At 65.1% G+C, this 55,889-nt stretch carries 58 protein-coding genes and 1 tRNA gene (1 of these 59 cut by a window edge); 38 read left to right on the top strand and 21 right to left on the bottom strand.

The window, feature by feature from the left end:
* The first annotated feature begins 144 nt into the window (after positions 1-144).
* From rpmI to AB4059_RS05200, 7 genes are all read left to right on the top strand, one after another.
* A complete protein-coding gene (rpmI, locus tag AB4059_RS05230; RefSeq protein ID WP_027083463.1) occupies positions 145-342 on the top strand; it encodes a 50S ribosomal protein L35 in 198 nt (65 codons plus the stop codon).
* Positions 343-355: 13 nt separating this feature from the next.
* Complete coding sequence (gene rplT / locus AB4059_RS05225) at positions 356-715, top strand: 50S ribosomal protein L20 (RefSeq protein WP_036169932.1); 360 nt, start codon at positions 356-358, stop codon at positions 713-715.
* 121 nt (positions 716-836) lie between these two features.
* Positions 837-1,832, top strand: coding sequence for a phenylalanine--tRNA ligase subunit alpha (pheS, locus tag AB4059_RS05220; protein ID WP_498977232.1), 996 nt, complete (start codon positions 837-839; stop codon positions 1,830-1,832).
* A 12-nt stretch (positions 1,833-1,844) separates the two neighbouring features.
* Positions 1,845-4,229 carry a phenylalanine--tRNA ligase subunit beta gene (pheT, locus tag AB4059_RS05215; protein WP_498977230.1) on the top strand — a complete coding sequence of 795 codons (2,385 nt, stop codon included), beginning with the start codon at positions 1,845-1,847 and terminating at the stop codon, positions 4,227-4,229.
* A gap of 16 nt (positions 4,230-4,245) precedes the next feature.
* Positions 4,246-4,548, top strand: coding sequence for an integration host factor subunit alpha (locus AB4059_RS05210; protein ID WP_156643100.1), 303 nt, complete (start codon positions 4,246-4,248; stop codon positions 4,546-4,548).
* Positions 4,541-4,897, top strand: coding sequence for a MerR family transcriptional regulator (locus AB4059_RS05205; protein ID WP_036169922.1), 357 nt, complete (start codon positions 4,541-4,543; stop codon positions 4,895-4,897). Before AB4059_RS05210 ends, AB4059_RS05205 begins: the two co-directional genes overlap by 8 nt.
* A gap of 65 nt (positions 4,898-4,962) precedes the next feature.
* Positions 4,963-5,039, top strand: a tRNA-Pro gene (locus AB4059_RS05200).
* Positions 5,040-5,142: 103 nt separating this feature from the next.
* Here AB4059_RS05200 and AB4059_RS05195 read toward each other — a convergent pair.
* The 3 genes from AB4059_RS05195 to AB4059_RS05185 are packed head-to-tail and all read right to left on the bottom strand — an operon-like array spanning position 5,143 to position 9,619.
* The gene (locus AB4059_RS05195; protein ID WP_498977228.1) at positions 5,143-7,365 is read right to left on the bottom strand and encodes a KAP family P-loop NTPase fold protein; all 2,223 of its coding nucleotides are present in this window, start codon (positions 7,363-7,365) and stop codon (positions 5,143-5,145) included.
* Positions 7,349-9,244, bottom strand: coding sequence for a DNA/RNA helicase domain-containing protein (locus AB4059_RS05190; RefSeq protein WP_498977226.1), 1,896 nt, complete (start codon positions 9,242-9,244; stop codon positions 7,349-7,351). The genes AB4059_RS05195 and AB4059_RS05190 overlap by 17 nt, the downstream gene beginning before the upstream one ends.
* A gap of 24 nt (positions 9,245-9,268) precedes the next feature.
* The gene (locus AB4059_RS05185; RefSeq protein WP_498977224.1) at positions 9,269-9,619 is read right to left on the bottom strand and encodes a nucleotide pyrophosphohydrolase; all 351 of its coding nucleotides are present in this window, start codon (positions 9,617-9,619) and stop codon (positions 9,269-9,271) included.
* Positions 9,620-9,759: 140 nt separating this feature from the next.
* On the opposite strand from AB4059_RS05185, the gene AB4059_RS05180 reads away from it, so the two are divergent.
* The 16 genes from AB4059_RS05180 (at position 9,760) to AB4059_RS05105 (ending at position 24,322) form a co-directional block, all read left to right on the top strand.
* A complete protein-coding gene (locus tag AB4059_RS05180) occupies positions 9,760-11,130 on the top strand; it encodes a GmrSD restriction endonuclease domain-containing protein (protein ID WP_498977222.1) in 1,371 nt (456 codons plus the stop codon).
* A gap of 407 nt (positions 11,131-11,537) precedes the next feature.
* On the top strand, positions 11,538-11,894 hold the full coding sequence (locus AB4059_RS05175) for a hypothetical protein (RefSeq protein ID WP_498977220.1): 357 nt from the start codon (positions 11,538-11,540) through the stop codon (positions 11,892-11,894).
* Between the two features lie 441 nt (positions 11,895-12,335).
* Positions 12,336-12,806, top strand: coding sequence for a hypothetical protein (locus AB4059_RS05170; protein WP_498977218.1), 471 nt, complete (start codon positions 12,336-12,338; stop codon positions 12,804-12,806).
* 265 nt (positions 12,807-13,071) lie between these two features.
* Entirely contained in the window at positions 13,072-13,389 is a 318-nt protein-coding gene (locus tag AB4059_RS05165) for an XAC0095 family protein (protein ID WP_498977216.1), read from the top strand.
* Entirely contained in the window at positions 13,382-13,660 is a 279-nt protein-coding gene (locus AB4059_RS05160) for a hypothetical protein (protein WP_498977214.1), read from the top strand. Before AB4059_RS05165 ends, AB4059_RS05160 begins: the two co-directional genes overlap by 8 nt.
* Positions 13,661-13,889: 229 nt before the next feature.
* Positions 13,890-14,171, top strand: coding sequence for a hypothetical protein (locus tag AB4059_RS05155; RefSeq protein WP_498977212.1), 282 nt, complete (start codon positions 13,890-13,892; stop codon positions 14,169-14,171).
* Between the two features lie 153 nt (positions 14,172-14,324).
* A complete protein-coding gene (locus AB4059_RS05150) occupies positions 14,325-15,383 on the top strand; it encodes a Fic family protein (protein ID WP_498977844.1) in 1,059 nt (352 codons plus the stop codon).
* Between the two features lie 10 nt (positions 15,384-15,393).
* The gene (locus AB4059_RS05145; RefSeq protein WP_498977210.1) at positions 15,394-17,421 is read left to right on the top strand and encodes a DUF6531 domain-containing protein; all 2,028 of its coding nucleotides are present in this window, start codon (positions 15,394-15,396) and stop codon (positions 17,419-17,421) included.
* A complete protein-coding gene (locus AB4059_RS05140) occupies positions 17,418-17,816 on the top strand; it encodes a hypothetical protein (RefSeq protein ID WP_498977208.1) in 399 nt (132 codons plus the stop codon). The genes AB4059_RS05145 and AB4059_RS05140 overlap by 4 nt, the downstream gene beginning before the upstream one ends.
* Positions 17,816-20,143, top strand: a complete 2,328-nt coding sequence (locus tag AB4059_RS05135; RefSeq protein ID WP_498977206.1) for an RHS repeat-associated core domain-containing protein — start codon at positions 17,816-17,818, stop codon at positions 20,141-20,143. The genes AB4059_RS05140 and AB4059_RS05135 overlap by 1 nt, the downstream gene beginning before the upstream one ends.
* A gap of 65 nt (positions 20,144-20,208) precedes the next feature.
* Entirely contained in the window at positions 20,209-20,610 is a 402-nt protein-coding gene (locus AB4059_RS05130) for a YbbD-related protein (RefSeq protein WP_498977204.1), read from the top strand.
* A 151-nt stretch (positions 20,611-20,761) separates the two neighbouring features.
* Entirely contained in the window at positions 20,762-21,619 is an 858-nt protein-coding gene (locus AB4059_RS05125; RefSeq protein WP_498977202.1) for a hypothetical protein, read from the top strand.
* Positions 21,620-21,653: 34 nt separating this feature from the next.
* Positions 21,654-22,073 carry a PaaI family thioesterase gene (locus AB4059_RS05120; protein ID WP_498977200.1) on the top strand — a complete coding sequence of 140 codons (420 nt, stop codon included), beginning with the start codon at positions 21,654-21,656 and terminating at the stop codon, positions 22,071-22,073.
* Between the two features lie 57 nt (positions 22,074-22,130).
* On the top strand, positions 22,131-22,469 hold the full coding sequence (locus AB4059_RS05115; RefSeq protein ID WP_498977198.1) for a hypothetical protein: 339 nt from the start codon (positions 22,131-22,133) through the stop codon (positions 22,467-22,469).
* A complete protein-coding gene (locus AB4059_RS05110) occupies positions 22,466-23,713 on the top strand; it encodes a low temperature requirement protein A (RefSeq protein WP_498977196.1) in 1,248 nt (415 codons plus the stop codon). Before AB4059_RS05115 ends, AB4059_RS05110 begins: the two co-directional genes overlap by 4 nt.
* A 294-nt stretch (positions 23,714-24,007) precedes the next feature.
* Positions 24,008-24,322, top strand: a complete 315-nt coding sequence (locus AB4059_RS05105; protein WP_498977194.1) for a hypothetical protein — start codon at positions 24,008-24,010, stop codon at positions 24,320-24,322.
* 98 nt (positions 24,323-24,420) lie between these two features.
* Here the strand turns inward: AB4059_RS05105 and AB4059_RS05100 are convergent, their stop codons facing one another.
* From AB4059_RS05100 to AB4059_RS05070, 7 genes are all read right to left on the bottom strand, one after another.
* The gene (locus tag AB4059_RS05100; protein ID WP_498977192.1) at positions 24,421-26,112 is read right to left on the bottom strand and encodes an ATP-binding protein; all 1,692 of its coding nucleotides are present in this window, start codon (positions 26,110-26,112) and stop codon (positions 24,421-24,423) included.
* Positions 26,093-26,449 carry an Hpt domain-containing protein gene (locus AB4059_RS05095; RefSeq protein WP_498977190.1) on the bottom strand — a complete coding sequence of 119 codons (357 nt, stop codon included), beginning with the start codon at positions 26,447-26,449 and terminating at the stop codon, positions 26,093-26,095. Before AB4059_RS05095 ends, AB4059_RS05100 begins: the two co-directional genes overlap by 20 nt.
* Positions 26,450-26,578: 129 nt before the next feature.
* On the bottom strand, positions 26,579-28,483 hold the full coding sequence (dxs, locus tag AB4059_RS05090) for a 1-deoxy-D-xylulose-5-phosphate synthase (RefSeq protein WP_498977188.1): 1,905 nt from the start codon (positions 28,481-28,483) through the stop codon (positions 26,579-26,581).
* 385 nt (positions 28,484-28,868) lie between these two features.
* Entirely contained in the window at positions 28,869-29,984 is a 1,116-nt protein-coding gene (locus AB4059_RS05085; RefSeq protein WP_498977186.1) for a hypothetical protein, read from the bottom strand.
* Positions 29,985-30,030: 46 nt separating this feature from the next.
* Positions 30,031-30,696, bottom strand: a complete 666-nt coding sequence (locus AB4059_RS05080) for an HNH endonuclease (protein ID WP_498977183.1) — start codon at positions 30,694-30,696, stop codon at positions 30,031-30,033.
* Positions 30,697-30,771: 75 nt separating this feature from the next.
* Complete coding sequence (locus AB4059_RS05075; RefSeq protein WP_498977181.1) at positions 30,772-32,565, bottom strand: acyl-CoA dehydrogenase C-terminal domain-containing protein; 1,794 nt, start codon at positions 32,563-32,565, stop codon at positions 30,772-30,774.
* An 11-nt stretch (positions 32,566-32,576) separates the two neighbouring features.
* Positions 32,577-33,056 (bottom strand): LEA/WHy family protein, encoded by a 480-nt coding sequence (locus tag AB4059_RS05070; RefSeq protein WP_498977842.1) that lies wholly within the window; start codon positions 33,054-33,056, stop codon positions 32,577-32,579.
* A 266-nt stretch (positions 33,057-33,322) separates the two neighbouring features.
* Here AB4059_RS05070 and AB4059_RS05065 point away from each other — a divergent pair, with 266 nt between their 5' ends.
* The 4 genes from AB4059_RS05065 (at position 33,323) to AB4059_RS05050 (ending at position 35,090) form a co-directional block, all read left to right on the top strand.
* On the top strand, positions 33,323-33,562 hold the full coding sequence (locus AB4059_RS05065; protein ID WP_498960434.1) for a hypothetical protein: 240 nt from the start codon (positions 33,323-33,325) through the stop codon (positions 33,560-33,562).
* 80 nt (positions 33,563-33,642) lie between these two features.
* On the top strand, positions 33,643-34,242 hold the full coding sequence (locus tag AB4059_RS05060; RefSeq protein ID WP_498977179.1) for a hypothetical protein: 600 nt from the start codon (positions 33,643-33,645) through the stop codon (positions 34,240-34,242).
* Positions 34,243-34,248: 6 nt separating this feature from the next.
* A complete protein-coding gene (locus tag AB4059_RS05055; RefSeq protein ID WP_498977177.1) occupies positions 34,249-34,671 on the top strand; it encodes a YeeE/YedE family protein in 423 nt (140 codons plus the stop codon).
* Positions 34,668-35,090 (top strand): DUF6691 family protein, encoded by a 423-nt coding sequence (locus AB4059_RS05050; RefSeq protein ID WP_498977175.1) that lies wholly within the window; start codon positions 34,668-34,670, stop codon positions 35,088-35,090. The genes AB4059_RS05055 and AB4059_RS05050 overlap by 4 nt, the downstream gene beginning before the upstream one ends.
* On the opposite strand, the gene AB4059_RS05045 is transcribed toward AB4059_RS05050, so the two are convergent.
* Genes AB4059_RS05045 through AB4059_RS05035 form a run of 3 tightly spaced genes read right to left on the bottom strand, consistent with a single transcriptional unit; the run spans position 35,091 to position 36,660 of the window.
* The gene (locus AB4059_RS05045) at positions 35,091-35,720 is read right to left on the bottom strand and encodes a hypothetical protein (RefSeq protein ID WP_498977173.1); all 630 of its coding nucleotides are present in this window, start codon (positions 35,718-35,720) and stop codon (positions 35,091-35,093) included.
* An 11-nt stretch (positions 35,721-35,731) separates the two neighbouring features.
* On the bottom strand, positions 35,732-36,232 hold the full coding sequence (locus AB4059_RS05040; protein WP_498977171.1) for an RNA polymerase sigma factor: 501 nt from the start codon (positions 36,230-36,232) through the stop codon (positions 35,732-35,734).
* 47 nt (positions 36,233-36,279) lie between these two features.
* Positions 36,280-36,660: a VOC family protein gene (locus tag AB4059_RS05035; RefSeq protein ID WP_498977169.1), complete on the bottom strand. Its 381-nt coding sequence runs from the start codon at positions 36,658-36,660 to the stop codon at positions 36,280-36,282.
* Between the two features lie 88 nt (positions 36,661-36,748).
* Between AB4059_RS05035 and AB4059_RS05030 the strand changes: the two genes are divergently transcribed.
* Complete coding sequence (locus AB4059_RS05030; protein WP_498977167.1) at positions 36,749-38,320, top strand: alpha/beta hydrolase; 1,572 nt, start codon at positions 36,749-36,751, stop codon at positions 38,318-38,320.
* Between the two features lie 18 nt (positions 38,321-38,338).
* Here the strand turns inward: AB4059_RS05030 and AB4059_RS05025 are convergent, their stop codons facing one another.
* Together AB4059_RS05025 and AB4059_RS05020 are read right to left on the bottom strand one after the other, a co-directional pair.
* Complete coding sequence (locus AB4059_RS05025; protein WP_498977165.1) at positions 38,339-38,710, bottom strand: SpoIIAA family protein; 372 nt, start codon at positions 38,708-38,710, stop codon at positions 38,339-38,341.
* Between the two features lie 82 nt (positions 38,711-38,792).
* Positions 38,793-39,647 carry a DUF3667 domain-containing protein gene (locus tag AB4059_RS05020; protein ID WP_498977163.1) on the bottom strand — a complete coding sequence of 285 codons (855 nt, stop codon included), beginning with the start codon at positions 39,645-39,647 and terminating at the stop codon, positions 38,793-38,795.
* Between the two features lie 80 nt (positions 39,648-39,727).
* Here AB4059_RS05020 and AB4059_RS05015 point away from each other — a divergent pair, with 80 nt between their 5' ends.
* Positions 39,728-40,585, top strand: a complete 858-nt coding sequence (locus tag AB4059_RS05015; RefSeq protein WP_498977161.1) for a DUF3108 domain-containing protein — start codon at positions 39,728-39,730, stop codon at positions 40,583-40,585.
* Between the two features lies 1 nt (position 40,586).
* Here AB4059_RS05015 and AB4059_RS05010 read toward each other — a convergent pair whose 3' ends face one another.
* Positions 40,587-41,339, bottom strand: coding sequence for a GAF domain-containing protein (locus AB4059_RS05010; RefSeq protein WP_498977159.1), 753 nt, complete (start codon positions 41,337-41,339; stop codon positions 40,587-40,589).
* A gap of 128 nt (positions 41,340-41,467) precedes the next feature.
* Here AB4059_RS05010 and AB4059_RS05005 point away from each other — a divergent pair, with 128 nt between their 5' ends.
* Together AB4059_RS05005 and AB4059_RS05000 are read left to right on the top strand one after the other, a co-directional pair.
* On the top strand, positions 41,468-41,824 hold the full coding sequence (locus AB4059_RS05005) for a YkgJ family cysteine cluster protein (RefSeq protein WP_498977157.1): 357 nt from the start codon (positions 41,468-41,470) through the stop codon (positions 41,822-41,824).
* Positions 41,825-41,913: 89 nt separating this feature from the next.
* Complete coding sequence (locus AB4059_RS05000; protein ID WP_498977155.1) at positions 41,914-42,789, top strand: acid phosphatase; 876 nt, start codon at positions 41,914-41,916, stop codon at positions 42,787-42,789.
* A 21-nt stretch (positions 42,790-42,810) separates the two neighbouring features.
* Here AB4059_RS05000 and AB4059_RS04995 read toward each other — a convergent pair whose 3' ends face one another.
* Together AB4059_RS04995 and AB4059_RS04990 are read right to left on the bottom strand one after the other, a co-directional pair.
* A complete protein-coding gene (locus AB4059_RS04995; RefSeq protein ID WP_498977153.1) occupies positions 42,811-44,088 on the bottom strand; it encodes an FG-GAP-like repeat-containing protein in 1,278 nt (425 codons plus the stop codon).
* Between the two features lie 222 nt (positions 44,089-44,310).
* On the bottom strand, positions 44,311-44,541 hold the full coding sequence (locus AB4059_RS04990; RefSeq protein ID WP_498960396.1) for a hypothetical protein: 231 nt from the start codon (positions 44,539-44,541) through the stop codon (positions 44,311-44,313).
* Between the two features lie 249 nt (positions 44,542-44,790).
* Here AB4059_RS04990 and AB4059_RS04985 point away from each other — a divergent pair, with 249 nt between their 5' ends.
* From AB4059_RS04985 to AB4059_RS04975, 3 genes are read left to right on the top strand one after another with little or no spacing between them, the layout of a single operon-like run.
* Positions 44,791-46,305: an ATPase domain-containing protein gene (locus AB4059_RS04985; protein ID WP_498977151.1), complete on the top strand. Its 1,515-nt coding sequence runs from the start codon at positions 44,791-44,793 to the stop codon at positions 46,303-46,305.
* On the top strand, positions 46,302-47,924 hold the full coding sequence (locus AB4059_RS04980; RefSeq protein ID WP_498977149.1) for an ATP-binding protein: 1,623 nt from the start codon (positions 46,302-46,304) through the stop codon (positions 47,922-47,924). The genes AB4059_RS04985 and AB4059_RS04980 overlap by 4 nt, the downstream gene beginning before the upstream one ends.
* Before the next feature lie 24 nt (positions 47,925-47,948).
* The gene (locus AB4059_RS04975) at positions 47,949-48,332 is read left to right on the top strand and encodes a hypothetical protein (protein ID WP_498977147.1); all 384 of its coding nucleotides are present in this window, start codon (positions 47,949-47,951) and stop codon (positions 48,330-48,332) included.
* A 16-nt stretch (positions 48,333-48,348) separates the two neighbouring features.
* Here AB4059_RS04975 and AB4059_RS04970 read toward each other — a convergent pair whose 3' ends face one another.
* A complete protein-coding gene (locus tag AB4059_RS04970) occupies positions 48,349-50,253 on the bottom strand; it encodes an ATP-binding protein (protein ID WP_498977145.1) in 1,905 nt (634 codons plus the stop codon).
* A gap of 154 nt (positions 50,254-50,407) precedes the next feature.
* Here AB4059_RS04970 and AB4059_RS04965 point away from each other — a divergent pair, with 154 nt between their 5' ends.
* Positions 50,408-50,620, top strand: a complete 213-nt coding sequence (locus AB4059_RS04965; protein WP_498977143.1) for a hypothetical protein — start codon at positions 50,408-50,410, stop codon at positions 50,618-50,620.
* A 64-nt stretch (positions 50,621-50,684) separates the two neighbouring features.
* Here the strand turns inward: AB4059_RS04965 and AB4059_RS04960 are convergent, their stop codons facing one another.
* Positions 50,685-50,891 (bottom strand): hypothetical protein, encoded by a 207-nt coding sequence (locus AB4059_RS04960; protein WP_498977141.1) that lies wholly within the window; start codon positions 50,889-50,891, stop codon positions 50,685-50,687.
* A 268-nt stretch (positions 50,892-51,159) separates the two neighbouring features.
* Here AB4059_RS04960 and AB4059_RS04955 point away from each other — a divergent pair, with 268 nt between their 5' ends.
* Positions 51,160-53,484 carry a catalase gene (locus tag AB4059_RS04955; RefSeq protein WP_498977139.1) on the top strand — a complete coding sequence of 775 codons (2,325 nt, stop codon included), beginning with the start codon at positions 51,160-51,162 and terminating at the stop codon, positions 53,482-53,484.
* Between the two features lie 8 nt (positions 53,485-53,492).
* Here the strand turns inward: AB4059_RS04955 and AB4059_RS04950 are convergent, their stop codons facing one another.
* Complete coding sequence (locus AB4059_RS04950) at positions 53,493-54,866, bottom strand: MBL fold metallo-hydrolase RNA specificity domain-containing protein (protein ID WP_498977137.1); 1,374 nt, start codon at positions 54,864-54,866, stop codon at positions 53,493-53,495.
* Positions 54,867-54,912: 46 nt separating this feature from the next.
* Here AB4059_RS04950 and AB4059_RS04945 point away from each other — a divergent pair, with 46 nt between their 5' ends.
* Together AB4059_RS04945 and AB4059_RS04940 are read left to right on the top strand one after the other, a co-directional pair.
* Positions 54,913-55,830 (top strand): universal stress protein, encoded by a 918-nt coding sequence (locus AB4059_RS04945; protein ID WP_498977135.1) that lies wholly within the window; start codon positions 54,913-54,915, stop codon positions 55,828-55,830.
* 11 nt (positions 55,831-55,841) lie between these two features.
* Positions 55,842-55,889: the beginning of a hypothetical protein gene (locus tag AB4059_RS04940; protein ID WP_498977133.1), read on the top strand. 159 nt of this gene lie beyond the right edge of the window; the window shows 48 of its 207 coding nt (coding positions 1-48); the start codon lies at positions 55,842-55,844; the stop codon falls past the right edge of the window.

The following is a 55,889-nucleotide window of genomic DNA, read 5'->3' as shown; positions in this document are numbered from 1 at the left end:
CGGGCCCGATTCATCGGGGTTGTTGTTCAAGGATCCCGTCGTCGCACCCCCCGGGGCGCACGACACAAGCCGGCGCAGGCACGGACGGAAAGAGTGGCGCACGCCACCGCCACGCCAGACATCGTTTCGAAACGGACTACACCCATGCCCAAGATCAAGACCAATCGGGCGGCGGCCAAGCGCTTCCGGAAGACTGCTTCCGGCAAGTACAAGTGCGGCCACGCCAACAAGAGCCACATCCTCACCAAGAAGGCGACCAAGCGGAAGCGCAATCTCCGGCAGACGAACCACGTTCGTGCCGAAGACGCAGGCCGTCTTGACCGCATGCTTCCGTATCTCTGAGGAGGGCTGACAAATGGCACGAGTCAAACGTGGTGTGACGGCCCGCCGTCGTCATAAGAAAATCCTGAAGCAAGCGAAGGGCTACTACCACGCCCGCCGCAAAGTCTTCCGCGTCGCCAAGCAGGCGGTCACCAAGGCGCTGCAGTACGCCTACATCGGCCGCAAGCAGAAGAAGCGTAATTTCCGTTCGCTGTGGATCACGCGCATCAACGCCGCGGCCCGCATCAACGGCATGAGCTACAGCCGCTTCATGAACGGCCTGCTGAAGGCCGGCATCACCCTCGACCGCAAGGTGCTGGCCGATATCGCCGTGCACGATGCGGTGGGTTTTGCGGCGCTGGCCGAAAAGGCGAAGAGCGCGCTCGCGGCGTAATGCAACAACCGCGAAAGCCCGCGCTCCTTGCGCGGCTTTCGACGGAAAGCAACGCAGGGGGGAAGGGCGCAGGTCCTTCCCCCCTTTTTCGTTATGGAATGCCCGTTTCCAGGGAATTGAAATGGACGGAATCGATTCGTTGTTGCAACAGTCCCTCCGCGACATCGCGGAGGCCAACGCGCCCGATGCGCTCGAAGCGCTGCGCGTGAGCCTGCTCGGCAAGCAGGGCAGCATCACCACCCAACTCAAGTCGCTCGGCACGCTGCCGCCCGACGCACGCAAGGCCGCAGGCGAAGCCATCAATCGCGCCCGCGACGCCATCGGCGACGCACTGTCCGCGCGCAAGCACGCGCTCGACGAAGCCGCGCTCGAACACAAACTCGCCACCGAATCCATCGACGTCACGCTGCCCGGCCGCGACGCCGCGCGCGGCGGCCTGCATCCGGTTTCGCGCACGCTCGAACGCATCGCCGACATCTTCGGCCGCCTGGGCTACGAACTCGCCACCGGCCCCGAGATCGAAGACGACTGGCACAACTTCGAAGCGCTGAACTTCCCGCCGCACCATCCTGCGCGCGCGATGCACGACACCTTCTACTTCGGCGATGGCCGCCTGCTGCGCACGCACACCAGCGGCGTGCAGATCCGCTACATGAAGGACATCAAGCCGCCGTTGCGCATGATCGCGGCGGGCAAGGTGTACCGCAGCGACAGCGACCAGACGCACACGCCGATGTTCCACCAGGTCGAAGGCCTGCTGGTCGACGAGCACGCGAGCTTCGCCGACCTCAAGGGCACGCTCGCCGAATTCGTGCGCGCCTTCTTCGAGCGCGATTTCGAAATGCGCTTCCGCCCGAGCTACTTCCCCTTCACCGAGCCGTCCGCCGAAGTCGACATCGCCTGGCACCAGCCCGACGGCACGACCAAGTGGCTGGAAGTGCTCGGCTGCGGCATGGTGCATCCGAGCGTGCTGCGCAACGTGGGCATCGACCCGGAGCGCTACACCGGCTTTGCCTTCGGCCTGGGCGTCGAACGCTTCGCGATGCTGCGCTACGGCGTCGACGACCTGCGCAGCTTCTTCGACAACGACGTGCGCTTCCTGCGCCAGTTCGCCTGAGGATCGGAACGCATGAAGTTCAATGAAAACTGGCTCCGCCAGCACGTGCGCACCGATGCCACGCGCGACCAACTCTCCGCCACGCTGACCGCCATCGGCCTGGAAGTGGAGCAGATGGACGTGCTGGGCGAAGGCCTGGACGGCGTGGTCGTCGCGCGCATCGTCGAATGCGCCAAGCATCCCGAAGCCGACAAGCTGCAGGTCTGCAAAGTCGACATCGGCAGCGGCGAACTGCTGCAGATCGTCTGCGGCGCACCGAACGCACGCCCGAACCTGATCGCGCCGCTCGCCACCATCGGCACGCAAGTGGGCAGCCTCACGATCAAGGCCGCGAAACTGCGCGGCGTGGAGTCCAACGGCATGCTCTGCTCGGCGAAGGAACTCGGGCTCGACGCCGACGCCTCCGGCCTGCTCGAACTCCCGCACGACGCGCCCATCGGCGTGCCGCTCGCCGAATACCTCGGCCTGCCCGACGCGCGCTTCGAACTCAAGCTCACGCCCAACCGCGCCGATTGCTTCAGCGTGCGCGGCATCGCATACGACGTGGCCGCCGCTTTCGGCAGCGAAGTCGTTCCGTTCGACGCCACGCCCATGCCCGCGCTCAACGACGCGGAGATGACCATCCAGCTCGACGCCGGCGCCGACGTCCCGCGCTTCGTCGGCCGCGTCATCGAAGGCATCGACGCGCACACGCCCACGCCGATCTGGATGGCCGAACGCCTGCGCCGCAGCGGCATCCGCCCGATCAGCCTGCTCGTCGACGTCACGCAATACGTGATGCTCGAAATCGGCCAGCCGATGCACGCCTTCGACCGCGATCTGCTCAAGGGCCCGATCAGCGTGCGCCGCGCGCGCGCCGGTGAAGCGCTGAAGCTGCTCGACGGCCGCGACGTCGCACTCGACGATCAATTCCTCATCGTCGCCGACAACGACCGCGCCGTTGCGCTCGGCGGCATCATGGGCGGCTTCGACACGCGCGTGACCGACACCACGCGCAACGTCTTCCTCGAAGCCGCGCATTGGGTGCCGAGCGCGATCATCGGCCGCGGCCGCCGCCTCGGCCTGCACACCGACGCCGGCCATCGCTTCGAACGCGGCGTCGACCCCGACCTCCCGCGCCAGGCGATCGAAATCGCCACGCGCCTGATCGTCGAAATCGCCGGCGGCGCCCCGGGCCCGGTCACCGAAGCCGTGCTGCCCGAGCACCTGCCGCAACCGAAGTACGTCGGATTGCGCCGCGGTCGCCTCGCACGCGTGCTCGGCACCAACGTCGCCGACGCCGAAGTCCAGCGCATCCTCCACGCGCTGGGCCTGGCCGTCGTGCCGACCAACGACGGCTGGAACGTGCTGCCGCCGACGCGCCGCTTCGACATCGCGATCGAAGAAGACCTCGTCGAGGAAATCGCGCGCATCTTCGGCTACGACAACATCCCCGCCACGCTCCCCGGCGGCGGCACGCGCCTGGCCGCGCCGACGGAAACGCGCGTCGAGGAATCCACCGTGCGCCGCCACCTGGCCTCGCGCGATTACCTGGAAGCGGTGAACTACGCCTTCGTCGACGAAGCGCTGCTCACCACCTGGCACGCGACCGACGCCGCCGTGCCGCTCGCCAACCCGCTGAGCGCCGAACTCGGCGTGATGCGCACGCAGTTGTTGCCGGGCCTGGTCGCCGCACTCGCGCGCAACGCCGCGCGCCAGCAGACGCGTGTGCGCCTGTTCGAAATCGGCAACGTGTTCCATGCGAACGCCGGCGGCGCCCCCAATGAGACCCAGCGCATCGCCGCCGTCGCCATCGGCAGCGCGGCGAGCGAGCAGTGGTCCGACCGCCCGCGCCACGTCGACTTCCACGATCTGAAGGCCGACCTCGAATCGCTCGCGCTGCTGGCCAACGCACCGCTCGCCTTCCGCCCCTCGACCGAACCGCACGGCCACCCCGGGCGCTCGGCCGACGTCTTCCGCCTGACGGAAGAGGGCGAGGCCCGCGTCGGCTGGATCGGCCAACTGCACCCCCGCCTGGCGAAGACCCTCGACCTGGCCGGCGAAGTGATCGCCTTCGAACTCGACCTGGCCCCGATGCTGGCCCGCAACATTCCGCGCGCGGCGGCCCTGTCGAAGTATCCGTCCGTCCGCCGCGACCTCGCGTTCATCGTCCCGGAAACGGTGCGGTGGGCCGACGTGCAGGCGACCGTGAAAGCGGCCGCAGGCGGATTTTTAAGGGACTTGGTGCTGTTCGACCGCTACAGCGGCGCCGGGGTCGAATCGGGATTCAAGAGTCTCGCTATGGGCTTGATTCTCCAAGATGAATCGCGCACCCTGACCGACCGCGACGTGGAGCAAGTAGTGACCGAGGTGGTCTCGGCATTGCAGGCCCAACACCACGCCGCGATCCGCAGCTGATCGTCGGGGGGACGAGATGGCACTGACCAAAGCGGAAATGGCCGAACGACTGTTCGACGAAGTCGGCCTGAACAAACGCGAGGCGAAGGAATTCGTCGACGCGTTCTTCGACGCGCTCCGCGAAGCGCTGGAGCAGGGCCGCCAGGTGAAGCTGTCGGGCTTCGGCAACTTCGACCTGCGCCGCAAGAACCAACGCCCGGGCCGCAACCCGAAGACCGGCGAAGAGATCCCGATTTCCGCCCGCACGGTGGTGACGTTCCGCCCCGGGCAGAAGTTGAAGGAACGCGTCGAGGCTTACACGGGAGCCGGCAATGCTTGATCCGGGCAGTAACAAGGAACTCCCGCCGATCCCGGCCAAGCGCTACTTCACCATCGGTGAAGTCAGCGAGCTGTGCGATGTCAAACCGCACGTGCTGCGCTACTGGGAAACCGAATTCCCGAGCCTGAAACCCGTCAAGCGCCGCGGCAACCGCCGCTACTACCAGCGCCACGACGTGCTGATGGTCCGCCAGATCCGCGGCCTGCTGTACGAGCAGGGCTACACGATCGGCGGCGCCAGGCTGCGCCTGGAAGGCGAGGGCGCCAAGCAGGAAAGCGCGCTGAGCACGCAGATCATCAAGCAGGTACGGATGGAGCTCGAAGAAATCCTGGTGTTGCTGCGTCGCTGAACGCGCAGGCGGAACTTGCAGATCTGGGCCGAAATGCGGCGATGCGGTATGATCGCCGGCCTACCCGGGGTATAGCGCAGCCTGGTAGCGCACCAGTCTGGGGGACTGGTGGTCGTCGGTTCGAATCCGGCTACCCCGACCAATTGAAACAAGAAGCCTCGCCGATTCGGCGGGGCTTTTTTTTTGGCATCGCCAGTTGTGGTTCTGTCTTGGCCCGCGCGACTCCTTGAAATCAGTAGGCGAACCTAGATCTCATCTATCGAGTCCAACCAGCTCGGACTCGGTATCTGGGTTTCGGATAGGCCACATGTCAAGAGTGCATCACGGTACTCCCGCAGCGTACTCAACATTCGAAACTGGCTAGGCCTCGATATGACGAGACTCCAAAGCAGGATTGCGAAATCTGAGTTTGTTAGAAACATCGACTTTCGCTGCTCGGTACGAGACAGCGAAGCCAATAGGAAGGCGAGGTAGTCAATCGAATCCTCGATGACGTGATCGGTATTTTTTCTTGCCTCAAGCACAGAAAGCAGATCACCTCTTCTCGGGGTCGAAAACAGTGGGCTATTCGGGTTTCCAAGGAGATATCTGAGGCCGTCGTTTCCTTGCGCGCGAAGGCGTCGCAACTGTTCTGGCTCACTAATGAGTGCAAGCGCCTGTTGGCAAACGCTATTTAAGATTGACGCCTGGATAGACTGCGAGAACGCGTTTCTCAGCTGGGCTTCTTGCTTCCCTCTGCCAATGTTTTCTTCATGTCCAGGTTTCAGTTCTTCATAAACAAGCATGCTGTTCCTCAACGAGGAAGCGAAATCTTTAAGAAGGGATTCCTCTGCTTTGCGCAGATCGCTTTCCCTGGGGTTCGCCGTGAAGTGAAGCCATTGCAGAACGAGTCGATAAAAGCGCGTCCACAGCTCAATACGAAACGTCTCATCCAGTTCGATCGGCGAGTCAACAAAAACGTTTCTCGCGAGCTGCAAAGTGTCAAATGCAAGCTCCATCATCGCCAAGTGCCTGTCGCCACTTGTGACGTCGGCGGCTTGAGTCAAAATTGCTGAGTAGTGCGCAAGTACCGCCTCGCAGAATTCCTTCTCTGCATCTGACGGCGCTTGATTCGACCTCATGGCGCTGCTTTCAACAAAGGCCGTGACGGATTCAGATCGCTTCAGTTCGCGCCACGTCTTTAGGAAGTCCTTGAATTCTCCCCACGTAATGCAGTGGGGTGTGACCGTGAATCTCGCTTGGTAGCGGAGGTTTTCCCCAAAGATGGCCGGTATGTTGTTACGCCAAGCTTGAATCAATTCCCCAATGCGGGCTGCATTGTCTTTCTGGGAATGTCGAGCCAAGAGATCTTTGGTCGCGCTGTCTGCTTGCGCTTTCATTTCGTCATTGTCAGTCATGCCAAATTGCAACCAACGATTTTTCAGGCTGCCGATAGTGGACATGTGAAGCAGATCGCTAGCTAATCCCGCCGACTCAAGGCTGAGCATCGCGTACAAGACTACGACGTTCCACTTGATCTCACCTGGCTCGTGTCTCGCCGCCTCTGTCCTGGCCGTAGCTAGCATGCGGCCCAATAGCTTCAACTTGCGTGGATTCGTTGGAATTACATCCGCCAAGTCACTAATGGTCGCCAATGGAACAAATGGGCAAAGCTTCTCGAATTGATCTCTTGCAAGCGCAAGCACTTGCGCCCTGCTGGGCGGCGAAATCTCGAAAGGAAAATCAATGATCTTGTGGAGAAACGTATCAGCGTTCTCAGCCCACGCGGCGTTGTGTTCCTCTATCGCCTTCGAGACAATTGACTTGTCGAAGGCCAAGACAAAAGCGAACTGCGAAAAGTCCAACAAGTCGCGAAGCGCGAGTAGCAACTTCGGTATGACCGCAGGGTCGGTGCGATCCAGGTCGTCGACGAAGATGATGACTCTTCGATTGCCTATGTAGCGAGCCATTGATTCAACGTCTCGCCTCGACAGCTTGACGTGCTTCGCAACCAATCCCGCCGCAAAATCAGTCCCGGCCGAAATGCCTGGTGCTTTTGCGTTTGCAATCTTTCCGGCCGCCTTTATGTGTGCCGCGATAGGGCCCGCCCAGCGGCGGACCCAATACATCGCTCTTGTCATGAGCGGAAGGGGAGATCTGGCTTTCGCGAGCCCCTTGCGTAGCGTACGGCTAAAGCCCTGCCATACATCTTCTTCGGTAGAGGCGCCCCATGGGGAGAAGCGGATAATGATATTTCCCGCGACGGTTTGCTGCTGCTCGAGGAAATTCAACACCGAGGTCTTTCCTTCGCCCCATGCGCCGAACAAGCCGACGCGCGTAGACCAGCTCAACGGCGAAGCTTCGATGGCTCGGGAAATCGCGGTAGCAAGCGGCCAGCGATTGTAAATATCTTCTGCTCGATGGAATGCGGGCGCGTCATGACCGGATGCCGCACGGATTCCAATTGACGCGTTAACTTCCTTGTCCATCAAAAATGCCCCTGTTTGCGATGGTGTCAAAGTGCTCGCGGACTTTGGCGTCCACGCAGTAGACATAGCAACCCTTCATGCCTCGGGTCATAAGCGTTCGATATGTGTTGCGAATTATTCTGTCGACTCGTTGAAACGCGACATCCGGCTCAGCGGCCATGGCGGACTTGAAGCCTCTAATCGAACGATCCTGCCGTGAACGCTTAGTGGGATCCGTAGCGATTCGGTCAGCGCTAACAATCATGTCAGGGCCGATGATGACTCCGACATAGTCCAGCTCCAGTCCTTGGCAGGTGTGGATGCAGCCGACTTCTTCGACGGAGTTAGGGGCGACGATCCATAGGCTTCCGTCGCGATCAAGGTTCCACCGTCGTCGATAGTTAAATTCCGGGATTTCGATGTCGTAAGCGTTTTGGTCGCGTTTGCTCGCCCAATCCCAGCAGTACCCCGCTACCACGCGCGCACGATTCCTTTCCTTGTTCCGTTCTATGATCAGTTGATGTAGGTCTGACGGGGAATCTACTACCCGGAAGTCGAAACCGTCGGCGTCGAATTCGGGTTGGGCTTCATGGGGACGTACGCCAAGTACATGGTCGAGCCATGCGATGTAACCGTCCGAACCATTACAGCGGAACTGCGAGACCAGCTCTAGATGATTGACGTGTGCGCCAAGCTCGCGTGCCCAACGTTCGATCTCCAATGATGTGCCAATGTCCTTAAGAGTGACAACTTGGTCGTCATCGACGAAGAAGATCGAACACTGTGCAGCATTAATGATCTCCTTGATTTGGTGTTCGCCTTGGTTCTCGTACAGGCCGGAGAAGCGATTCAAGCGATGCGCTTCATCCACGATCAGGGCACCAAACGAATTTGCAGGTGTCTCAATGAAGGCGCCTGAGCCTGAAAATAGATTCGCGATCTCAACCTGACGCATGCGCCCGGCCAGCCGCTCCTTGTAGACGGCTCGAGGCGCGGCGTTCTTCGAAACGTACTTTGTCAGCAGCCCCAGCTTGCTGAGCGTGACCAGCAGGTTGATGGCGACGACCGATTTTCCGGTACCCGGTCCGCCCTGGACAATGACGACCTGCTTTTGTTGTTCCGATGCACCTCGGGCGGCAGCCAGGCATGACTCGTACGCCACCTTCTGGTCATCAATCAGCACGAATTCCTGATTGCCCTTCAGCATGGAAGCCAAGCTATCGACGAGCATCTTGGACGGCCGAATGCGGCCGTTCTCGATCTTGACGATCAACTCCGCGTTGTCGCCGTGGCGCACGTGCTGCTTGATGAAATCCCGGAGCTTGCGCCGCTCCTCCTCGCCGCGAAGAAAGACGGGGGCCTTATCGAGATAGGGTGCGTAGCAGGGGTTATCGATTACGCCGTCTGCGGTGTAGTTGTGCAGGTAGGCGCAAGGGCGGAGTTCGGTTCCGTTTTCGTACACTGCCTCGTTGAAGCCCTCGAGCAGTGCCGCGTAGGACCAGGCTTGATACGAGGGGTGAGCGCCTTCGCGCTCGGCGCGTCCGCCGCGATTCGCGATGATGATTCCGTCTTTGTCGCTCAACTTCGAACTCGACCACTGTTTGAGTTCGACGATAATCAGCTTAGGGTCGTTGGTTTCTGATTTGCCAGACAGAATGAAGTCAATTCGCTTGGACGATTGTGGGATGCCGAATTCGATGCCGACGCCGATGTTGTCCGGGATGTCCTTGTCCATCAGCACATGAGCCATCTGCGTTAGCGACTCTCGCCACGAGCGCACTTCCGAGTCCGGCGCGTATCGGCCGGTCTTCTGGAGATAGGCGTCCGAGACAACGTCCTCGATGACGCGGTCAGTCACGTCGGACAGAAACGACGACTTCACCTGCTGATAAACGATCACGCGCGGCGCCCCCTGGATTTGCGCTTATAGGTCGGTGTACTTGTCCGCGCGCCCCTTCGCCTTCTCGACCGGATACTTGACGGCGTTCTTCTCGATCTTTTCGTTGGCTGCGCGCACTAGGTCCACGTCCAGCTTCCTTGCCAGTTGCACCAAGTACAAAAGCACGTCCGCCAATTCCTCTCCAACGGCAGCCCGCTTGGTATCCGGCAACGTCTGCGCCTGGGCGTCGGTCAGCCATTGGAAGTGCTCCAGAATCTCCGCCGCCTCCACTGACAAGGCCGTCGCGAGGTTGCGTGGGGTATGAAACTGGTCCCAATCGCGTTCGTGAGCAAAAGCGGTCAGTCGTTCCTGGAGTTGTTGAATATCGTTGGCCATTCGCTGTCCCTCGGTTAGCCACATCCTAATCCAGTACCCGGCCCCTCAGGCTTGGGTCGCTCAGCGACGCCATGAAGTCGGTGTCCTGTTGACCGCATGAGCATAGGGCACCACCATCCGGTAACAGGGGATGGTTAGGGATGGGGATGCTCGAACGAAAGCACACGGCCATGTCGGTCGCGAAGCTGATGGCTTTGCATGAGAAAAAGGCGCTCGATCTATCCCCGGCTTTCCAACGGGATTCGGTCTGGCTAGTGAGGGACCGAAAGAGCTTGATCGACTCGGTCTGTCGCAACTATCCGCTTCCGGCCATTTTTCTCTACAAAACAGGAAGCGGAAGAAACGTGCGTTATGCCGTCATCGACGGCAAGCAACGTCTGGAAACGCTGCTGGGGTTTGTCGGCCAGCTTCGCGGCAAGTCTTTCGAGGTGCGGTTGCCGATCGGTAAGGAAGGCGAGCCGCAACTCGTTTCCTCAAAGTCGATGCGGCACGAGCATGCTGCTTTCAAGAAGCACCTGCTGCGATACGAAATCCCGGTGATCGAAGTGACCGGCTCGCTTTCGGAAGTGATGCACGTCTTCGTGCGCATCAACTCCACGGGCAAGGCGCTGACGTCGCAAGAAAAGCGAAAAGCAAGGCATGCGGACTCGGTCCTACTTGCCGCCGCCACCAAGCTGGCCAGTCGCCTGGAATCCATTTGGACCGACGGCATCATCAGTGACCAACTGCATTCGCGCATGCGACACGTCGAGCTGGCCGCTGAATTGCTTCTCAGTGTGGAAGGCCCGATTAACAAGAAGGCTGCCGTTGACAGCGCGATGACGAATGCTGGTCTGACTGCCGCCAAAGTGGCTCGCGCCAGCAATGAAGTCCAGTCCGCGGTGAAGCGAATCAAGAAGATGTTCCCGGACTTGCACACAACGCGATTCACGAAGCTGGTCGACTACTACACGCTTGTCGTGTTGGTCATGCGGTTGCAGCGAGAAGGCGCGATCCTTGACGACCGCAAGCGTAACGATGTGGCATGGGAATTGTTGAAGGCATTCGGCGTCCAGGTTGATCAAATTCGCCAAGACCAACGTAAGCTGCGCGCGTCGTCGAAGCCGGCTCTGGCCAAGGAATACCTGCTGTCGGTCTCCCAGATGACGGATGACCGCAAGCAGCGCATCCTGCGCGAGCGCATCATGGAACAGGCCATTGGCTCGGTGTTCGCGAAGAAGGATGACAAACGTGGCTTCTCGGGCGAACAGCGGCGGATCCTGTGGAACACGAGTGCCGAGAAATGTTGCGCCGCTTGCGGCCAAGCCTTGAGCTGGTCGAACTTCACGATCGACCACGTCAAGCCACATTCAAAGGGCGGACGATCGACGCTGAGGAACGCAGACCTGATGTGCCGGCCCTGTAATTCGCGCAAAGGCAATCGTCGCAAGCTTCGACACGGGCGGGCGGATGCCAAGGTTGGCCACGCACGCGCTCGGAACGCTTCAAAGTCCAAGACTCGCCGCGCCTAAGGACCCGACCCCTCGGATCCACCGCCCGCATCGCTAAAATCCCCCCGTCAATCAGGGGGCACCAATGCACCGCATCACCAAACTAGCCGCTCTCGCAGCAGCTTTGCTATTCGCAACCGCCTGAGGCAACCCCAAGGCACCCTCAGCTACGAAGTCGACGCCACCACCCCGCCCAACGGGCGCAGGCGCCTTCGCCGGCGTCCATCTGGGTCGCGCCGTAGCGCTGGAACCAGGGTCCGGTTCAATCCCCCGTTCGCGTTACTCACCCATGGAAGCGGCATTTCCGCGCAATCGCCGCTTCCATTAACGATTCACGCACCCACACCCAGGTGAATGCCGTTGGCCCCGCCACCGGCAGCCACCCCGCAGTACCCTCGCCCAAGAGCGATCGCAAACGGACACCATGGATGAAGAGCAAGGAGTTCCTCGACCTCAACCTGCGCGATCTCCGCGAGTCGATGCCGCACCTGCTGGCCAACAGCACGGGCGCGCGGCATTTCATCGGGATCTTCGGGGGCGTGGCCGGTGCGATCGTCAACGCGGCCAGGGAGTTCGGGCCCGATGCGGAGATCTACGCCACGTACAACGTCGGCAAGATGCTGGTGGACTTCGCCGCTGAATGCGAAGCGCAGCGTGCGGCGGCCGATCCGCCGACGATCATCGTGGATCCGTACGAGCGGGGCGGGGAAGACTTCGAACGGCCGCTGGATCGCCTGGTGCGTCGTAAGAAGGAGATGGAGCGGGTGGAGAAGTCGTCGAGCTGAAGCGGCAGTGCCTGCGTGCCGTCGCCGATGGGGTCGGTGACGTTCTTGATTGACCTCGTTCCAGTGCCGACTGCGGTCGGTCTTTCGTCGTTGGAATCGGTTGCGTCGTCGGCGCAACTCCGTTTCGTCGCCGGCGCAACGCACGGCGCTCCGGATTGGCAGCGCTCGATTGCCGAAAGACGCAACGCCGTCGCCGATTGATGCGACGCAATCGCCAACGCAACCCGTTCATGCCGCCAATGAATTCGTGTCTGTCGCGATTGGCATCGGCGCCGCCGCCGATTGAACCGGGTGGGTCGGGAAACCCCTCGCGTCATTGATCGTCCCCTTCGCGGACGCGCGCAATCCCCTCATCAGATTTCGCACTGATTTGCCCCAAGGCACAATGCCTTTCGCGTCGGTGCGGGGGAAAACTCTGGTCTCCTTCAATGGAGATTTCCCATGACTCAGAACCGCGCTTCCCTCGTCATCAGCGAAGACGACGAGCGCACCGTCCTCGCCGCGATCGCGCAGATCGAGGCGATCCTCAAGAACCTGGTCGCGTTCGAAGGCGGCGAGCGCCGGACGATGAACATGATGGGGCAGCGGAACGAGCCGTTCGCGCGCGAAACGCACCAGCTGCTCCAACAGAACCGCGCCATCGTGCCGCCGACGCTGGACGTCGACGAGATGCGCGCCGACCTCGAAGCCTACGACCGCCTCAAGCGCATCAACATCGCGCTGCAGCGCTTGACCACGCTGTGCCTGGACACCGAGGCGGCGCTGGGCAGCGACGTCTTCGAGGCAGCGCTCGCCGGTTACACGATGTTGAAGGTGTTCGGCCCGTCGCACGGCCTGGAGGAGCAGGTGAAGTCCTTGTCCGCGCGCTTCGCCAGCCAGGGCAGGCGACGATCGAAACCGTCAACGGGGTAGGACAAATCCGACACCACATCGCGGCTTTGCCTGATATCCCCGCGTGGGTGCGCTTCGGCATTCTTCGTTCCGGAGTTTGAAAGCTCCGCTTAGAGTCGGCGCCAGGGAAAGCGCCAAACGTGTATCCCCTGCGTCGGGAGGGGACCCAATACAACACCCCGCAAGGGGAAATACGTTCGACCGTCTCTAAGCGGCCTTTCAACCTCCCGACACTCCTTGCGCCGATCCGCGGCGCAAGGTTTTTCCCCGGACGATGGAGGTTGCCATGCGACACGCCCCCGGTGCGCCACGCGAGCGCGCGCCCGCTGTTTACGCCCTTCCCGAACACGCGCACGTCGAACTGGTGCAACTGCGCGAACACCTGCGCCTGATGGTGCAACTCACCGATGTCGGCACGCGCGCCAGCGCGCACGACGCAAGGCTGCGGCCGGATGCGATGGCGTGGTGGTTCCTGCGCCTGTCGCGCGATATCTCGGCGATCGTGGACGCGACGTACTGGTCGGATGCACTCGCGCAGGCGCTGGCCACCAAATCACCGCGCAAATCCAGACCCCGCAAACCCGAGCGACGCCAAGATGCCTGAGTTCAAATTCTCCCTGCGGTTCCAACTGCGCGACGGGGAAGACCCGTCGCGCCACCTGGACGCGCTCGCAGCGCAAGGCTGCACCGACGCCGTCGTCGGCGTGGGGCGCATCGGGCACATCGCGTTGGACTTCAGCCGGCAGGGGCCGACCCTGCTCGACGCCATCGCATCGGCCGTGGGCGACGTCGGTCGTGCGATCCCCGATGCCCGCCTCATGGAGATGCCGCGCATCGCCGAAGTGGTTACGGTCGATCTGTCGGAAAAATGTTGACAACCTTTCCAGGCCATTGCTTACAATCCCCTCCAGCGACTGGGTTGAGACGCGTAAGCGCCTCGTGTAGGGCCAAGGCCCTGCCCCAGACGCTTTTTTATTGCCGAAGTGGGTGGCGGAATGTACATCTGCTACCTCAGTTGCCGAAGTGGTCACCCTCGACCGCGCAGATCGCAGTCCCTGAGACATCCGATTCGCATCGTACCTGCATTCCAACGGAGAGCGGGACATGCGCAATTTCCATGCATGGCAGCGCCGCACGATGCGGCGCGCGGACAGGCAGTTGTGGGGTGGTGTCGTGTTGGTCGTGGCGACGACGGCGGCGTATTTTTGCCTGACGTCGTTCCTGGAACCTGAGGCGCCGTTGGCGGCTTCTGTTGCGATGATCCTGCGCTACGTCGCGTTGCTGCCCGTCATCGCCGGTGCAACGCTCGCGGTGATCGGCGCATGGACGAACTGGCGGCTGCAGCGCGATCCGATCTTGTTGTATTACCGACGAGACGGGCGTTGAGGGGCCTCACGGTCTACGGCGAATGACGCGATCCGCTTAGGGCTAGTTTCACAAGCCATTCGTCAATTCTTCTCGTTGTTCGCGCCGGTCTGTCCCGCATAGCGTGTGCGCAGCCGAGATGCGGCCGCTTGCGGACAACGAGAATTGAAGACCGTGGTCGCCGCGTCACCCAATGCCATGGAGCGTCCGGTGGGCCGCGTCGACAGCGTTCCATCGCGCGTTACGGGCCGGACGCTGACCTACTTCTCGCCCGACCCGTTTCCGGATTTGTTGAATCGCTATGCCGCGTGGACGTGTGACATCCCAGCACGCGAGCCAGTGGTCTCTTCGAGCTTCGGGAGTGCCCCGGAAGCATTGATGCTCGCCCGCGGTGCGCTCAGCTTTCGGTCCGAGCGTTCACGCCGCGAGGAGGCCCGGGCGCTTGTCGAGGTGTTGGCCGCCCATCCGCCGCCGCGCATGGATCGCGCAGAATTATTGTCGCTCGGATTGTTTGGGGCGCAGGCGCCCAGGCAACTTCGATGCGAGGTCGCTTTCTCCGGTGCCCGCGTCGCCAGCGACGGCCATGTATTTGCGTACGAGGGAGATGTCGAACCGCTTTTCGACTCACTCTGCGAGGGGCTCGTCGCGCCGCCGGCACAGGTTTCTACCACCGTGCTGGCGGCCTGTGCTGCGTTCCACGCCCTGCATGTACATCCATTCGTCGACGGGAACGGACGCTGGGCCAGGTTGCTGGCTGCACGGATTGGTTCGACAAGGGGAGATGTCGCTTCCGGCGTGGTGCACGCATGCCTGCTTCAGATGGGAAAGTCAGTATTGGCCGAGCGCCATTGGCCACACGCGCGCTCCCACGGGCTTGCGGACTATCTCGCGCGGTGCCTGGCCTTCGAAGCGCGCGTACTCGTAGAACTGGACTCGAGAGGGCTGACGGAAACCATGTCGGCAATCCATGCGGGCATCTGCGCCACCGTTGTGTCTCCGCGCCTTCGGGCGCCGCCGCTTTCCAGTCTGATTGCGGACGGGAGGATCCATCGCATCGACCTCAAACGCGTCGCCTGTCTATCGACCCGCGCGCTCGACGGCGCGCTACTTCGCATGGCCGAACGCAGCGGATGCGAAATCGATCGGACGACCGGGGATCTGGATGCAGCTCCCCTGATGGCCCAGGTCGACGATGTGCTTGCCGCTACCTTGCGCGCCTGCTTCCATGATTGAGGGATCTTCAATGGCAAATACGCTTGGATGCGAACTGCCACCCAGCGCTCGGCATTGCCTGCGACAGGCCATCGCCGTGTTGCTGTTCATTGGCGCGTCGTCGGCCCACGCGCAGAATTTGCCGGGCCCGCAACCGCAATCCAGGTTGAAGGAATTTGATTGGGTCGTTGTCGATGCCCCGGATCCTAGCGGAGGCTGGGGTGGCGGTTCCGGCGGCGCAGGTTACGACACTGGCATCTACTCGCCGCCGCCCGTGGATGACAGCCCAGAGCCTGGTCCTGCGGACCCCGAACCCGTCGAACAGCACCTCTGCGATAACCCGGTGGATATCGTCACCGGGAAGAAGTTCGAATTCGCGGAGGACTTCGCCCACGCCTCGCTTTCCGGATTGCGGTTCCAGCGCAGCTACAACCAAGCGTGGAGCGGCGTCGGAATTCTCGGCAAACAATGGGTGACCACCCATGATGTGCAGCTCTCCGATCGCCGATGGCCAGAGTCGCCGGGATCAGGCTGCTACCAGCGGGCCGGCATCCTTCCGTGCACCATCGATCCCGCCGCACAAGAGATCTACGCGCATCGCGAAACAGGCGACGTCGTCACGTTCACATGGAGCGCGGCGGACAATGCATGGAGCGGCTCCACGGAGGAGCCCTTCGCGCGCATCACGCGTCAACCCAATGGGAGCTTCGTGCTGGCCTGGAACGATGGCAACCGCGAGATCTACGACGCAGGGGGCGTCGTGCTGCAACGGCTCCAGCCCGATGGCGTCGGCCTGACCTATGAGTACGGTGACCGCCAGAAGCTTGTGCGAGTCCGTCACACCACAGGCGCCGAGATCACGTTCACTTGGGCGCACACACCGTGGGGCGGGGACCGCGTCCTGGAAGTCGTCGATCCGGCGGGTCAGACGTACAAGTTCGACTACGACACGCGCGGAGGCTATTCCGGCGGGCACGATCGCATGAGGTTGAATGGCGTGAGGTATCCCGACGGAAAGGCGGCGCTGACGTATCACTACGACGACGCTTTTCGCTATGTCGGCAGGTCCGTCGCGGGTTCGCGATTCACGATATATCTCTACGACTCGGAATCGCGCGTCATCGAATCCCGCAAGGCCGATGTCGTGGACCGCACGCGCTATGCATACAGCGAAGGAAGCACCACCCGGACCAATGCGCTGGGAAAAGTGGCGACATACCGAGTGGAGGAAGGCCGCATTGTCGGGACGACCGGGCAGGCGAGCCTGAATTGTCCGGCAACTGCGACGGCGCGGACGTTCGATGCGCAGGACCGCCTGGCATCGGAAACCGACGCTGCAGGAGGGGTAACGAGATTCGAGTACGACGAAAAAGGGCGTCTCGCCCGTCGCGTCGATGCCGCCGGCAGCCCGGTTCAACGCGTCATGTCATTTACTTCAGACGCCGCTGGCAGGCGAGTCCGCGAAACGCTCGAAGGCGAGTTGGAGCGAGCCTATTCGTATGCCCCGCAAGGCTGGCTACAGCGCGTGACCATGAGGAATCTCAAAGGCGGCGTCGCCGCCGCGGATCGTTCCGTCGACTACACCTATACGCAGCACCCGAACGGACTCGTCGCCTCCGTGGTCGAGGACGGCCCCGCGCCGGGTACCGGCGACGCGCTCACTTATCAATATTCACCAGGCGGCGATCTGTTGTCTGTCGCCAATGGCGCGGGCCACGCAACGACGTACAGCAACTACACCGCCCTCGGCTTGCCGGGCCGCATCACGAGCCCGGCCGGAGCCGCGCGCGAGTTCGAATACGACGAACGCGGGCGCGTTGTCGTCGAGCGCGTGTTCCCGAATGGAGCTCCGGTCGAAACGCGCTACCTCTACGGCAGGAACGGTCTGCTCGATGCCGTCCACTCCGCCGACGGCGCCACCGCCATATATCACTACGACGCAGCCCACCGACTGATCCAGGAAGACCGCACCGAACCCGACGGCACCTTCGCCGTCCGTCGCATCACCTACAACGCGATGTCGCTGCCGACGCGGATCGAAGTCGGGCGCGACCAATGACGCCCCACAACAAAAGGAACAAGAACATGCATCGGATGCGATGGATGCCGTTGGCTTTGACCCTTGGCGCAAGCCTCGCCGGAGAGGCGATTGCGGAGACCCCCGAAATCGGGCAATTCGGCATCGTCGGCACGGGCAATGTGACGATCACGCGGATCCGCACCGGCCTGGATGCCGACCAATTCGCCATCGTGACCCGTGAGCCGATGATCAACCCGGCCGGCTGTGCGGTCCCCGACGGCTACGTCGCCACCGCCACCAAGGGCGGTTACAAGGAAACCTACGCTGCTGCGCTGTCGGCCATGTATTCCGGCAAACAAGTGCAGGTGACCCTCAGCGACCTGGATTGCGCGGCGCAACGTCCGCGCGTCATGGGCGTGCAAGTGATTCCCTGATGGATGGGGTCACGATACTTCTCGCGGCCTTCGTCGCCACGCAAGTGCAGGTCTACCAGTACGACGAGCTGGGCCGCGTCATTGCCGAACGCACGGGGGAAGACAGCAAGCTCGTTGCGCGACGTGCCTACGACGTGGAAGGGCGGCTGGTCGAAGTCGAAGACGGAAGCGGCCACAAAGTCCGGCTCACCTACGATGCCCTGGGCCGGGTGGTCACCTCCACCGATGCCACGGGCGGCCTCACGCGCATGAGTTACGACGCGGCGGATCGCACGACCACCGTGGTCGATCCCCGCGGCTTGTCCACGACCTATCGCTACAACGGATTCGGGGATCTGCTCGAGCTACGCAGCCCCGACACGGGGACCACGACGCATGCTTACGACGACGGCGGTCTTCGTACACGAACCGTGCGGAACGACTCGAGCGCCCTCAACTACGCATACGACACGCAGGGCCGCGTCACGGTGGTCACGGGCGGAGCGGATCAAAGGTCGTTTGCGTACGACACTTGTGGCAAGGGCTTCCTGTGCGAGGCGGCGACCCTGCAAGCGGGCATCGTCCAGGCCGCCACGAGTTTCACCTACCGCGCCGATGGAGTGACTCGCACGCGAACGGACAGCGTTCATGGCGTTTCAGACACGACGATGCATCATTTCGATGGCTTAGGCAGGTTGATCAAGCTCTCCTACCCAAGCGGCACGTCGCTCGAGTACGCGTACGACATGGGCCGGCTGAGCAAGCTGACCGCGACCCACCGTGGCACGACGGAAACCGTCATCGACGACATCCGTTACCGCCCCTTCGGCGGTCCGGAGTCGTGGACCTACGGCAATGGGCTGCAACGCCGATACAACGTCGACGACAACGGGCGCCTGTTCGGCGTAAGTGCGGTGGACGAGGATGCGGGCAAGGTCGCGCAAAGCCTCACCTATGCATTCGAAGCGGCCGACCGCATCAATGCGATCACGAGTGCTGCCGGCGAGCCGAGCCAGCAAACGTTTTCGTACGACGCGCAGGGCAGGCTGACCAGAGACGTTGCTGTCGGAGCGACCGGCACCAGGATCAGCGCCCACGACGCCAACGGCAACCGCACCTCGCACAATTGGGGCAGCGCGGTGGAGCAGCACGCCATCGACCCCTACAGCAATCGCCTCCTGGCGATCACGGGCACGAGCTCAGCCGCCCGGCACCATACCTACGGATACGACAAGCGCGGAAACCGCATCAGCGACACGACATCGGGCGTCACGACGCAACTGCACTACGATGCATTCGACCGCCTCCGGCAGGTCACGCGCCCGGACAGCGTGCAGGTTTGCGAGCCCTACGGTACGTGCAAGACGCTGCCTGCCGGGACGACGCAGTACACCGTAAATGCGCTGGACCAACGCGTTGGAAAGTCCAGTGCGGCTTCCGGCGCAACGCGCTTCGTCTATGGCAGTCAAACGCAACTGTTGTCCGAACACGGCCCCGGCGGATGGACCGACTATCTCTGGTTCGGTGGCGAGCTAGTGGGGCTGTTGACGCCGGGCACGGGCAGCATCGTTGCCTGGTTTGAAGATTTCCCGATCGTCGTTGGCCATCCCGGCGTCAAGTTCGTGCACAACGACCATCTGGGACGACCGGAAGCGGTGACTAGTGGGAGCCAGGTGCAAGTTTGGCGGGCACGGAATTACGCGTTCGACAGATCGATTGCGATGGACTTGATCGGGGGGCTTAACCTCGGGTTTCCGGGGCAGTATCACGACGCGGAAAACGACCTCTGGTCGAATGGCTTCCGGGATCTGGATCTGAGGTCGGGGCGCTATTTGCAATCAGATCAGATGGGACTTCATGCCGGAATCAACACATATGCTTACGTGGACGGGAATCCAGTGAGCATGATTGATCCGTTGGGTTTGGAGGGCGTTGGGTATTGGAACAGTCCTGACGTCCTATCGCAGTGGGGCGAGTCAAATGGGGCGTACCTGAACGAGTACGTGCGCGGCGCATTCGACTTTGTCCAGGCGTTCTATCACCAATTGGATGCTACCCATGGAGTTGGCAAGAGCCACAACGGCTGGGCCAATCAGGACAAATACTTTCATTGCCGCGCAAATTGCGAAGCCGCCCAACGAGGGCAGGGCGGGCAAGATGCCGCGAAATGTATGAGCGATCACCGAGAGGCGACGGACTTGATTTTTGGAGACTCCATTGCTGATTCCGCAGCCGACCAACGTGCAAACCGCTTCGGGCGTGCGGGAGGGGCTGCAGACCCCAACGGGAGTTGTCAGCAGATTTGCGGAGCACTGCGTCCCGGCGGCTCCTTTCCGACAAGGTGGTAGAGATGCGATTTCACGTGAACCTTGTTCTGATCCTATCGCCACTGTTTTTGTTGGCATGCACGCGCATGGACATCGCATCCCAGAGTTACACGTCATACGGCGCCGCGCGTGATGCCGGGGCGCTGGGGAAATGGAAGTGGTTGCCGAGCGATCTGCCTGAATCTGCGCGTGATATTCGTGAGATGCATGACGTGGATACAAACGAGGTTTGGTTTTCCTACCAAGATCCGTCTGGAAACGCTCCAAGCAAGTGCGAAAAGATCCGTTGGGCCGATATTCGGGCGCCAAGAGATTCGCGGACGCGCGAAGTTGCGGAGTTCGATCGCCAAATCGCCTCGTCGCACATGTCAGGAGGGCAGCTCTACCGCTGCGTCGGTGAGAGCTATGGCTATCAGCTGGCCGTAAACCCCAAGAGCGGCCGCGCGTACGGCTGGTCTCGGGGCGATATCGATGGGCACAATCGTTGACCGGTCTGCCGTCCACGGCGAATAGCGCGACCCCTTTGAGAGTGGATTCCCAACGTCAACGGCCGATTTCCCGTTCCCCGAAGCTCCAGCCGCCGACTAGAGTGCGCCCCCTCTGGCGGACTGCTTTGCAGCGGGGCGAACGATGATGAGGATGAAGTGGTATTTGGCGTGCATGCTGGCGCTGTTCGTTTCGTATGCATCCGCGAACGAGCGCGACGCACAGTCGCACTACAGCATGATGCTGACGGGGTCGGTCGACATAGATCGGGAAGGTGCCGTGACAGCGCACCAGCTCGATCAGGAGAGCGCGCAACTGCCAGCGCCTGTCGTTGCGTGGGTCGCGCAAGTCGTGCCGAAGTGGCGGTTCGCCTCGCAGGCCGTCGACGACGGACAGACCTCGGTGCGCACGCCGATGAAATTGCGCGTGGTCGTGGAGCCGTCCTCCGACCAGAAAGAAGAGCCGCGCATTCGCATGGCGAGCGCGGCCTTCGGCGAACTGCCGCCCGAGTCGCGCGTCACGTTCAAAACCCCGCCAAACAAGTCTGTGCTGTCCTTTCCCATCGAACCCGATGGCACGAAAGTCACCGGCCATGTGTATCTGGCCATCCAGGTGGGCCGCGACGGCAAGCCTATGCAAGTCATGGCAGAGCAGGTCAATCTCACGATGTTCGATCGCCCGCGCGCCACGGAGCGACGTCGCGAAATGCTGGCACGCGCGGCGCGCAGCATGGCGATGAACTGGCAGTTCGCTCCGCCGTCTGCGGGCTCGAATGCTGCGGCATCGAATTGGACAGTCCGCATCCCCGTGGCTTTCCACGCGGAGGAACAGGCGGCGCCGGCAATCGGCCAGTGGGAGCGTTACCTGCCAGGCCCGCGACGGGAGATCCCGTGGATCACGCGCTCGGAAGACGAGGGGTCGGGTGTCGACGCCTTGGCCGCCGGAGAACTTCGAACGCTCGGCACCGGCGTGCAGCTGCTGACGCCACTTGACGAGGCCCCTTCCACGTAAATCACGGGCAGCAATGTCGCGCTACGATTCCCCCATGCGCGACATCCACCAACTCGTCACCGACTGCTTCAACGCCCAGGGCCTCATGCACACCCTGGGCACGCGCCTGGTCTCCGTCGAACCCGGCGAAGTCCGCATCGCGCTGACGCCATCGCCCGCGCTCACGCAACAGAACGGCTTCGTCCACGCCGGCGCGCTGACCACCATCCTCGACAGCGCCTGCGGCTACGCGGCGATGACCGTCGCGCCGGAAGGCTGCAACGTGCTCACTGTCGAATTCAAAGTGAATCTCCTGCGCCCCGCGCTCGCCGACGAATTCCTCGCCATCGGCAAAGTCGCCAAGGCGGGCCGCACGTTGACGGTGTGCACGGCAGAGGTGATCGGCACGCGGGACGGGGAAACGAAGACCATCGCGATGATGCAGGCGACGATTGCGAACGTGCCAGCCCCGTAACCGCCGCTTTCGCTGCGTTCGCATCCCGCGCGACGCCCGCGCGTACGCTCCCAGCGCATGGCCTTCCGCTACATCGCCCCCACGCGTCCGCTGCCGCCCGCTTGCCGCTGGCTGTTGCAGGAAGGCTCCGCGCACCTGCTGTGGAACGCCGGCTGCATCGCGATGGTGATGCGCGATCGCAACGGGCGCTGGCACACGCAGATCCAGTGGCGCATGGCGGTGTTGCAGGCGCCGTGCGGCTCACAGGCGCAGGGCATGCGTTGGATCGAGCGGTGGATGGAGAAGCGGAGCGGGTTGCCGGGGAGCGGGGCACGGAAGGAGGTGCGGCGGCCGGGGTGGGTGGCGTTCGGCGCGCGGGCTGGCATCATCGACAGGCCGAGGCGCACGCATCCATGACCCAAGCCCCCACCGCCGAAACGCTCCACCACCACTTCCGCCCCATGCGCGGGCGTGACCCGAGCGAGCCGCATCGCGTCGCCACGCCGCTCGAGCTGCTCTTCGACCTGACCTTCGTCATCGCCTTCGGCACGGCCGCGTCGCAATTCGCGCATGCGCTCGCGCAGGGCCACTACGCCAACGGGTTGTTGGGGTTCGGGTTGGCGGCCTTCGCGGTGTGCTGGGCCTGGAGCAACTTCACGTGGTTCGCGTCGGCGTTCGACACGGACGACTGGTTGTTCCGCCTCGCCACGATGGCGCAGATGAGCGGTGTGCTCGTATTCGCGCTCGGGTTGCCGCGGATGTTCGCGTCGCTGGAGGTCGACGACGGACGCGTCGACATCGGGATCATGGTGCTGGGCTACGTGATCATGCGTCTGGCGATGGTGTTCCAGTGGCTGCGTGCGGCGCGGCAGGATCCGGTGCATCGCCAGACGTGCCTGATGTATGCGCTCGCGATCTCGGTGGCGCAGGCGGGGTGGTTCGCGATGATCTTCGCCCACTTTCCGCCGGTGCTGACGGGCGTGGCGATCGTCGCGCTCATCGGCATGGAACTCGCGCTGCCCTGGCTCGCCGAACGCCTGCACGGCGGCACGCCGTGGCACGCGCACCACATCGCCGAGCGCTACAGCCTGTTCGCGATCATCGCGATGGGCGAGGGGATCGTGGGGACGGTGGCGTCGCTGTCCGCAGTCGTCGATGTCGAAGGCTGGTCGCTGGACGTCGCGCTGGTGTGCATCGCCGGCGTGGGGCTCACCTTCGGCATGTGGTGGATGTACTACATGCTACCCTCGGGGTACGTGCTGCACGTGCATCGCCGGCGCGAGTTCAAGTGGGCGTACACGCAGTTGTTGATCGTGACCTGCATCGTCGCGACGGGTGCGGGGCTGCACGTTGCGGGCTACTACTTGCAACACCAGGCGCAGATCAGCGCGGTGACGACCTTGCTCGCGACGGCGATCCCGGTCGGCGTGTACATCCTCGCGATCTACGGTTTGTACTACTACCTCGTGCGGCGCTTCGACCCCTTCCACATGTGGCTGTTGGCCGCGACGGTGGCGGTGATGGTCGGTGCGATCTGCGCTGCCGTGGCCGGCGTCGACATGACGGTGTGCTTGTGCCTGTTGATGCTTGCGCCGGTGGTGACCGTGATCGGATACGAATGGCGCGGGCATCGGCATGAAGCCGCGTCGTTGAACAATTAATGCACGTCCTCTAAAATTCGCTCCGCATACCCCGGCTAGCTCCTCTCCTCACACGCGGCACGTGAGTGAAGGGTCCGGGGTTTTTTATTGCACAGATGCATCTGCGCATCCCGCGCCGCAACAACGCATTCGCCGTCGCATCGCGGTCATCTGCGAATGGATGAGTCGTCCGTTCGTCGGCGTATCCGTCGGTTCACCAACCTTTGTCATTTGTTTCGAACCTGTCTCGTGCCAATGATCGGGGCTCGGAACAGGACGACAGGCCGTCGTCCGCCGAATCGGAAGGAGACGCGCATGCGTTACGCCCCTGTTGTCGCGCTTTCCGTCGTGTTGTTCGCCAGCGGTGCCGCGCTGGCGCAGGAAGCGCTCGGTTCCATCGAGGTCAAGGCAGAAGACTCGGAACGCACGATCACCATCGCGTGCAGCGATCCGGCGACGCCCACGCTCAAGGAAGTGGAGGCGGTCCTGCAGATCAACGATCCGACGCAGTCCAAACCGCTGCGCGACAAGTTGATGGCCGCGGCCGCCGAGGCCTGCACGCAGAAGGTGCCGAAGATCATCGTCATGCGTTCTGCGACGGGCTCGTTGACCTGGAAGCCGATGCAATAGCGCACGCGCGGGGCACGCGCCCTGCGTGGAGCGCCCGCGGCCCCGATGCAACAACGGGGCCGCGCGCCGGAGTCTTGCTGTCGGAAACGCGTGTTTGATCAGCGCGCCACGCTTTCCGTCGGCGCCAGCCACTTGAGCAGCACCGAGCGCAGCGCATCGGGTTCGAAAGGCTTGCCGATGAAGTCGTCCATGCCCGCGTCGCGGCAGCGCTGGCGGTCGTGTTCGAGCACGTTGGCGGTCATCGCGATGATCGGCACCTCGCGCAAGCGGGCATCGGCGCGCAGCGTGCGCGTGGCCTGCAGGCCATCGAGCACGGGCATCTGCATGTCCATCAGGATCAGCGCGTAGTCGGTGGCGCGCGCGCGTTCGATCGCCTGTGCGCCATCGTCCACGACATCCACTTCGACGCCCAGGTCTTCCAACTGCGCGCGCGCGACTTCCTGGTTGAACAGGTTGTCTTCGGCCAGGAGGATGCGCCGTCCGCGCAGTTGCGAGACGTCGACGTCGGCAACTGCGACGTCGGCGTTCGCCGGCGCTTGCGTGATCTCGAAAGGAAGCGTTAGCCAGAACGTGGCGCCGCGCCCGGGAACGCTTTGCACGCCGACGTCGCCGTGCATCGCTTCGGCGAGCTTGCGGGAGATCGACAGGCCCAGGCCCGTGCCGCCGTAGCGGCGCGTGGTCGAGGCATCGGCCTGGTGGAAGGATTTGAACAGTTGCGCCTGCACGTGATCGGGGATGCCGACGCCGGTGTCGCGGACCTGGAAGCGCAGGCGCACGCGTTGCCCGTCCATTTCCAGTACGCACGCGGCGATCGCCACTTCGCCGGCGTCGGTGAACTTGATCGCGTTGCTGACGTAGTTGACGAGGATCTGTTCGATGCGGAACGCATCGCCGAGCAGCCATTGCGGTACATCGTCCGCCACGTGCAGCGTGAGCTCCAGGCCCTTCGCCGCCGCGCGTTCCATCGCCATCGCCACCACGTTGCGCAGCGATTCGCGAACATCGAACGCGACGTGTTCGATCTGCAGCATCCCCGCATCGATCTTCGAAACATCCAGCACGTCGTTGATCACGCGCAGCAGGAATCCGCCGGCCTGGTGGATGCGGTCGGCGAAGCCGCGTTGCCGCGCGGGGAGTTCGGATTTCAGCAGCAGGTGCGACATGCCGATGATCGCGTTCATCGGCGTGCGGATTTCATGGCTCATGTTGGCCAGGAACGTCGACTTGGCGGCATTGGCGTCTTCGGCCGTGCGGCGCGCGCGTTCCAGTTCCTGCAGCGCTTCCGCGAGCTTGACCTCGGTGGCGTGCTGTTCGGTGATGTCCAGGACATGGCCGCGGAACAACACGCCTTCGGGGACCGCCGTCGGGATGCCGAATGCGGTGAGCCAACGCCGCTCGCCGGTCACCGCGTGGGTGATCGGATATTCCACGCGCACGGGCGTCAGCGACATCGCCGCGGCGCCGACCTGCATGCGCACCGGCATCACGTCGTCGGGGTCCATCAGTTTTTCGAAGTTGCCGTAGTCGGCCATGATGTGTTCGACCGGCAAGCCCGACAGTGTCGAAGCCGGCGCGCTCGCGAACATCAGCGAAGTCGTGCCGTCGAATCGCACGAGGTATTCGATGATCGCGCCGGGCACGCTGTTGGCGACTTCGTCGAGGCGCTTGCGACGCGCTTCGGATTCGGCCAGTTCCGCGCGCAGGGCCTGCGTGCGCCGCGCGAGCCACGCCGCGGCCGCAAGGGCGATCAACGCGATCACGCCGAGCGCGCTAGCGAGCATTGCTTCCATGCGTGGCCACGAAGGCGTCGACGGCATCGGCCAGTTCGGCGACGCGGACGGTGGCGTCGTCGACGAGCGAAGCAACGAGTGCGGGCGAGGAACCGATCGAGGCGGCGTCTTCGAGGGTGTCCAACAGATCGGAGGTCGACATGTCGTCGACCTGGGCGCAGGCGGACTTCAGCTTGTGCGCGACTTCGGCGATGCCGCGCAGGTCCAGGCGCTCGCGCGCCTCCCCCAGCAGGCGCAGATCCTCGCGCGTGGCCGCACCGAACGCGCCCAGCACGCGCACGAGCGTCCCTTGGTCGGGGAACAACCGGCGCATGGTGGAGAAGCGTTGGTCCTGCATGGGCTTGCGCAGCCTTTCAAAACTGCGAAAACCCATCCTGCGCCCGCTTCAACGGTCGGGACAAGGCGATGGTGCAACGGCCCGACGGCCGGCAATGGCCCGATTGGTGGATGGGCCCCGGCCGCGAGCTTAGCCGGCGGCCGTTTTGACCGCGGTCGACTGGAGCGTGGGCCAACGCGCGAGCACCGAGGCGTGGATGCCCGCGACGTCCAGGCCCGCTTCGGCGAGCAACTGCTCGCGGCTGGCGTGGTGCTGGAACGCGTCGGGCAGGCCCAGGTGCAGCACCGGATGCGCGAGCCCTTCGGCGGCGAGCAGTTCGGCCACGCCGGAACCCGCACCGCCGGCGACGACGTTGTCTTCCAGTGTCACGAAGCCTTCGTGCGTCTTCGCCAACTCGAGCAGCAGCGCGCGATCCAGCGGCTTCACGAAGCGCATGTTGACGACGGTGAGGCCGAGTTGTTCGCCGACCTGTTGCGCCGCCGGCACGATCGCACCGAACGCGAGCAGCGCGATGCGCGCACCCTTGCGGCGCACGTCGGCCTTGCCGATCGGCAGCGTGTCGAGCGTGTCCTGCACGGCCACGCCGGGCCCGGTGCCGCGCGGATAGCGCACGGCCGTCGGGCCGACGTGCCTGAAACCGGTGGTGAGCATCTGCCGGCATTCGTTTTCGTCGGCCGGCGCCATGACGACCATGTTCGGCACGCAACGCAGGAAGCTCAGGTCGAGGTTGCCGGCATGCGTCGCGCCATCGGGCCCGACCACGCCGCCGCGGTCGATCGCGAACAACACGTCGAGGTCCTGGATCGCCACGTCGTGCACGAGCTGGTCGTAACCGCGTTGCAGGAAGGTCGAATAGATCGCGACCACCGGCTTGGCGCCTTCGCAGGCCATGCCCGCGGCGAGCGTCACCGCGTGTTGCTCGGCGATGGCGACGTCGAAGTAACGCTCCGGATACTCCTTGCTGAAACGCACCAGGCCCGAGCCTTCGCGCATCGCCGGCGTGATCGCGAGCAGCGTTTCATCGGCGGCGGCCATGTCGCACAGCCAGTCGCCGAAGACGTCGGTATATGTGGGCTTCTTCGCGCCGGGCTTGCTCACCAGGCCTTGCGCGGGATCGAAGGGACCGACGGCGTGATAGCCGATCTGGTCGCCTTCGGCGAGTTCGTAGCCTTTGCCCTTGGTCGTGATGATGTGCAGCAGCTGCGGACCCTTGAGGGTCTTGAGCGTCTTCAGCGTTGCGACGAGCGCATCCACGTCGTGGCCGTCGATCGGGCCGGTGTAGTGGAAACCCATTTCTTCGAACAGGGTGGAAGGCACGAACATGCCCTTCCAGTGTTCTTCCCAGCGCCGCACGAATTTCGCGGTCGGGTTGTTCTTGTCGCCGAGCAGTTTCTTGCCGCCTTCGCGCAAGGCGTTGAGCGTCTTGCTGCCCGTCATGCGGCCGAGCATCTTGGTCAGGCCGCCGACGTTTTCGGAGATCGACATCCGGTTGTCGTTGAGGATCACGAGCAGGTTCGGCTCGGGGTCCATGCCGCCGGCGTGGTTCAACGCTTCGTAGGCCATGCCCGCGGTCATCGCGCCGTCGCCGATGACGGCCACCACGCGGCGCGTGTTGCCCGCGTGCGCGTTGGCGATCGCCATGCCGAGCGCTGCGGAGATCGAGGTCGAGGAATGGCCGACGCCGAAGGTGTCGTATTCGCTTTCTTCGCGCTTCGGGAACGGCGCGACGCCGTCCTTCTGCTTCACCGTGTGGATGTCGTCGCGACGGCCGGTGAGGATCTTGTGCGGGTAGCACTGGTGGCCGACGTCCCAGACCAGGCGGTCGTCGGGCGTGTCGTAGAGAAAGTGGAGCGCGACGGTGAGTTCGATGACGCCCAGGCCGGCGCCGAAGTGGCCGCCGCTACGGCCCACCGATTCGATCAGGTAGGCGCGCAGTTCGTCGGCGATCGCCGGAAGCTCGTCTTCGCCGAAAGTGCGAAGGTCGGCCGGCGTGGAGATGCGGGACAGGCGCGGGTAGCGCGTGGAGTCGATCATTTTGGGGGGCTGCGACAACAAGGCGGCAATTGTAGCCCGCACGGGATGGGCGGCTGCGAAGGGGGCGCCACCGCCTTCGGAGGGAGTACAGGTCGCCGCGAAGGCGCCGATGTCCCAGAGAGGGCATCGAGGAGAACGCGCGACTGGAGCTCGGCTGCGAGATGCCCTCGAGGGGCAAGGCGTCCGCCCGTCTGGTGTGCTGGCTGTTGCCGCGGATCACGCAACCAGCGACGAATCGCGTCGGCAGGTTGCTATCGCGCAACGCAACGCGCTGCGCGCGGCGGTCGTCGTGTTGGGGGCCGCATTGCGGAGCGTGAGCTCTTGCGGAGCAATGCGGCCTCCAATGCGGCGGCCGATGCGCCCATCTGGTGGCGCAGGCAGGGACTTACTTGCCCCGCAAACGCCCGAACAGCCCGCCCTTCTGCGGTTCCACGGGTTCGGGCTCGTCCGAAACGACTTCGGCGAAGCCGGTGGCGAGGTTGGCGTTCACGAAATCCACGACGTCCTCGAAGGGCACGCCGCTGGCGGTGGCCACCTCGTCCAGAGAGGCCGGGCCTTTCATCATCGCGGTCGCGATGCGGAAGTGCTTCGGGAACTCGCGCTCGGTCTGCGGCCACTTGGTGAGGCGGTACTGCGCCGCGGGGTCGAAGCCGGGCAGCAGCTGGCCCTGGCCGGCGAGCAGCCCGCCGTACCACTGCAGGCGCGCGAGCGGTTGCGCGGCGCCGAGCGCGGTGGCTTCACGGGCGAAGGTCGCATCGTCGACCGAACCGAAATGATCGCGCTTGACCGGACCTTCGAAGTAACCGGCCAGCGGCTTGAGCGCGGCGGGACCGTGGTACTGGCGCGCGTCGGCGTCGATCAGCACCGCCGGACCGTTGCCCAACTGGTAGCGCAGCTTGCCCTGGAGTTCGCCGGGGGCGAACCAGTCGCCGAGCCGGCGTTCGCGCGGCGGGGCGACGGCAGCGACCTGCGGCGGCGCGGGTGCGGGCACCGGTGCGGGCGTGGGTTCGATCGTGGTGGGCTTGAGCGAGCCGGCCTGCACGGAGTCGGGCAGCTTCGGCGCGGGCGAGGGCGCGCGCAGGTCTTCGCGCGGCTTGAGTGGCATTTCTTCGGGTAGCTGGTCGTTCGGCACCGGCGAGGGGCTCATGCCGGAGGGCACGGCCTGCACGACGGGTTCGGCAGGCGCGCTCGCGCCGGCGCCGCCGGCGATCTGGTCGAGCATCGTGGCCACGGTCTGCGCGTTGATCGGGCGCTCCAGGCGCCAGTCGGTCTGCGTGCGCGGCGCCGAGGTCAGGCCGACGACTTGCTTGCCGGCGGCATGCAGGCGCAGCCAGCTCATGGGGCCGTACATGCTGTCCATGTCGACGACGACGTAGTCGGCCTCGGCTTCCGGAACGAGCTTCCAGCGGCCGCCCTGGGTTGCGTTGGCCTGCAGGAAGGCGGCGCGCAGCTCCGCCTCCGTGGCGGAATCCATGCCGGTGGTGCCGAGCGTCAAAGCCATCTTTCGCGAATCCGGGACAGGAAAGTCCGGAGTGTACAGCGGCGGTTCACGCGATTGAACGCGCTCGCTTGGGCAGGTGCGATTTCAGGAACGCCATCTGGTCGGCCAGGATGTGGCGATTGGAGAGGATCAGGTGTTCGATCCAGCTCGGACGGAACGGAACGGCCAGCAGGGGCATGCCTGCTTGCTGCGGGGTGCGGCCGCCCTTGCGCGAGTTGCAGTGGAAACAGGCCGAGACCACGTTCTCCCACGTATCGCGCCCGCCCTTCGACAAGGGCATGACGTGGTCGCGCGTGAGATGCGGGCGCGGGAACTCGTGGCCGCAGTACAGGCACAGGTGCTGGTCGCGCGCGAACAGTGCGGCGTTGGTCAGCGCGGGCGTGGGGTCGAGCGCCTGCGGACGCGCATGGCCCTTGGCGGCGACGATGGGATGCAGGTCGAGCACGCTCTGCACGCCGGTCGCGCGACAGATGCCGCCGTGGACGGTGATGCAGGGATCGCCGAGGGTCCAGGCGACGGCGCCGCGTGCATAGAGACACGCCGCATCCTGCCAGCTCATCCAGTCGAGCACGCGACCATGGGCGTCGAGCGAGAGCAGCCGCACCGCATGGATGCGGGCCTGCTGCATGTCGACGACCTTGCGGTCATCGACGGCGGCAAGTTCCGCAACAGGCGGAAGGACGAGGCGAAGTGGCGCTCTATCGGTCTCCATCTGGAGTCGAGCTTATACCCCTTCAATGACCAGAAGAATACCCAACTCAACCATTTACGGGCCTCAATTGCGCACTCAGTCTCCGAATCGCGCCGCGGGCATGGCCATCAGCGGTGCCACGCCGCTGGCGATCGCGAGCGCGTGCGCGCTGGTGCGCGGCAACAGGCGGGCGAAATAGAAGCGTGCGGTTTCGCGCTTGCTCGCCTTGAATGCGGCCGATTGCGACGACGCATCGGCCGCGGCGACGCTGCGCGCCCACCAGTAAGCGAGCGCGACATACCCCGAGTAGAAGAGGTAGTCGTACGCCGCCGCGCCGACCTCATCGGCATCGCCGACCGCGCGCTGGCCGACCTGCATCGTGAGCGCCTGCCATTCGGCGGCCTTCGCGCGCAGCGGCTCGATGAACTCGGCCAGAGAAGCATCGCCGGCGTGCGTGTCGCAGAAGCTTTCGATCATGCCGAGGAAGACCTGCAAACCGGCGGCTTGCTGCTGCATCACCTTGCGGCCCATCAGGTCGAGCGCCTGGATGCCGGTGGTGCCTTCGTACAGCGTGGTGATGCGTGCGTCGCGCGCGAGTTGTTCCATGCCGTGTTCGGCGATGTAGCCGTGCCCGCCGAAACATTGCAGCGCGTGGTAGGTGCATTCCACGCCCCACTCGGTGAGGCACGCCTTGACGATCGGCGTGAGGAAACCGAGCAGCGCATCGGACTGCCTGCGCTCGCCTTCGTCCTTCCCGTGGTTGGTCACGTCGACCAGCGACGCGGCGTGATAGCCGAGCACGCGGCCGCCTTCGATGAGCGCCTTGCACGTGAGCAACATGCGGCGCACGTCGGGGTGCACGATGATCGGGTCGGCGGGTTTGTCGGGGAACTTCGCGCCCGACAGCGAACGCATCTGCAAGCGTTCGCGCGCATAGCGCAAGGCGTTTTGATACGCGCGATCCGAAACACCCAGACCCTGCAGGCCGACGGCCAGGCGCGCGGTGTTCATCATCGTAAACATCGCCAGCAGGCCTTTGTGCGGCGCGCCGATCAGATAACCCTGCGCGCCATCGAAGTTGATGACGCAGGTGGCCGAACCATGGATGCCCATCTTGTGCTCGAGCGCGCCGCAACGCACCGCGTTGCGTTCGCCCATCGTGCCGTCGCGGGCCACGCGCATCTTCGGCACGATGAACAGCGAGATGCCCTTTACGCCCGCGGGTGCATCGGGAAGGCGCGCGAGCACCAGGTGCACGATGTTTTCGGTGAAGTCGTGCTCGCCGGCGGTGATGAAGATCTTGGTGCCGGTGATGGCGTAGCTGCCGTCGTCGAGCGGTTGCGCGCGCGTCTTCAGCAGGCCCAGGTCCGTGCCGCAATGCGCTTCGGTCAGGCACATCGTGCCGGTCCAGCGGCCTTCGACGATGGGCTTGAGGAACACCTCCTGCTGCCAGGCTTCGCCGTGGTGCATCAGCGCTTCGGTGGCGCCGTGCGACAGCAGCGGGAAGTTGCCCCACGCCAGGTTCGCCGCGTCGATCATTTCCTTCAGCGGCAGGCCGGCCAGATGCGGCATGCCCTGGCCGCCGAATTCCACCGGCGAAACCAGGCCGCTCCAACCGCCTTCGACGAATTTCGCGTAGGCATCGCGGAACCCCGGCGGCGTGTGGACGTCGCCGGTCGCCTTGTCGTAGGTGCAACCGACGCGATCGCCGATTTCGTTGAGCGGGGCGAGCACGGTTTCGGTGAAACGCGCGCCTTCCTGGAGGATCGCGTCGAGCACGTCGCGCGTGGCGTCGTCGAAGCCGAGTTTCTGGAACAGGGGTTCGGCGCCCAGCACGTCGTACAGGGCGAAACGCATGTCTTCGAGCGGTGCGCGGTAACTGCTACCCATGCGACCGGCCCTCAGCGCAGCACGCCCGGCAAGCCGGGCACGGGGTTGAGCTGGTTGCGGCGCGTGAGCTGGAACGTGCGCGGCTTGCCCTCGGTCGAGGCGTTGACGGTGCCATCGAGCGAATAGGAGATGCCCTGGCCCGAGGCCAGCGCGTCGGCCATCGCGATGCGCGCGCCGGAGGTGGGCGTGAGCTTGATCGTGGCGATGTCCGCCGATTCGGGCCCGACGGGCAGGGCCGGCGAGGCGCTCAGCGTGCCGGCGGCTTCATCGCCGATCTTGATCGCGAGCGAGACGGTGTCGAAGGTCATCGGCACGTTGCTGTAGTTGTCGATGCGCACGTCGACCGACCAGGTGCCGTCGGCTTGCACCGTCAGCTGCTGGATGCCGACCGCCGGCTCGGACACGCGCTTGACCAGGCCGTTGCCGCCGCAGGCCGACAGCAGGGCCATCGCGGCCACCGCGCACCACACCTTCAACCCCTTCGACCGCATGACTGCCTCGCGCATTTGAAGTGCGGGCGAGCATACACGGACCGGCTGGAACCGTTCCCGGGCCCCACGTTCGGGTGAGCGCGCCGTCCTTTTTCCGGTCGGACCGCGAAATGGGCCTGTTTTCCCGACGAACGGCGAGGTTGCGTAGCCGGTCTGTCGTGTCCGGCGCGTTCAATTCCACACAGGGCCAGGCTCTGCCATTCGGGTGTCCAACAAGTCAGGACCGACGACGCGGGGAGAGGCGTCGCCGGGGGGAGAAGAAGTCGATGAAGCTGTCCGTGTACGAGCAGGGTGGAACCGTCGCGTTCCTGCCTGCCTGCTGTCTCCCGCCTCGGGAGATGTATACCCAGATGCCGGAGTCGCGTCTGTGCGGCACGGTGGAAGTGCCCGACTCGGGCCCGGGCGATTGGGGGCACATCCTGGACGGCGTGGACCACGCGCTGTTCGTTTTCATGCCCATCGAGAAGGCCATCCTCCTGTTGACCAACGGGCGCTTCCCGCGCTGAGGGCGTGGCCTCCCGAAAGGGCAATACCCCGCCCGCGACCAAGCCCCCAGACTCCGCGTGTCCCCACCCGGAGAGATCGCATGGACCGTCACACCGCGCTCCGTCCCACGCTCGTCGCGACCTGCCTGGCCGCCGTGCTCGCCTTGCCGGCCTTCGCACAGGCGCAGCAGACCACCGATGCCCCGCGCTCGATGGAGCAGACCATCGAGAAGACCGCCACCGTCACCGCCATCGACAAGGCCAAGCGTGAAGTGACGCTCAAGTCCGAAGAGGGTGAGTCGCAGACCATCGTGGTCGACCCGGAAGTCAAACGCTTCGACGAAATCGCCGTCGGCGATACCGTGCGCGCGAAGTACACCATCGGCATCACCAGCGAATTGCGCGCGCCGACCGAAGAAGAAAAGGCCGATCCGCTCGTCGCCGTCGAAGGCGCAGGCAAGGCACCGGGCGACAAGGCACCGGCCGCCGGCGCGGCGCGCATGTTCCGCGTCGTGGCGACGATCGAGGCGATCGACAAGACCAACCAGACCGTCACCCTCAAGGGGCCGGAAGGCAACCAGATGACGGTGAAGGTGCAGGATCCTGCGTTGCTGGCGAAACCGCACGTCGGCGACACGGTCGTGATCACCGCCGCCGAATCGGTCGTGCTCTCGCTCGAGAAAACGACCGCCAAGAAGTAACGCGCGATGCACCCGTGGTTGTCATCGCTCCTGGGCGGCGTGCTCATCGGGCTCGCCGCCAGCTGGCTGCTCTGGGCGAACGGCCGCATCGCCGGCGTCAGCGGCATCCTCGACAACCTGGTCAAGCGCTCGGCGCCGGCCGAGTGGGGATGGCGCGCGGCATTCGTGTTCGGCCTGATGCTCGCCGGCGGTATCGCGATGCACGTGCAAGGCCAACACGCCTTGTCGCCATCGCGCTGGCCGATCCTGATCGTCGCTGGTTTGTTCGTGGGTTACGGCACCACGCTCGGCGGCGGATGTACGAGCGGCCACGGGGTGTGCGGCATCGGGCGGTTGTCGAAGCGATCGTTCGTCTCGGTCCTCGTGTTCGTGGCCACCGGCATGGTCACGGTGTTCGTCGTGCGCCATCTGTTCGGTGCGTCGACATGACGCGCATTCTTTCGGCCTTCCTCGCCGGCGCGGTGTTCGGCATCGGGCTCGTCCTCGGGCGCATGAGCGATCCGAATGTCGTGCTCGGATTCCTAGATGTCGCCGGGGATTTCGATCCCTCGTTGCTGTTCGTGATTCTCGGCGCGACCGGCACGACGGCGTTGCTGTTCCGCTTCGTGCTGCGCCGCGACCGTCCGCTGCTCGACGCCGACTTCCACCTGCCGACCAAGACCATCGTCGATGCCAGGCTGGTGGTCGGCGCGGTGTTGTTCGGAATCGGCTGGGGCCTGTCGGGCTATTGCCCGGGCCCAGTGCTCGTGGGGGCGGGCGGGGGTATGTGGACGGCCTGGGTGTTCATTCCGGCGATGCTCGCCGGTGGCTTGTTGCAGCGCAGGATTTCCGCCGCGCGGCTGCACTGATCACGGACGCAGCGTTTCCAGATCCGCGAGTTGCCGCTCCACTTCCGCCAGCGGCCCTTCCATCGCGCGCTTTGCGAACCACGCCGGTTTGCGCCACATCACCAGCGCCGCAGCCGCAGCGAGCACGATCCCCACGCCGAGGTTGCCGAGCACGAACCACGGATTGACCACCCACGCGTCGAACCCGATCGCGCGCAGCGCCATCATCATGATCGGCACCCACATCACCGCGCCGGCGATCCACAGCACGCGTTCGCAGTGGATGCGGGTGCGGCGCAAGTGAAGCAACCGCTGCTGCACGTCGGCGACGGGCAGCGCGTAATCGACATTCGCCAGGCGCACCAGCAACACGATCGCCGTCGCCAGCAACGCGATGCCGTACGCATGGACTGCCAGCCCGTAGGCCACCAGGTGCGGCGTGCCCAGATGGTCGAACCAATAGCCGCCGCCCCACACGGCGAACAGCAAGCCGATGGCGATCTGCCCCCACTGGCCGAACGAGGCGCGCGCGAGCGTGCCCTTCGTGCGCAGCGCGAGGTTCTGCGATCGCAGTTGCGTGAGTTCGATGGCTTGCCGCGCGACGCGCGCATCCAGGGTCTTCCACGCCGATTCGAGTTCGTGCAGTTCCATGTGCGTCTCCGTCATGCGTCGGCGACTTCGCGCCGCAGGTGGGTCTTGATGCGGTTCAACCGCGTGGCGACGTTGCCTTCGGTCGTGCCGAGGACCTCCGCGCTTTCGCGATGGCTGCAACCTTCCAGGTGCAACAGCAGCAGCGCGCGGTCGAGATGACCTAGCGTGGACATTGCGCGCTGCACCAGGTCGAGTTGCTGGCGTGTTTCGACATCGACGTCGAGCGCGCCTGCCATTTGCGCGTCGTCGTCTTCCTCGAGCGATTCATGACGGCGATGCCGTTCGCGGCGTTGCCAGGAAATCGCGACGTTCAATGCCACGCGATACAACCACGTCGAGAACGCACGCGTGGCGTCGTAGGTGGGCCACGCTTGCCACAGGTGCATCGCGATGTCCTGCGTCAGGTCCGCGCGGTCGTCCGGCGTGCGCGCATACGTGGCGGCGACCTTCAGCACGATGCCGCGATGGGCGGCGAGCAGGGTCTGGAAATCGGGGGGCAGGGCGGCGGTCATGCCGGGGTGATACGCACGAGGGCGCGGACTATCACGGCGCTCCGGGGTCAGCCGGCCAGCGGCTCGCGCGCCTGGAACACGTTGCCTTCCGGGTCGCGGCCGTCGCAGGCGCGGAAGCCGCGGGTTTCGGACTCCCATTCGCGCTCGGCGGGCCACACTTCACCGCCGAGTGTCGCGGCTTCGCGCCGCACGGCGTCGATGCTGTCGACGGGGAAGCACAGCTTCACGTACGTCTCTTCACGCGTGGCCCCGCTGGCCGCGGGCGCGCCGCGCAAGCCATGGACGGTGAGCTGGAACCCGTCGCGCTCGAGCACGACATAGGTCGCATCGCCCTCCACGTGGCGCATCCGGAAGACCGTGCGATAAAACGCCGCCACGCCCGCGACATCGGCGGCGAACACCACGGCGGCAGGCAAGGGCATGCGCATGGCCCGAAGCCTACACTGGCCCGCGTGGCGTTCAACCGAACGCGCATCCCCTGCATCCAACCGCGACACGCCCGACCCAAGGCCTCCCATGTCGACCCTTCGCACGCTCGCCGCCCTGAGCCTTCTGCTCCCCCTCGCGGCCCTGGCGACCGAACGCACCACGATCACCGTCCAGCTCGACCCCGCGGCCACCGCCGCCACCGGCGGGCGCCTGATCGTCTTCGCCGTGCCCGAAGCCAAAGCCGACAAGAACAAGGACGGCAAGGTCGAGCGCATCGACGTCGACGGCTTCGACCCGCAGAAGGTGACCATCGCCGCGCAGGAAGTCCCGCGCATCGCGCCGCGCGAAGCGATCGTGGCCGACCTCGACACGCTCGCCTTCCCCGCGGCGTATTCGAAACTCGCGCCTGGCCGCTACGTCCTGCAGGCCGTGCTCGACGTCGACCACGACTTCAACTACAGCGGGCGCGAGAACGGCGATTGGTCGAGTGCCGTCGTGCCGGCGACGATCGGCAACGGCGCGTCGCTCCCGACGCTGACGTTGTCGAAAATCGCGGACACGCACGATCCCTGGGATCTCTCGCATCCCTTCATCGCCAAGGCCACGCGCGAGGCCGGTCCGGAAGCGCGCCAGCATGCGACGCGCATCGATTTCGAAAGCGCCGTTGTTTCGCGCTTCTACGGCCGCCCCATGAAGATCCCCGGCTGGGTGCTCACGCCGCCGGGCTACGAGGCGGGGAAAGACCGCTACCCGACGGTCTACATGACGCTCGGCTGGAACGGCAGCGTCGATACCTCGCAGGCGACGCTCGCCGGCCTGTACGCCGAGATGCGCGATGGCCGCGCGCCGAAAATGATCTGGGTGATGCTCGGGATGGACATCGCGACCGGCGCGCATGAGTTCACCGATTCGGTGAACAACGGGCCCTGGGGCGAAGCGCTGGTGCGCGAGTTGATCCCGGACCTCGAGCGTCGCTTCCGCATGGATGCACGCGCAAGCGGGCGCTTCACCTTCGGCCATTCCTCCGGCGGATGGGCCGCACTGTCGATGCAGATTTTTTATCCCACGACTTTCGGCGGTGCGTTCGCGACCTCGCCCGATCCCACCGACTTCCGCGACTTCATGGGCCCCGACATTTACGCGCCCGGCGCGAACCTCTATCGCAAGCCCGACGGCACCGCGTGGCCGGCGATGCGCGACGGCGGCAAGGATCGTTCGAACGCCGAAGACATGGCGAAGACCGAGCGCGTGTTCGGCGACTACGGCGGGCAGATGGCCTCGTTCGAGGCCGTCTTCTCGCCGCACGGTGGCGACGGCAGGCCGATGCCGCTGTTCGACCGCGATACCGGTGCGATCGACCCCTTCGTCGCGGCGTATTGGCGCGACCATTACGACCTCGCGCAACGCCTGCGCACGCAATGGCCCGCGTTGAAGCACGATCTCGACGGCAAGATCCACGTTTGGGTCGGCACCGCGGATACCTTCTTCCTCGACGGCCCCGCGCACCGGTTGCAGGAAACGCTCGACGGGCTCGGGGCGAAGTCGGAGTTCCACTTCATCGAAGGCCGCACCCACGGCGACGTGTACACAATCGGCGAGGACCGCAATGCCTTGCGTGCGCAGATCGCGCAGGCGATGTACAAGATCGCGCGGCCCTGAAGGCCGCGACGGCCAACGTCAGGTCGTATCGCCGAGCAACCAGGCAATCGCGTCGGGCCGCTCGCGGAACTTGCGCATGCGGTAGCCAAAGCCCGCCGCAACGGGTTCCGACGCCGTCATGAGCGCATCGGGCTGGTTGAGGAACGCGATGCGCGCGCCGCGCGGAAACGACAACGCGGTCAGCTTGTCGAGGAAGCGGACGGCCATCGCCGGTGGCTCGTCGGCGGGCCACGCGGAGGTGTAGTTGACGAGCAGGCGCTTGAAGCCGCCGCGGCGATAGCGATCCTCGAGATCATCGAGCGCGGCCATGCGCGCAGCGTGGTCGACCTCGCCGGCGTAACGCAGTTCGATGATGTCCGTGTTCGGAATCACCTTGATCGTGCTGGGCATCGATCGCTCTCCACGTGCCGTCCCCTGGTCGTCGGCGGGGCGGACTGTAACAGGACGCGCCGCTTGTCGACTGCGACCTGGCTCAAGTCGTCGAATACAGCGTCACGACGAACAGCAGCAGGCGATAGCCCAGCACGATGGCCAGGACACAGAGGGTGAGCGCCGCGGTCTGCACGATCCGGCGCAGGCCCGAAGCGCCATATACCCGCCCGATGGCGAAGAACACGAAGACCGCGCATGCCGTGAGGTGCAGCGCGGTCAGCGCGTGGTCGACGCGCGCGGATGCCAGGCCGGCGCCGCCGAGCATGCGGTCGGCGACGCCCAGCAGCAGCGCGATCGAAAACACGACCAGCAGGAAGGCCCAGGTATGCAGCGCGAAGGCCGCATGCAGCAGGAACGGCCGATCCCGCCGATGGAACAGCAACCAGGCGACGAACGCGAACGCACCGGCCATCACGATGATCAGCGACTTGGCGTTGGCTTCGGCGATGGCGTCGAACTTCGGTGCGTATTGCGCGAGCGTCATCGACGTGTTCGCCAAGCGCGCGTGCACCAGTTGCGTCGCCCATTCGCGCCAATCCTGCACCTGCATGTGCGAGGCCAGCGACGCACCGAAGACGTTGATCGGCGAGATGGTCTGCACCGCGAAGAACACGACGTTGGCCAGCAGGAAGATCTGCAGCGGGCCGATGTAGGGCTTGCGACAGCCGGTGATGTAGGCGACCGTCAGCGCGCCGGGGCTGCGCAACAGCGTCCACGAAGTGCGCATCACGCGCTTGTCGACATTCGTCAGTGCATGCGCGATGCGTTTGACCAAACCACGCAGCGTGAGGTCGCTCGCGTCGAGCCTGCGTTCACCGCATTGCGCACAGTACGGCGTGCTCACGATCGTGCCGCACGTGGGGCAGGACCAGGTTGCGGGCGGCGGCGATTGCATGCGGCCGCAATGGTACGCCCGCGCGGCATGCGCATCGTCACCCTGCCGGACGGCACTCCCCCGGGCGTGGGCGCACCGCCTTGAATACGCGCTCCCCCGATCCGGTCCTCCGCATGCCCTTCGCGCGCCTGTCCCTTTTCGTTGCGTTTGCCCTCGCCGCACCGTTCGGCTTGGCCCGCGCCGCCGATCCGGTGCAGGTCGCGCCGGCCGACTTCCACGTCGAAGCCCTGCGCCCGACGACGCAAACCTACCTCGTGTACTTCCACGGCGCGCCCGACACCGGCTTCAAGCGCACGATGCTCGCCACCACGCAGGTCGCACGCGAACGCGTCGACGGCGCCGATGCCTGGGTCATCACGCAACACTGGGAAGACGAGACCGGCGTGGTGCACACCGCGCGCACCGTGCATGCAACGCGAGATCTGAAGACGCTGGCGCAAACCACGATGTGGAAACGCCCCACCGCGCAATACACGACCACCGTCGATCCGAAGAAGGGCACCGGCACCATCGAAGGCACGCTTCCCGATGCCGCGCGCCAGAAGATGGAGGCCGGCTTCCCATCGATGAAGAACGGTTGGTGGATGAACTGGCATTCGGACCTGAGCCTGCTGCCCTTGTTGCCCTGGGAAAAGGGCGGCACCTTGCGCGTGCATTTGTTCGACGTGGGCATGGATGCGCCGATGGACGTCGATTACACCGTCGTCGGCGAACGCAAGTTGCCCGCGGGCGATGGATCGCAACTGGATTGCTGGCTCGTCGAAACCGAAAGCGGCCAGCCCGGGAAAGGAAACTACCAGCGCTTCTGGATCGACAAGGCGCGCCGCGTGGTGTTGAAGGAAGAGGACGTCTTCAACGGCATGTATCGCTCGAAGGTGTTGCTGAGCGTGCCCGCGGTGGTGGAGTACCCGCTGCCGGCGGCCGCGCCGGCGCCGTGATTCAAGTCTCGTCGGCGAGCTTGAATGGGTTGTAGGCCAGGTTGAGCCGTTCGCCCAGCATCACGCCGATGCGTGCGCAGCTGGCCTCCATGTCCGCGAGCACGGCGCGATCGGGTTCGGCGAGCGCGTCGCTGGAGCGCAGCAGGTACAAGCCGGTGACGACCGGTTGCAGCAGGTCGCGGATCTCGCGCTCGGTCGCGGTGACCAGTTCTTCGCGCGAGGCGTTGTCGCTCCGGATCGTCTGCAATTGCGAGAGGCTGGCGCTCAACTCGTCGGCGATATCGAGTTGGTGTCCGATCAATTGGGCGAACAGGGTGATCGACTTGAGCTTCACCGGATCGACGTCGACATCGCTGGGGGCGCTGTCGATCGCGCACAGGGTGCCGAAGAAATCGCCGTCGCGACGGAAGATCGGCACCGAAACGTAACTTTCCAGGCCGTAGTGCAAGGGCGTGTGGTGCGTGCTGTACGCCGGATGCGCACTGGCGTGGCCGAAGATCACCGGTTGGTGGTGCTGCCGGATTTCGTTGCAGATCGTCGTCTCGACGACCAGCTGGCTGCCCGGCGCGAGGCCGAAGCCGAGGTCGTCGCGCACGGCGCACGCGGTCCATCGGGTTTCGGTCACGCGCGCGACGGCGGCGAAGCGCAGCCCGGTCAACTCGATGACGGCATCGAGGATCGTCGGGACGGACGTGCAGCGTGCGATTTTCGCGACGTCGTCGTCGATCGCGTTCGGATTGGAAAGGTTGGTCACGCAGCCAGTCTACAGTCGCGGTGATGGCGGAAATCACGTGGCTGAATGGCGTGATTCATGTGCGTGAACACGTGCGTGAACCCGATGGTTCAGCGCGCTATCCCCGCGGCAGCGTACCCTGTCGTTTCATGGAGACCCCCAACCCCGATGCGGTGCCCTCGTCCAGCGAGGGTTCCGTCGATGGCGCCTGCGCGCAACCCCATTGCAGCCGATGCGACGCGGTGTGCTGCCGGCTGACCGTCGTGGTCATGCCCGAAGATCGCGTTCCCTCCCACCTGCTCGATACGCGCAACGGCCTCACGGTCATGGCGCACGATGAGGAAGGCTGGTGCGTGGCGCTGGATTCGGCGCGCATGTGTTGTTCGATCTACGAGTCGCGCCCCGAAGTCTGCCGCCGCTTCGTGATGGGTGGGCCGTACTGCCGCAGCGTGCGCGAGGAGTACTCGGAGCGACGCGCCCTGGGGATCGAGCTGGTCTCGTATTGAGGCCGGCGATCCGTAGTTTTACTTAGGCACGGGTACGTGGAAGCTCCGACGCGCGTTGCGTGACCTGCCTCGATGATGGCGGTCAGGCAATGAAGGAGCGAGGCCATGCACTGCATCGCATGGACGCCACGATGATCTCGACGCGGACGGTGCTGGCGATCGCGCTTGCGGGCCTGTTGGCCGCGTGCGCGGGAAGCGCGGTCGAAAGTACGCCGCCGGCGCCGGCCGTCGCGAAGGTGCCGGAATTGAAACCCGGCGTGCCTGCCGGATACCTGGGACGCGCGCTCCCCGACAGCCTGGCCCTCGTTCCGCCGCCGCCGACAGCCGATTCGCCGGCATTCGCGCAGGACCAGGCCATCCACGCCGCAGCGCAGGCCTTGCGCAACGGCCCGCGCGGAACGATGGCGACGTCCGATGCCGACTTGCATTTCCCGCATGCGCCGACCGCTTTCGACTGTGCATTGGGGAAGTCGATCACGCCTGAAAACACACCGCGCCTCTACATGCTCCTGCAACGCACGCTGGTCGATGCCGGCCTGGCGACCTATCGCGCGAAGGACCACTACAAACACGAACGCCCGTTCGTGCATTACAACGAGTCCACGTGCGCCCCCGCCGACGAAGCCGCGTTGCGCCAGGACGGGTCCTATCCCTCGGGGCACACCGCGATCGGATGGACGTGGGGCCTGATCCTCGTGGAAATCGCGCCCGATCGCACCGATGCCTTGCTGGCGCGTGCGCGCGCGTTCGGCGAGAGCCGCCTGGTGTGCAACGCGCACTGGCAGAGCGACATTCTTGCCGGGCGTACGGTCGCGGCTGCCACGTTCGCGCGCTTGCAGGCCGATGCGACCTTCGCCGCCGACGTGGATGCCGCGAGGGACGAAGTCGCGCGTGCCGCACCGATCGATGCTGCGACGTGCGAAGCGGAATCGGCGCTGGTGGCGCCGATTCCGGGAACGCTCTGAACGATCAGGGCTGCGTGCGGATCACTCCGTGGAACCCACCGCCGTCCACGACTGGCTCGGAACGCTGGTCACCGCCTGTGCGGTGGCGGCGTTGCCCGAACGCCAGATGACGTTCGCGCCGCTGGTGGTGTTGCGCCACAGGATGTCGGCCTTGCCATCGTTGTTGTAATCGCCCGAACCCACGGCACGCCACGCGGGCGCCACGCTCTTCACCGCCATGGGCGTCGCCGGATTCGCGGCGAGCCAGACGACGTTCGCGCCGTTGTCGTTGCGCCACAGGATGTCGGCCTTGTGGTCGCCGTTGTAATCGCCCGAACCGGCGACGTGCCACGAAGGCGCCACGCTCTTCACCGCCATGGGCGTCGCCGGATTCGCAGCGAGCCAGATGACGTTGGCGCCGTTGTCGTTGCGCCACAGGATGTCGGCCTTGTGGTCGCCGTTGTAATCGCCGGAACCCACTGCGGTCCACGACGTCGCGACGGCCTTCACCGACACCGCCGTCGCCGCGCTCGCCGAATGCCAGATGACGTTCGCGCCGCTGGTGGTGTTGCGCCAGAGGATGTCGGCGCGGCCATCGCCGTTGTAATCGCCCGAGCCGACGACATGCCAGGCCGGGCTGATCAGCGCCGAAACCGCCTGCGGCGTGGCCGCGCTGCCCGAGCGCCAGATCACGTTGGTGCCGTTGGTGTTGCGCCACAGGATGTCGGAGTGGGCATCGCCGTTGTAATCGCCGACGCCGACCGCCTGCCACGACAAGGCGACCGCGTTGGTCGCTTGCTGGGTGGCCGAATTGGCCGAGCGCCAGATCACGTTGCCGCCCGAAACGCCGTTGCGCCACAGGATGTCCGAACCGCCATCGCCGTTGAAGTCGCTGCGATGCGCGACGGGGGTGACGGGCGCGGTGACCGTGATCCGGCCCGACATGCCCACGCCGCCCGCGCTGCCGTGTTCCTGGCAGAAGAAATTGATGGTGCCGGCCGTAGGGAAGGTCACCGTCGACGACCATGCCCCGGGGCTGATGCCGCCGTCTCCGCCGGCGCCGTCGCAGCCGTTGGCGCAGCGGAACATCGTCACCGATCCCGGATCGGACATGGCGTTGTGGAAGCCGCCGGCGTTGCGGAAGGTCACCGTGTCGCCGGCGGCGATGGTGAGCGTGCTCGGCGTAAAGGTCATGCCGCTCGCCGTCACGACATGGTCGGTGGCGAACGCCGGCGCGGCCAGGGACAAGCCCAGGACCGCAGCGGGGCAGGTGATGCTCAGCAGTAAGGCATCGGCAACTGCGTTGGACTTGGCTCGCATGGCGCACCCCGTTGGCGGTGGGGAGCGGCCGGACCCGGCCGTTCTCCCGTTCTCCGTATTGCCGGGAAGAACGGGATTGGTTCAATGCGAAGGTCGTGCCTGCGCAAAAGGCTCAGGTCGGAGCGAAACCGCGCGTGGCCTTCTTCTCGTTCTTGGCGTCGCGCTTTTCCTTCTTGGTCTTTTCCGGCTTTTTCTTCGCTTCTTTCTTACGGTCCATGCCTTTCATTTTCGACTCTCGGTAGATCGGCCCTGTGGGTGCGCCGGGCGGGCCGCCGTGGTGGGTGTTGAGGCCGTTTGCAGCTTCTGCAGCACATGGGTCGTGCCCAGCTTCTCGATCATACCGCCACGCTCGCGGAAGCTGGCCAGGTCGGCCGCCAGCTGTTCGTGGGTGATCGATCCCTTGGTGGTCTTGCGGTCGAACGTCCGGGGCATCGCGTTTTGCGAAGCGGTCATGCAGGGCTCCTGGCGGGGCGGAGCTGCACGGAGGCTCGGGTCACGACGCGGAGAATCCGCGGTCGAGTGCGAAGGCATCATAGCCGCTTGGCGGGGCCGGGATCGTGAAGCGTGCTTGCGCCGGTCAGGTGCCCTTGGGTCATGGGCGCGTTGGGACGAACGCGCGACCCCGCCTGCATTGACGCCCCGTGCACACGATGTTGACGAGTCGCTCCCGGAGAATCCCGGAAGCACTCATCCGGTGGTTTCATGTCCTCCCAATCCCTCTCGCTGCCCCCTCCCATCCGGACGGGGGTGAGCGGTCTCGACATCATCCTGGCCGGCGGGCTCACGCCGCATCGGCTCTACCTGCTCGAGGGCGTGCCCGGGTCGGGCAAGACGACGATGGCGATGCAATTCCTCATGGCAGGCGTCGCCGCCGGGGAGCGGGTGTTGTACGTGACCCTGTCGGAAACCGAGCGCGAGTTGCGCGAAGTGGCGCATGCGCACGGTTGGTCGCTCGACGGCATCGCGATCCACGAGTTGTTCCCGGTCGGCGACCAGCTCGACCCGGAGTCGCAGTACACGATGTTCCATCCATCGGAGATCGAACTGGTCGAGACCACGCGCCGCGTGCTCGATGAAGTGGAACGCCAGAAACCCGACCGCGTCGTGTTCGATTCGCTCGCCGAACTGCGCCTGCTGGCCGGTTCGATGCTGCGCTTCCGCCGCCAGGTGCTGGCGTTGAAGCAATACTTCGCGGGGAAGGGCACGACGGTCCTGATGCTCGACGAAAGCCAGGTCTCCGACCAGGGCTTGCACGTGCACACGATCGTGCACGGCGCGATCCAGCTCGACCACCAGACGCTCGATTTCGGCGGCGACCGGCGTCGCCTGCGCATCAGCAAGATGCGCGGGCGTCCGTTCCGCTCCGGCTACCACGATTACAAGATCGAGACCGGCGGCGTGCGCGCTTATCCGCGGCTGATCGCCGCCGATTATCGACGCCACGGCGAGAACATCCCGGTCGCCAGCGACCTGGCCGAACTCGACCTGCTCCTCGGCGGCGGCCTGGACCGCGGCACCAGCACGCTGCTGATCGGCGCGGCGGGCGCGGGCAAATCGTCGCTCGCTTCGCATTTCGTCCGCTCGGCGGCCGCGCGCGGCGAACGTTCGGCGATCTTCCTGTTCGACGAAAGCCAGCGCGCGATGGTCACCCGCTCCAAGGGCATCGGCTTCGACGTCGAGCGTTGCATCGACGACGGGACCGTCAACCTGCAATCGATCGATCCGGCGGAGCTTTCGGCCGGGGAATTCATCGAACGCATCCGGACCGCGGTGGAAGTCGACGACGCGAAGTTGATCGTCATCGACAGCCTCAACGGTTTCCTCAACGCGATGGTCGAAGAGCACCACGTGCTCAACCAGTTGCACGAATTGTTGTCCTACCTCGCGCAGCTGGATGTCACCACGATCCTGATCGCCTCGCAGTTGGGCCTGATCGGCCAGATGCAGACCACGCTGGATGTCAGCTACCTGGCGGACACGGTGGTGCTGCTGCGTTACTTCGAAAGCCGCGGCGAAGTGAAGCAGGCGATCTCGGTGCTGAAAAAGCGCACCGGTCCGCACGAACGCACCATCCGCGAGATGCGCATCACCTCGCATGGCCTGCAGATCGGCGAACCGCTGCGGCACTTCCGCGGCGTGTTGACCGGCGTGCCGCAGGAAGAGCCGCCGAACGACCTGACCGTGAGCGAACCCACCCCCACCGGCGACGCGGAATGAACGCATCCGCACCAGGCGCGAGCCTGCGCGTGCTGCTGTTGCTGCCCACCGCCCGCGACGCCGACCTCACGTGCGGCATCCTCGAAGACAACGGGCTGACGTGCCATGTCTGCCGCAGCGCCGTCGAACTGAGCGAGGAGTTGGCGCTGGGCGCGGGTGCCGTCCTGGTGGGCGAGGAACTGCTGAAGAACGACGGCGTCCACGCCGCGATCGCCCAGGTGCTCGAAGACCAGGGCGCCTGGTCCGACTTGCCCGTGCTGATCCTGACCGGGCGCGGCGCGGACTCGCTCGCGGTCGGTGATGCGGTGGCCGCGCTGGGCAACGTGACCTTGCTCGAGCGTCCGCTGCGCGTGTCGGCGTTGCTCAGTGCGTTGCGCACTTCATTGCGGGCACGCGCGCGCCAGTACGAGATCCGCGACCATCTCGATGCGCTCGAACGTGCGCGCGATGCCGAGGCCGATGCGGTGCGCCGCAAGAACGAATTCCTCGCGATGCTCGCGCACGAATTGCGCAATCCGCTCGCGCCGATCCGCAATGCCTTGCACGTGTTGGCGATGGAAGAGGCCGACGCGCCGCGCCGCAAGGCTCTGCACGCCACGATGAGCCGCCAGGTCGACCACATGGTCCGCCTGATGGACGACTTGATGGAAGCCTCGCGCGTCTCGCGTGGACGCATCGAACTGCGCCGCCGCGCGATCGACCTGCGCCACGCCTTGCGCAGCGCATTGGAGCTGAGCGCGCCCCTGGTCGAAGCCGGTTGCATCACCTTGCACGTGGAGATGTCCGACCACCCGCTGGTCGTCGACGCCGATTCGGTGCGCTTGACCCAGGTCTTCGGCAACCTGCTCAACAACGCGGCGAAGTACGGTCATCCCGGCGGCTGCATCTGGGTGAGTGCGCGCGCCGATGGGGATTCGGCGATCGTCGAGATCCGGGATGACGGCATCGGCATCGATTCGACCGTTCTTCCGCATGTCTTCGAACTCTTTACGCAGGGACGACGCGATCGCAATCGCCTGCAGGACGGGCTCGGCATCGGCCTGGCGCTGGTGAAGCAGTTGGTGGAAATGCACGAGGGCCGCGTCGAAGTGGACAGCCAGGGCGCCGACGCAGGCACGCGCGTGATCGTGCACCTGCCTCGCGTCGCCGATTCCACCAGTGCGCTCGAGGCGCAGGAGAAGACGCTCGCCGTCGCCCCCAGGCCCCTGGGCCGCGATGCCATGCGCGTGCTCGTCGTGGACGACAACGAAGACGCGGCGCGCACGCTCGCGATGCTGCTGGAATTGCTCGGCATGGATTTCCGCATCGCCTCCGACGGCCCGCGGGCACTGGCGCTGGCCGCGGACTTCGAACCGCACGTGTGCTTGCTCGACATCGGCTTGCCCGGCATGAACGGTTACGAGTTGGCACGACGCCTGCGGGCCGACCCGCGCCACGCCGGCGCGGTGCTGATCGCCATCACCGGTTGGGCCGGGCCGCAGGACAAGGCGCAGGCCTACGCGGCGGGGTTCTCCGACCACTTCCGCAAACCCGCCGATGTCGCGCGCCTGTCTGCACTGCTGGAAGCCACGCGCGCGAACCTGGTGCATCGCGCCAGGGCCCAGCGTTCGACTGCATGACGCTGGACCGGCGATACTGTCGATGTGACGACCCCGGACTACAGCGTCGTGTTTTCGCGCTCCCGCGGTGGCTTGATCGCCACCGTCGTCGGTGAGCGCACGCTTGCGAACACGATCGCCTACTGGGAACGGATCGTCGAGGAAATCGCAGCTCATCGCCCCGCCTGGCTGTTCGTCTGCGATCGGCTGGTCGGCCACGAGTTGGCGATCGCCGACTGGCGCAAGCTGGTCCAGAGCATGAAGGGCCGCGGGCTCGAAGGGCTGCGCATCGCGCACGTCAAACCCACCGGCATGGATCATCTCGAATACTGCGAGATCTTCGCCCGCGAGGCCGGGATCGATGCGCGCGCGTTTTCCGATGCGGGCGTCGCCGATCGTTGGTTGCGTTACGGCGTCGACGAAGCGTAGCCGCGCGTACCAAGCATCAGGTGCTGTCCGCAGTCTCCAGCGACGCCAGCAACTTCAGCAGCACGGGCAGGGAGATGGGTTTGACGAGGTGATGGTCGAACCCCGCGGCGAGGGCGCGCTTGCGCTCGGCCGGCTGGCCCCAGCCGGTCAGCGCGATCAGCGGCACCTCGACGCCCCGCGAGCGCAACGCACGCGCGACGTCGTATCCGGTCACGCGCGGCATGCCGATGTCGAGGATCACGACCGAAGGCGCGACCCGATCGAAGGCGGCGATCGCGTCGATGCCATTGTCGACGACATGCACGTGCGCACCGAACAGGCGCAACGCTTCGGCCAGGCTGTTCCCGACGTCCTGGTTGTCGTCGGCGAGCAGCACGCGCAACGACAGCCTGATCGCATCTGTCCCGCCCGACCCGGAGGCATCGTCGGGCGCATCGGCTTGCAGCGGCAACCGCAGGTTGAAAACACTTCCCTTGCCGAGCCCTTCGCTGTGCGCATCGAGCGAACCGCCGTGCAGCACGGCCAGGCGACGGGCGAGCGCAAGGCCGATGCCGAGGCCGCCCTGGTGCGACGAACGCACGCGGTCGCCGCGCGTGAACATTTCGAACAGATGCGGGATCTCCGCAGGATCCATGCCCATGCCCGTGTCGCTGACCGACAGCGACAGCATGTCCGCCGAGGCCACCGCGCGCAGCGCGATGTCGCCGCCGGGCTCGGAATAGCGTGCCGCGTTGTTCAACAGGTTGACCAGCACCTGCGCCAGCCGAACGCTGTCGCCGAGCAGCGTCACGCGCGATTGCGGCAAATCGATCGTCAGGCGATGGCCGCCTGCATCGATCGCCGGGCGGGCCGCCTCGACCGCGCTCTCCACCACCGAGCGCAGATCCACCGATTCCATCTGCAGCGACACGTTGCCGCGCGTGATCCGCGAGACCTCCATCAAATCGTCGACCAGGCGCACGAGATGATCGACCTGCCGCTCCATCATCGAATGGATGCGAACCTGCGCGCCGTCGCCCGGCGGCGTGCGTCGCAGGATCTCCAGGCCGTTGCGAAGCGGGGCGAGCGGATTGCGCAATTCGTGCGACAACGTGGCGAGGAATTCGTCCTTCGCGCGATCGGCTTCGGCGAGGCGTTGCGCGTGTTCGCGCATCACCTGCTCGGCGGCCTGGCGGTCGGTGACATCGCGCGTGGTCCCGGCCACGGCGACCACGTTGCCCGCGGCATCGAACACCGGCGCGAAGATGTAGTCGTAGATGCGGCGTCCGTTCGTGCCGGTGAACGGGATTTCCCCGCGGATCGGCGCGCGCGTCCGGATCACCGTGGCGATCTCGCGATCGTGCATGTCCGCGTGCCACTGCTCGTAGCCCAGGTCGATCCAGGTCTTGCCCCGCACGTCCTGGACGCCCCAGACCTTGAGCAGGGCTTCGTTGGCGTAGATCGCGCGATGGTCGGTGCCGAAGATGTAGACGAAGTCGGGCGTGTTGTTGAGCGCCGCTTCGTAGATGCGGCGCTGACGCTCCGAGTCCAGTTGCTCCGTCGAGGCTTCCTCGGACTGGTGCAGGATGAATTCGACTTCGCCCGCGTCGTCGAGGACCGGGCTGTTGGTCGCGGACCAATGGCGTTCCCGGAACCGCCCGCTCGATGGATCGGCGACGTCGAACCGTTGCTCGTGGTGTTCGGCCTTGCGCGCGCGGATCACGCGTTCGAACGAAGCGGTCAGGGCCGCGACGCTCCCCGGCGAATCGGGCGCGTCGGGAAACAATTCGAACACCGGGCGGCCGATGGCAGTGTCGGGGTCGGCCAGCAGCGACCGCAGGGTCGCGTTCATCGCGACCACGGGAAACCCAGGGACCGCCCGGAGAAGCACCACGTTGCCGGGGAGGTGTTCGAGGACGCGGTGCAGATCGCGCGGATTCATGGCGTGGGAAACGTGTCTTGAATCGCGAAGCTTAACCAGCGGACTGTCGAGGTGGCTTCACTCCGTCGCATGCCCGACGGTGGCGCCGTGAAGTTCCGTTCATCTTTTGCTTGGTGCAATCGTCATCAGGATTGGTTGCTCCTGGTACACGCAAATGACCGAATCTCCCTATCTGCGGGCAGAGTTCCTCCTCATCCTGGAGGCCTTGGAACAGGGGATCGTCCCCGGCGACGAAGCCGCCCGGGAACTGATCGAAATGGGGCTGCTGGAGCCGGGCGCGAACGGCCCGCGGATGACGGTCCAGGCCCGCGTCAAGCTGGAAAACCTGCGCGCGCAGGCGGCTGCGATCAGTCCCGCCATCCTCTGACGCCACGCACAAACAAAAAGCCCGCAACGCGTGCGGGCTCTTTGTTCAAACCTGACAGCCGGGATTAACGGAGGGACTTGCCCGCCGAATCATCCGTCGACGCCGGCTTCTGGTCGCCGGACGCCTTGCGGTCGGTGTCCGTTTCCGGGCTCGGCTTGGGGTCTTCGACCTTCGCCGTCTTGCCGTCGCTCGGGTTCTCGACCTTCGTGACCGGCGGCGTCTGCGTCGGGCTGGCGGTCTTGTTGGTATCGGTGCTGTTGGAATTGTTCATGTGTCTCACCTTGGAAGGATCCGATTGGGATCGATTGTTGGCCATCGCCAAAATTTGCCTGCGAAGCAGGCCTGGGGCTCAAAGGCGAGGAGGCAAGTCGGTGAGTGCCGCCGGAAGACATCCGTGTTTCCAGGTGCCAACGCACAGTAGGCGGATGGGGATGACAGGACGGTGATCGCATCATCGAGCGGCAGTTGGAAGCGCACCTCATGCAGGTGTCACCGCGCGATGCGTAGAAGTAATCGATCCACGCATCGAGGTGTTTCCCATGGCCCGTCGCAAGCCGCCGTCGTCCACGCCCGCTTCCCGCATCGCCCAACAGGCGGCCGATGTCGATGCGATGTCCGAAGCCATGCCGTTCAACGCGAACAAATCGCTCGAATACGGCTACGACAACGCGCACGCGCCACAGGAAGGCGAGGGCGTCGAAGCCCCCGGCGACGATGTCGGCGCAAGCACGCTGAGCGAAGTCAATCACTCCGACAAGCTCGGCACGCGCGCAGCCAGCGGTGAACCCGTTGCGGTCGGCCCGCTCGATCCGGTGCGCACCGACGCCACCGCGCAACGCCTGACGACCAACCACGGCGTTCCGGTGTCCGACAACCAGCATTCGCTCAAGGCGGGATTGCGCGGCCCTGCGCTGCTGAAAGACTTCATCCTGCGCGAGAAGATCACGCACTTCGACCACGAGCGCATCCCCGAGCGCATCGTGCATGCGCGCGGCAGCGGCGCGCACGGCTTCTTCGAATGCTATGCGCCGCTGACCGACATCACCCGCGCCGCGCCGTTTCAGGCCAAGGGAAAGATCACGCCGGTCTTCGTGCGCTTCTCCACCGTGGCGGGCGAACGCGGTTCGAAAGACACCGCGCGCGACGTGCGCGGCTTCGCCGTGAAGTTCTACACCGATGAAGGCAACTGGGACCTGGTGGGCAACAACATCCCCGTGTTCTTCATCCAGGACGCGATGAAGTTCCCCGACCTGGTGCATGCGGTGAAGCCCGAGCCGCACAATGCGATGCCGCAGGCGGCCTCGGCGCACGACACGTTCTGGGATTTCGTGTCGCTCATGCCCGAGAGCACGCACATGCTGATGTGGGTGATGTCCGATCGCGGCATCCCGCGCTCCTATCGCATGATGCAGGGCTTCGGCGTGCACACCTTCCGCCTGGTCAATGCGCAGGGCGAAGCGGTCCTGTGCAAGTTCCACTGGACGCCGAAGCTCGGCACGCATGCGCTTGCGTGGGAAGAGGCCGTCAAGATCTCCGGCGCGGACCCGGACTTCCATCGCCGCGATCTCTGGGAGGCGATCGAAGCGGGCGCATATCCGGAGTACGAACTGGGCGTGCAGGTGTTCACCGAAGAAGATGCGGCGCGTTATTCGTTCGACATCCTCGACGCGACCAAGCTCGTGCCGGAAGAATTGGTGCCGGTGCAGCCGATCGGCCGCATGGTACTCAACCGCAATCCCGACAACTTCTTCGCCGAAACCGAGCAGGTCGCATTCTGCACGGCGCATGTCGTGCCGGGCATCGACTTCACGAACGATCCGCTGCTCGCCGGCCGCATCCATTCCTACGTCGACACGCAGATCACGCGCCTTGGCGGCCCGAACTTCCACGAGCTCCCGATCAACGCGCCGATCGCGCCGGTGCACAACAACCAGCGCGACGGCATGCATCGGCAGGCGATCCATCGTGGCCGCGTGTCGTATGAGCCCAACAGCCTCGGCGGCGGCTGCCCGTTCCAGGCCGGCGCCGCGGGCTTCGTGTCCTTCCCCGAGCCGGTGAAGCAGGACGAGTTGCGCGGCCATCCGGAGAAGTTCGCCGAGCACTACAACCAGGCGACGTTGTTCTTCAACAGCCAGACGCCGGAAGAGCAGGCGCACATCGCAGGCGCTTTCCGGTTCGAACTGAGCAAGGTGACGGTGCCCGCGGTGCGAGCGCGCATGCTCGCCGGATTGGTGAACGTCTCGCGCGATCTCGCCGCGAAGGTCGCCGACGGGCTCGGCATGGCGCTACCGGAGGCGTTGCCGCGCGCCATCGCACGCGTACCGAAGGCCGAAGTGAAAACCTCGCCCGCGCTTTCGATGATGGCGCGTCCCGGCGAACCCGGCGTGCCCTCGCGCAAGTTCGCGATCCTCGTCGCCGACGGCGTCGACGGCAAGGCTGTCGAGGCCGTGCAACGCGCGTTGCTCGACGCCGGCGCAGTGCCGCGCCTGATGGGCGTGCGCATCGGCCCGTGCAAGACCGATGCGGGCGCGATGCTCGATGCCGAAGTCTCGCTCGAGAACGAACCCGGCGTGCTGTTCGACGGCATGATCGTTCCCGATGGCACGGGCCGCATGGGCGAGGTGCGCATGGATGCGCGCACGCTCGACTATCTCAAGGAACAGTACCGTCATTGCAAGACGCTGCTGGTGCTTGGCGATGGCGATGCGTTGCTGGCGTCGGCCGGCATCCCCGATGCGTTGCCCGACGGCGCCCCGGATCCCGGCGTGATCGTCGCGAAGGATGCGCGCGCTGCGATCCGTGCCTTCATCGAGGTTGCCGGGCAGCGACATTGGCAGCGGGAAACCGATCCGCCGCGGGTGTAAGGGCCCGTCTACACCCGTGTCGAAAGGGACACCGCTTCCAGTTGCTCGGGAACGCGCGCCTGCCAGCCGAGTTCGTGCTTGATGCGCGCGCGCAGCGTGTCGGCGGCATCGGGTTCTCCGTGCGTGATGAAGGTCATGCGCGGCGGGGTAGCCGCGGTTCGAAGCCATCGCATGATCTCGTCTCCGTCCGCATGGCCGGAAAACGACTGCAGCGCGACGACTTCCGCGGCGATGCGGACATCGCGCCCGAACATCCGTAGTTGCCGCGAACCAGCCACGAGCGCCGCGCCACGGGTGCCGCCGGCCTGGAAGCCCGATAGCACGATCGCGTTGCGCGCGTCCTCCCCGAACGCCTCCACGTGGTGCAGCACCCGGCCGCCCGTGAGCATGCCGCTGGCAGAGAGGATGATCATCGGACCGTGTCTACGATTCAGCGCCTTGGATTCCTCGGAGGTTCTGACCATCGTGGCGAGCGCGTACATCGCTCGGCACTCATCTTCCGACGCGATGTGCTCGGTTCGGTGGCGAAGGTAGATGTCGGTGGCGTCGATTGCCATCGGGCTATTGAGGAAGACCGGGATCGGCGGCACTTCGCCACGCGCGCGCAGGCGCGCGATCTGGAGCAGCACGCCCTGCGCGCGCCCGATGGCGAACGCGGGCACGATGATCACGCCACCCCGTGCGGCGACGCGACGAATCACGGCGCCCAGTTCCACGTCAGGATCGACTACGGGGTGGCTGCGATTTCCGTAGGTGCTTTCGCAGACCAGAAGGTCCGCGCCGTCGAAGGGGCGCGGCGGACGCATCAGGATGTCGTGGGGCCGGCCCAGGTCGCCCGTGAAATGGATGGAGGTGCCCGCCACCTCCATCCGGACTTGTGCGGCCCCCAGTAGATGGCCGGCGCGAACAAAGCGTGCGACGCCGCCGCCGAGATCGAGCGCATGATCGAATGGATGGGGTGTCAGGCGGCGCAGGGCGGCCTCGGCATCTGCCTTGGTGTAGAGCGGCAGCGGCGCGGCGTGTCGCGAGAACCCTTTCGCTTGCGCGAATTTCGCCTCTTCCTCCAGCAGGTGCGCGCTGTCGCGCAGGAGCAGGCCGCACAGGTCGCGGGTCGCTTCGGTGCAATGGATGCGGCCACGAAAACCATCCCGCACCAAGGCGGGCAAGTAGCCCGAGTGGTCCAGGTGCGCGTGGGTGAGCACCACCGCGTCGATGGTGTCGGGCGGTACGGGAAACGGGGCGCGGTTCCGCTCCCGCAATTGCTTGTACCCCTGGAAAAGGCCGCAGTCGACCAGCCATCGACGACCGTCCGATTCGAGCAGGTAACGCGATCCCGTGACGGTTCCGGCGGCACCGAGGAACTGGAGGGTGGGACCTGCCATGCGGACTCCCGGAAGCGGCACCCAAATGGGACACGTTCTTGTGCCGATGGCCGTTGACCTGGATCAACATCCGTCGCTTTGGGGGCGCGCAGGCTTTGGCGCGACCCCGTGTGGAGACGCGACCATGCTCAAGGACCTCTTTCTTCCCATCACGCGTGCGTCGACCGACGATGCGGCGCTGGCGATCGCCGAGAGACTTGCCACCGCGTACGGGGCCAAGCTGATTGTCTCGGTTCCCGCGGCGGTTCCAGCCGTGATTGCGGCGCCCTGGGGGTTCGCGCCGGGCGATGTGCTGGTGGAGGTATTGGAAGGCGTCGAGAAGGAAGCGCTGCGGCACGCAGAGCGACTGCGCGCGCAACTTTCGAAGTCCGAAGCGTCGGTGGATGTCCGCGTGGACCGCACGCGCATTTTCGATCCCGCCGACGCGCTGACCATCCAGGCGCGCTACACCGATCTCGCCGTCCTTTCACGGCCAACGGGCAACGACGCCGCCATCACGCATGCATTCTTCAGCGCATTCCTGTTCGGCTCGGGGCGGCCCGTCCTCACCGTGCCGGCCGACAAGCCGGAACGCGGCGCGGGGCGTTTCACCAAACTGATGCTCGCGTGGAAGCCGACGCGCGAATCCGCGCGCGCGATCCACGACGCGATCGCGCTGTTCGAGCCCTCCGATGCCGAGGTCCTGATCGTGGACCCGGAAGTTGGAGACCTTTGGCATGGCGACGAACCGGGCGCCGATATCGCGGCGCATCTGGCGGAACACGGCTTGCGCGTCAATGTCACCCGGCGTCCCGCCGGTTCGATGAGCGTGGCCACCACCATCCTGTTGCACGCCGCCGAATGCGGGGCGGATCTGATCGTCGCCGGTGGTTACGGGCACACGCGGATGCGGGAATGGGTGCTCGGCGGCGCGACGCGCGGACTCCTGGAAGAAATGGAAATGCCGGTGTTGTTCTCGCATTGAGGGTTGCCGACATGTGCGGATCGCCCGCATCGCAGGGGCCGGATGAAGCGCGCGACCTG

Source organism: Lysobacter sp. 2RAF19 (assembly GCF_052115395.1).
GTDB lineage: Bacteria > Pseudomonadota > Gammaproteobacteria > Xanthomonadales > Xanthomonadaceae > Noviluteimonas.
Note: the sequence above shows the minus strand (reverse complement) of the source record. Positions and strands in the feature narration are given on the sequence as shown.

Coding starts and splice junctions, on each gene's coding strand:
- dxs (WP_498977188.1), bottom strand. CDS start 28,483: ATGATCGACTCCACGCGCTACCCGCGCCTGTCCCGCATCTCCACGCCG.
- AB4059_RS05045 (WP_498977173.1), bottom strand. CDS start 35,720: ATGGAACTGCACGAACTCGAATCGGCGTGGAAGACCCTGGATGCGCGC.
- AB4059_RS05070 (WP_498977842.1), bottom strand. CDS start 33,056: ATGCGGTCGAAGGGGTTGAAGGTGTGGTGCGCGGTGGCCGCGATGGCC.
- AB4059_RS05065 (WP_498960434.1), top strand. CDS start 33,323: ATGAAGCTGTCCGTGTACGAGCAGGGTGGAACCGTCGCGTTCCTGCCT.
- AB4059_RS05205 (WP_036169922.1), top strand. CDS start 4,541: ATGCTTGATCCGGGCAGTAACAAGGAACTCCCGCCGATCCCGGCCAAG.
- AB4059_RS05100 (WP_498977192.1), bottom strand. CDS start 26,112: ATGGAAGCAATGCTCGCTAGCGCGCTCGGCGTGATCGCGTTGATCGCC.
- AB4059_RS04945 (WP_498977135.1), top strand. CDS start 54,913: ATGGCCGTTGACCTGGATCAACATCCGTCGCTTTGGGGGCGCGCAGGC.
- AB4059_RS05075 (WP_498977181.1), bottom strand. CDS start 32,565: ATGGGTAGCAGTTACCGCGCACCGCTCGAAGACATGCGTTTCGCCCTG.
- AB4059_RS04985 (WP_498977151.1), top strand. CDS start 44,791: ATGTCCTCCCAATCCCTCTCGCTGCCCCCTCCCATCCGGACGGGGGTG.
- AB4059_RS05105 (WP_498977194.1), top strand. CDS start 24,008: ATGCGTTACGCCCCTGTTGTCGCGCTTTCCGTCGTGTTGTTCGCCAGC.
- AB4059_RS05020 (WP_498977163.1), bottom strand. CDS start 39,647: ATGCAATCGCCGCCGCCCGCAACCTGGTCCTGCCCCACGTGCGGCACG.
- AB4059_RS05050 (WP_498977175.1), top strand. CDS start 34,668: ATGACGCGCATTCTTTCGGCCTTCCTCGCCGGCGCGGTGTTCGGCATC.
- AB4059_RS04970 (WP_498977145.1), bottom strand. CDS start 50,253: ATGAATCCGCGCGATCTGCACCGCGTCCTCGAACACCTCCCCGGCAAC.
- AB4059_RS05160 (WP_498977214.1), top strand. CDS start 13,382: ATGCCTGAGTTCAAATTCTCCCTGCGGTTCCAACTGCGCGACGGGGAA.
- pheS (WP_498977232.1), top strand. CDS start 837: ATGGACGGAATCGATTCGTTGTTGCAACAGTCCCTCCGCGACATCGCG.
- AB4059_RS04990 (WP_498960396.1), bottom strand. CDS start 44,541: ATGACCGCTTCGCAAAACGCGATGCCCCGGACGTTCGACCGCAAGACC.
- AB4059_RS05040 (WP_498977171.1), bottom strand. CDS start 36,232: ATGACCGCCGCCCTGCCCCCCGATTTCCAGACCCTGCTCGCCGCCCAT.
- AB4059_RS05055 (WP_498977177.1), top strand. CDS start 34,249: ATGCACCCGTGGTTGTCATCGCTCCTGGGCGGCGTGCTCATCGGGCTC.
- AB4059_RS05180 (WP_498977222.1), top strand. CDS start 9,760: ATGGGGATGCTCGAACGAAAGCACACGGCCATGTCGGTCGCGAAGCTG.
- rplT (WP_036169932.1), top strand. CDS start 356: ATGGCACGAGTCAAACGTGGTGTGACGGCCCGCCGTCGTCATAAGAAA.
- AB4059_RS05080 (WP_498977183.1), bottom strand. CDS start 30,696: ATGGAGACCGATAGAGCGCCACTTCGCCTCGTCCTTCCGCCTGTTGCG.
- AB4059_RS05095 (WP_498977190.1), bottom strand. CDS start 26,449: ATGCAGGACCAACGCTTCTCCACCATGCGCCGGTTGTTCCCCGACCAA.
- AB4059_RS05120 (WP_498977200.1), top strand. CDS start 21,654: ATGCGCGACATCCACCAACTCGTCACCGACTGCTTCAACGCCCAGGGC.
- AB4059_RS05035 (WP_498977169.1), bottom strand. CDS start 36,660: ATGCGCATGCCCTTGCCTGCCGCCGTGGTGTTCGCCGCCGATGTCGCG.
- AB4059_RS04950 (WP_498977137.1), bottom strand. CDS start 54,866: ATGGCAGGTCCCACCCTCCAGTTCCTCGGTGCCGCCGGAACCGTCACG.
- AB4059_RS05195 (WP_498977228.1), bottom strand. CDS start 7,365: ATGGACAAGGAAGTTAACGCGTCAATTGGAATCCGTGCGGCATCCGGT.
- AB4059_RS05175 (WP_498977220.1), top strand. CDS start 11,538: ATGAAGAGCAAGGAGTTCCTCGACCTCAACCTGCGCGATCTCCGCGAG.
- AB4059_RS05085 (WP_498977186.1), bottom strand. CDS start 29,984: ATGGCTTTGACGCTCGGCACCACCGGCATGGATTCCGCCACGGAGGCG.
- AB4059_RS05145 (WP_498977210.1), top strand. CDS start 15,394: ATGGCAAATACGCTTGGATGCGAACTGCCACCCAGCGCTCGGCATTGC.
- AB4059_RS05005 (WP_498977157.1), top strand. CDS start 41,468: ATGGAGACCCCCAACCCCGATGCGGTGCCCTCGTCCAGCGAGGGTTCC.
- AB4059_RS05000 (WP_498977155.1), top strand. CDS start 41,914: ATGAAGGAGCGAGGCCATGCACTGCATCGCATGGACGCCACGATGATC.
- AB4059_RS05210 (WP_156643100.1), top strand. CDS start 4,246: ATGGCACTGACCAAAGCGGAAATGGCCGAACGACTGTTCGACGAAGTC.
- AB4059_RS04960 (WP_498977141.1), bottom strand. CDS start 50,891: ATGAACAATTCCAACAGCACCGATACCAACAAGACCGCCAGCCCGACG.
- AB4059_RS05140 (WP_498977208.1), top strand. CDS start 17,418: ATGACGCCCCACAACAAAAGGAACAAGAACATGCATCGGATGCGATGG.
- AB4059_RS04980 (WP_498977149.1), top strand. CDS start 46,302: ATGAACGCATCCGCACCAGGCGCGAGCCTGCGCGTGCTGCTGTTGCTG.
- rpmI (WP_027083463.1), top strand. CDS start 145: ATGCCCAAGATCAAGACCAATCGGGCGGCGGCCAAGCGCTTCCGGAAG.
- AB4059_RS05030 (WP_498977167.1), top strand. CDS start 36,749: ATGTCGACCCTTCGCACGCTCGCCGCCCTGAGCCTTCTGCTCCCCCTC.
- AB4059_RS05125 (WP_498977202.1), top strand. CDS start 20,762: ATGAAGTGGTATTTGGCGTGCATGCTGGCGCTGTTCGTTTCGTATGCA.
- AB4059_RS05155 (WP_498977212.1), top strand. CDS start 13,890: ATGCGCAATTTCCATGCATGGCAGCGCCGCACGATGCGGCGCGCGGAC.
- AB4059_RS05165 (WP_498977216.1), top strand. CDS start 13,072: ATGCGACACGCCCCCGGTGCGCCACGCGAGCGCGCGCCCGCTGTTTAC.
- AB4059_RS05060 (WP_498977179.1), top strand. CDS start 33,643: ATGGACCGTCACACCGCGCTCCGTCCCACGCTCGTCGCGACCTGCCTG.
- AB4059_RS05185 (WP_498977224.1), bottom strand. CDS start 9,619: ATGGCCAACGATATTCAACAACTCCAGGAACGACTGACCGCTTTTGCT.
- AB4059_RS05115 (WP_498977198.1), top strand. CDS start 22,131: ATGGCCTTCCGCTACATCGCCCCCACGCGTCCGCTGCCGCCCGCTTGC.
- AB4059_RS05110 (WP_498977196.1), top strand. CDS start 22,466: ATGACCCAAGCCCCCACCGCCGAAACGCTCCACCACCACTTCCGCCCC.
- AB4059_RS04995 (WP_498977153.1), bottom strand. CDS start 44,088: ATGCGAGCCAAGTCCAACGCAGTTGCCGATGCCTTACTGCTGAGCATC.
- AB4059_RS05025 (WP_498977165.1), bottom strand. CDS start 38,710: ATGCCCAGCACGATCAAGGTGATTCCGAACACGGACATCATCGAACTG.
- AB4059_RS05130 (WP_498977204.1), top strand. CDS start 20,209: ATGGACATCGCATCCCAGAGTTACACGTCATACGGCGCCGCGCGTGAT.
- AB4059_RS05135 (WP_498977206.1), top strand. CDS start 17,816: ATGGATGGGGTCACGATACTTCTCGCGGCCTTCGTCGCCACGCAAGTG.
- AB4059_RS05170 (WP_498977218.1), top strand. CDS start 12,336: ATGACTCAGAACCGCGCTTCCCTCGTCATCAGCGAAGACGACGAGCGC.
- pheT (WP_498977230.1), top strand. CDS start 1,845: ATGAAGTTCAATGAAAACTGGCTCCGCCAGCACGTGCGCACCGATGCC.
- AB4059_RS04965 (WP_498977143.1), top strand. CDS start 50,408: ATGACCGAATCTCCCTATCTGCGGGCAGAGTTCCTCCTCATCCTGGAG.
- AB4059_RS04955 (WP_498977139.1), top strand. CDS start 51,160: ATGGCCCGTCGCAAGCCGCCGTCGTCCACGCCCGCTTCCCGCATCGCC.